Source organism: Paenibacillus sp. EB106-04-04-XG159, assembly GCF_058791835.1.
This window is the reverse complement of sequence record NZ_JBYTDY010000024.1, coordinates 1-55,928: the sequence shown is the minus strand read 5'-3', so window position 1 is coordinate 55,928 and position 55,928 is coordinate 1. Positions and strand designations below refer to the sequence as shown.

The 55,928-nt window shown below is 47.4% G+C and carries 71 protein-coding genes and 1 other annotated feature (1 of these 72 running past the window's edge); of the genes, 68 read left to right on the top strand and 3 right to left on the bottom strand.

The window, feature by feature from the left end; translation table 11 throughout:
* On the top strand, window positions 1-723 hold the 3' portion of the coding sequence (gene pssA, locus AC3WTP_RS21480; RefSeq protein WP_492396669.1) for a CDP-diacylglycerol--serine O-phosphatidyltransferase. 12 nt of this gene lie to the left of the window's left edge; 723 of the gene's 735 nt are visible here — the last part of the coding sequence; the start codon falls outside the window, past its left edge; the stop codon is at window positions 721-723.
* A 67-nt stretch (window positions 724-790) separates the two neighbouring features.
* Here pssA and AC3WTP_RS21475 read toward each other — a convergent pair whose 3' ends face one another.
* On the bottom strand, window positions 791-1,186 hold the full coding sequence (locus AC3WTP_RS21475; protein ID WP_492396668.1) for a nucleoside triphosphate pyrophosphohydrolase family protein: 396 nt from the start codon (window positions 1,184-1,186) through the stop codon (window positions 791-793).
* 222 nt (window positions 1,187-1,408) lie between these two features.
* Here AC3WTP_RS21475 and AC3WTP_RS21470 point away from each other — a divergent pair, with 222 nt between their 5' ends.
* The 64 genes from AC3WTP_RS21470 to AC3WTP_RS21155 all read left to right on the top strand — a co-directional run bounded on the left by AC3WTP_RS21470 (window position 1,409) and on the right by AC3WTP_RS21155 (window position 51,934).
* Window positions 1,409-2,491 carry a PIN/TRAM domain-containing protein gene (locus AC3WTP_RS21470; protein ID WP_492396667.1) on the top strand — a complete coding sequence of 361 codons (1,083 nt, stop codon included), beginning with the start codon at window positions 1,409-1,411 and terminating at the stop codon, window positions 2,489-2,491.
* A gap of 101 nt (window positions 2,492-2,592) precedes the next feature.
* Window positions 2,593-3,297 carry a 2-C-methyl-D-erythritol 4-phosphate cytidylyltransferase gene (ispD, locus tag AC3WTP_RS21465; protein WP_492396666.1) on the top strand — a complete coding sequence of 235 codons (705 nt, stop codon included), beginning with the start codon at window positions 2,593-2,595 and terminating at the stop codon, window positions 3,295-3,297.
* A gap of 33 nt (window positions 3,298-3,330) precedes the next feature.
* The gene (ispF, locus tag AC3WTP_RS21460; protein WP_492396665.1) at window positions 3,331-3,813 is read left to right on the top strand and encodes a 2-C-methyl-D-erythritol 2,4-cyclodiphosphate synthase; all 483 of its coding nucleotides are present in this window, start codon (window positions 3,331-3,333) and stop codon (window positions 3,811-3,813) included.
* 74 nt (window positions 3,814-3,887) lie between these two features.
* Window positions 3,888-5,342: a glutamate--tRNA ligase gene (gene gltX / locus AC3WTP_RS21455; protein WP_492396664.1), complete on the top strand. Its 1,455-nt coding sequence runs from the start codon at window positions 3,888-3,890 to the stop codon at window positions 5,340-5,342.
* Window positions 5,343-6,239: 897 nt separating this feature from the next.
* On the top strand, window positions 6,240-6,926 hold the full coding sequence (gene cysE / locus AC3WTP_RS21450; protein ID WP_492396663.1) for a serine O-acetyltransferase: 687 nt from the start codon (window positions 6,240-6,242) through the stop codon (window positions 6,924-6,926).
* An 84-nt stretch (window positions 6,927-7,010) separates the two neighbouring features.
* Window positions 7,011-8,456, top strand: coding sequence for a cysteine--tRNA ligase (gene cysS, locus AC3WTP_RS21445; RefSeq protein ID WP_492396662.1), 1,446 nt, complete (start codon window positions 7,011-7,013; stop codon window positions 8,454-8,456).
* A gap of 46 nt (window positions 8,457-8,502) precedes the next feature.
* On the top strand, window positions 8,503-8,952 hold the full coding sequence (locus tag AC3WTP_RS21440; protein WP_492396661.1) for a Mini-ribonuclease 3: 450 nt from the start codon (window positions 8,503-8,505) through the stop codon (window positions 8,950-8,952).
* Window positions 8,953-8,999: 47 nt separating this feature from the next.
* Entirely contained in the window at window positions 9,000-9,746 is a 747-nt protein-coding gene (rlmB, locus tag AC3WTP_RS21435) for a 23S rRNA (guanosine(2251)-2'-O)-methyltransferase RlmB (RefSeq protein ID WP_492396660.1), read from the top strand.
* Window positions 9,747-9,751: 5 nt separating this feature from the next.
* A complete protein-coding gene (locus AC3WTP_RS21430; protein ID WP_492396659.1) occupies window positions 9,752-10,309 on the top strand; it encodes an NYN domain-containing protein in 558 nt (185 codons plus the stop codon).
* 197 nt (window positions 10,310-10,506) lie between these two features.
* Complete coding sequence (sigH, locus tag AC3WTP_RS21425; protein WP_492396658.1) at window positions 10,507-11,163, top strand: RNA polymerase sporulation sigma factor SigH; 657 nt, start codon at window positions 10,507-10,509, stop codon at window positions 11,161-11,163.
* Window positions 11,164-11,512: 349 nt separating this feature from the next.
* A complete protein-coding gene (gene rpmG / locus AC3WTP_RS21420) occupies window positions 11,513-11,662 on the top strand; it encodes a 50S ribosomal protein L33 (RefSeq protein ID WP_458570850.1) in 150 nt (49 codons plus the stop codon).
* Window positions 11,663-11,700: 38 nt separating this feature from the next.
* Window positions 11,701-11,895, top strand: a complete 195-nt coding sequence (gene secE / locus AC3WTP_RS21415) for a preprotein translocase subunit SecE (RefSeq protein ID WP_458570902.1) — start codon at window positions 11,701-11,703, stop codon at window positions 11,893-11,895.
* Between the two features lie 20 nt (window positions 11,896-11,915).
* Window positions 11,916-12,449, top strand: a complete 534-nt coding sequence (nusG, locus tag AC3WTP_RS21410; RefSeq protein ID WP_492396657.1) for a transcription termination/antitermination protein NusG — start codon at window positions 11,916-11,918, stop codon at window positions 12,447-12,449.
* A gap of 68 nt (window positions 12,450-12,517) precedes the next feature.
* Window positions 12,518-12,943, top strand: coding sequence for a 50S ribosomal protein L11 (gene rplK, locus AC3WTP_RS21405; protein ID WP_492396656.1), 426 nt, complete (start codon window positions 12,518-12,520; stop codon window positions 12,941-12,943).
* A gap of 60 nt (window positions 12,944-13,003) precedes the next feature.
* Window positions 13,004-13,696, top strand: coding sequence for a 50S ribosomal protein L1 (gene rplA, locus AC3WTP_RS21400; RefSeq protein WP_492396655.1), 693 nt, complete (start codon window positions 13,004-13,006; stop codon window positions 13,694-13,696).
* A gap of 93 nt (window positions 13,697-13,789) precedes the next feature.
* Window positions 13,790-13,957: a sequence feature (ribosomal protein L10 leader region), on the top strand.
* Window positions 13,958-14,016: 59 nt separating this feature from the next.
* Entirely contained in the window at window positions 14,017-14,520 is a 504-nt protein-coding gene (gene rplJ / locus AC3WTP_RS21395) for a 50S ribosomal protein L10 (protein ID WP_492396654.1), read from the top strand.
* Window positions 14,521-14,584: 64 nt separating this feature from the next.
* Complete coding sequence (rplL, locus tag AC3WTP_RS21390) at window positions 14,585-14,947, top strand: 50S ribosomal protein L7/L12 (protein ID WP_492396653.1); 363 nt, start codon at window positions 14,585-14,587, stop codon at window positions 14,945-14,947.
* Window positions 14,948-15,083: 136 nt separating this feature from the next.
* A complete protein-coding gene (locus tag AC3WTP_RS21385) occupies window positions 15,084-15,695 on the top strand; it encodes a class I SAM-dependent methyltransferase (RefSeq protein WP_492396652.1) in 612 nt (203 codons plus the stop codon).
* A 396-nt stretch (window positions 15,696-16,091) separates the two neighbouring features.
* On the top strand, window positions 16,092-19,652 hold the full coding sequence (gene rpoB, locus AC3WTP_RS21380) for a DNA-directed RNA polymerase subunit beta (protein ID WP_492396651.1): 3,561 nt from the start codon (window positions 16,092-16,094) through the stop codon (window positions 19,650-19,652).
* 146 nt (window positions 19,653-19,798) lie between these two features.
* Window positions 19,799-23,416: a DNA-directed RNA polymerase subunit beta' gene (gene rpoC, locus AC3WTP_RS21375; protein WP_492396650.1), complete on the top strand. Its 3,618-nt coding sequence runs from the start codon at window positions 19,799-19,801 to the stop codon at window positions 23,414-23,416.
* Window positions 23,417-23,584: 168 nt separating this feature from the next.
* Window positions 23,585-23,836 carry a ribosomal L7Ae/L30e/S12e/Gadd45 family protein gene (locus AC3WTP_RS21370; protein WP_492396649.1) on the top strand — a complete coding sequence of 84 codons (252 nt, stop codon included), beginning with the start codon at window positions 23,585-23,587 and terminating at the stop codon, window positions 23,834-23,836.
* Between the two features lie 141 nt (window positions 23,837-23,977).
* Complete coding sequence (rpsL, locus tag AC3WTP_RS21365; protein WP_458570859.1) at window positions 23,978-24,397, top strand: 30S ribosomal protein S12; 420 nt, start codon at window positions 23,978-23,980, stop codon at window positions 24,395-24,397.
* Window positions 24,398-24,447: 50 nt separating this feature from the next.
* Complete coding sequence (gene rpsG / locus AC3WTP_RS21360) at window positions 24,448-24,918, top strand: 30S ribosomal protein S7 (protein WP_492396648.1); 471 nt, start codon at window positions 24,448-24,450, stop codon at window positions 24,916-24,918.
* Window positions 24,919-24,974: 56 nt separating this feature from the next.
* Entirely contained in the window at window positions 24,975-27,056 is a 2,082-nt protein-coding gene (gene fusA / locus AC3WTP_RS21355) for an elongation factor G (protein ID WP_492396647.1), read from the top strand.
* Window positions 27,057-27,169: 113 nt separating this feature from the next.
* A complete protein-coding gene (gene tuf / locus AC3WTP_RS21350) occupies window positions 27,170-28,360 on the top strand; it encodes an elongation factor Tu (RefSeq protein WP_492396646.1) in 1,191 nt (396 codons plus the stop codon).
* A 292-nt stretch (window positions 28,361-28,652) separates the two neighbouring features.
* Window positions 28,653-30,011 carry a protoglobin domain-containing protein gene (locus tag AC3WTP_RS21345; protein ID WP_492396645.1) on the top strand — a complete coding sequence of 453 codons (1,359 nt, stop codon included), beginning with the start codon at window positions 28,653-28,655 and terminating at the stop codon, window positions 30,009-30,011.
* 359 nt (window positions 30,012-30,370) lie between these two features.
* Window positions 30,371-30,679, top strand: a complete 309-nt coding sequence (gene rpsJ, locus AC3WTP_RS21340) for a 30S ribosomal protein S10 (RefSeq protein ID WP_005544556.1) — start codon at window positions 30,371-30,373, stop codon at window positions 30,677-30,679.
* Between the two features lie 52 nt (window positions 30,680-30,731).
* Window positions 30,732-31,355 (top strand): 50S ribosomal protein L3, encoded by a 624-nt coding sequence (rplC, locus tag AC3WTP_RS21335; RefSeq protein ID WP_492396644.1) that lies wholly within the window; start codon window positions 30,732-30,734, stop codon window positions 31,353-31,355.
* 25 nt (window positions 31,356-31,380) lie between these two features.
* Complete coding sequence (gene rplD, locus AC3WTP_RS21330; RefSeq protein ID WP_492396643.1) at window positions 31,381-32,004, top strand: 50S ribosomal protein L4; 624 nt, start codon at window positions 31,381-31,383, stop codon at window positions 32,002-32,004.
* Entirely contained in the window at window positions 32,004-32,294 is a 291-nt protein-coding gene (gene rplW / locus AC3WTP_RS21325) for a 50S ribosomal protein L23 (RefSeq protein WP_492396642.1), read from the top strand. The genes rplD and rplW overlap by 1 nt, the downstream gene beginning before the upstream one ends.
* Before the next feature lie 33 nt (window positions 32,295-32,327).
* Window positions 32,328-33,158, top strand: a complete 831-nt coding sequence (gene rplB, locus AC3WTP_RS21320) for a 50S ribosomal protein L2 (RefSeq protein ID WP_492396641.1) — start codon at window positions 32,328-32,330, stop codon at window positions 33,156-33,158.
* A 72-nt stretch (window positions 33,159-33,230) separates the two neighbouring features.
* Entirely contained in the window at window positions 33,231-33,509 is a 279-nt protein-coding gene (gene rpsS / locus AC3WTP_RS21315; RefSeq protein WP_492396640.1) for a 30S ribosomal protein S19, read from the top strand.
* A gap of 32 nt (window positions 33,510-33,541) precedes the next feature.
* A complete protein-coding gene (gene rplV / locus AC3WTP_RS21310) occupies window positions 33,542-33,874 on the top strand; it encodes a 50S ribosomal protein L22 (protein WP_492396639.1) in 333 nt (110 codons plus the stop codon).
* A gap of 13 nt (window positions 33,875-33,887) precedes the next feature.
* Window positions 33,888-34,553, top strand: a complete 666-nt coding sequence (gene rpsC / locus AC3WTP_RS21305; protein WP_458570870.1) for a 30S ribosomal protein S3 — start codon at window positions 33,888-33,890, stop codon at window positions 34,551-34,553.
* A 3-nt stretch (window positions 34,554-34,556) separates the two neighbouring features.
* A complete protein-coding gene (gene rplP / locus AC3WTP_RS21300; protein ID WP_492396638.1) occupies window positions 34,557-34,991 on the top strand; it encodes a 50S ribosomal protein L16 in 435 nt (144 codons plus the stop codon).
* Window positions 34,981-35,181 (top strand): 50S ribosomal protein L29, encoded by a 201-nt coding sequence (gene rpmC / locus AC3WTP_RS21295; protein WP_492396637.1) that lies wholly within the window; start codon window positions 34,981-34,983, stop codon window positions 35,179-35,181. The genes rplP and rpmC overlap by 11 nt, the downstream gene beginning before the upstream one ends.
* 60 nt (window positions 35,182-35,241) lie before the next feature.
* The gene (gene rpsQ / locus AC3WTP_RS21290) at window positions 35,242-35,508 is read left to right on the top strand and encodes a 30S ribosomal protein S17 (RefSeq protein WP_458570873.1); all 267 of its coding nucleotides are present in this window, start codon (window positions 35,242-35,244) and stop codon (window positions 35,506-35,508) included.
* A 35-nt stretch (window positions 35,509-35,543) separates the two neighbouring features.
* Complete coding sequence (rplN, locus tag AC3WTP_RS21285; RefSeq protein WP_492396636.1) at window positions 35,544-35,912, top strand: 50S ribosomal protein L14; 369 nt, start codon at window positions 35,544-35,546, stop codon at window positions 35,910-35,912.
* Between the two features lie 39 nt (window positions 35,913-35,951).
* Window positions 35,952-36,305 (top strand): 50S ribosomal protein L24, encoded by a 354-nt coding sequence (rplX, locus tag AC3WTP_RS21280; protein ID WP_458570875.1) that lies wholly within the window; start codon window positions 35,952-35,954, stop codon window positions 36,303-36,305.
* A 26-nt stretch (window positions 36,306-36,331) separates the two neighbouring features.
* Window positions 36,332-36,874, top strand: coding sequence for a 50S ribosomal protein L5 (gene rplE, locus AC3WTP_RS21275; protein WP_458570876.1), 543 nt, complete (start codon window positions 36,332-36,334; stop codon window positions 36,872-36,874).
* A 108-nt stretch (window positions 36,875-36,982) separates the two neighbouring features.
* Entirely contained in the window at window positions 36,983-37,168 is a 186-nt protein-coding gene (locus tag AC3WTP_RS21270) for a type Z 30S ribosomal protein S14 (RefSeq protein ID WP_458570877.1), read from the top strand.
* Window positions 37,169-37,200: 32 nt separating this feature from the next.
* Window positions 37,201-37,599, top strand: coding sequence for a 30S ribosomal protein S8 (gene rpsH, locus AC3WTP_RS21265; RefSeq protein ID WP_458570878.1), 399 nt, complete (start codon window positions 37,201-37,203; stop codon window positions 37,597-37,599).
* Window positions 37,600-37,627: 28 nt separating this feature from the next.
* Window positions 37,628-38,170 carry a 50S ribosomal protein L6 gene (rplF, locus tag AC3WTP_RS21260; protein ID WP_492396635.1) on the top strand — a complete coding sequence of 181 codons (543 nt, stop codon included), beginning with the start codon at window positions 37,628-37,630 and terminating at the stop codon, window positions 38,168-38,170.
* Between the two features lie 62 nt (window positions 38,171-38,232).
* The gene (gene rplR / locus AC3WTP_RS21255; RefSeq protein WP_492396634.1) at window positions 38,233-38,601 is read left to right on the top strand and encodes a 50S ribosomal protein L18; all 369 of its coding nucleotides are present in this window, start codon (window positions 38,233-38,235) and stop codon (window positions 38,599-38,601) included.
* Window positions 38,602-38,627: 26 nt separating this feature from the next.
* On the top strand, window positions 38,628-39,125 hold the full coding sequence (rpsE, locus tag AC3WTP_RS21250; RefSeq protein WP_492396633.1) for a 30S ribosomal protein S5: 498 nt from the start codon (window positions 38,628-38,630) through the stop codon (window positions 39,123-39,125).
* A gap of 13 nt (window positions 39,126-39,138) precedes the next feature.
* Window positions 39,139-39,324 (top strand): 50S ribosomal protein L30, encoded by a 186-nt coding sequence (rpmD, locus tag AC3WTP_RS21245; protein WP_492396632.1) that lies wholly within the window; start codon window positions 39,139-39,141, stop codon window positions 39,322-39,324.
* Window positions 39,325-39,408: 84 nt separating this feature from the next.
* Complete coding sequence (gene rplO, locus AC3WTP_RS21240; protein WP_492396631.1) at window positions 39,409-39,849, top strand: 50S ribosomal protein L15; 441 nt, start codon at window positions 39,409-39,411, stop codon at window positions 39,847-39,849.
* Window positions 39,849-41,147 (top strand): preprotein translocase subunit SecY, encoded by a 1,299-nt coding sequence (secY, locus tag AC3WTP_RS21235; protein WP_492396630.1) that lies wholly within the window; start codon window positions 39,849-39,851, stop codon window positions 41,145-41,147. The genes rplO and secY overlap by 1 nt, the downstream gene beginning before the upstream one ends.
* Window positions 41,148-41,293: 146 nt before the next feature.
* A complete protein-coding gene (locus AC3WTP_RS21230; RefSeq protein WP_492396629.1) occupies window positions 41,294-41,938 on the top strand; it encodes an adenylate kinase in 645 nt (214 codons plus the stop codon).
* A gap of 5 nt (window positions 41,939-41,943) precedes the next feature.
* Window positions 41,944-42,696 carry a type I methionyl aminopeptidase gene (map, locus tag AC3WTP_RS21225; RefSeq protein ID WP_492396628.1) on the top strand — a complete coding sequence of 251 codons (753 nt, stop codon included), beginning with the start codon at window positions 41,944-41,946 and terminating at the stop codon, window positions 42,694-42,696.
* 9 nt (window positions 42,697-42,705) lie between these two features.
* Window positions 42,706-43,017, top strand: coding sequence for a hypothetical protein (locus AC3WTP_RS21220; RefSeq protein WP_492396627.1), 312 nt, complete (start codon window positions 42,706-42,708; stop codon window positions 43,015-43,017).
* A 2-nt stretch (window positions 43,018-43,019) separates the two neighbouring features.
* Window positions 43,020-43,235: a translation initiation factor IF-1 gene (gene infA / locus AC3WTP_RS21215; protein ID WP_006676514.1), complete on the top strand. Its 216-nt coding sequence runs from the start codon at window positions 43,020-43,022 to the stop codon at window positions 43,233-43,235.
* Window positions 43,236-43,336: 101 nt separating this feature from the next.
* Window positions 43,337-43,450, top strand: coding sequence for a 50S ribosomal protein L36 (gene rpmJ, locus AC3WTP_RS21210; protein WP_037291536.1), 114 nt, complete (start codon window positions 43,337-43,339; stop codon window positions 43,448-43,450).
* A gap of 18 nt (window positions 43,451-43,468) precedes the next feature.
* Complete coding sequence (gene rpsM / locus AC3WTP_RS21205; RefSeq protein ID WP_458570888.1) at window positions 43,469-43,837, top strand: 30S ribosomal protein S13; 369 nt, start codon at window positions 43,469-43,471, stop codon at window positions 43,835-43,837.
* Between the two features lie 16 nt (window positions 43,838-43,853).
* Window positions 43,854-44,249, top strand: coding sequence for a 30S ribosomal protein S11 (rpsK, locus tag AC3WTP_RS21200; RefSeq protein ID WP_492396626.1), 396 nt, complete (start codon window positions 43,854-43,856; stop codon window positions 44,247-44,249).
* Between the two features lie 134 nt (window positions 44,250-44,383).
* The gene (locus tag AC3WTP_RS21195; protein WP_492396625.1) at window positions 44,384-45,328 is read left to right on the top strand and encodes a DNA-directed RNA polymerase subunit alpha; all 945 of its coding nucleotides are present in this window, start codon (window positions 44,384-44,386) and stop codon (window positions 45,326-45,328) included.
* A gap of 32 nt (window positions 45,329-45,360) precedes the next feature.
* On the top strand, window positions 45,361-45,726 hold the full coding sequence (gene rplQ, locus AC3WTP_RS21190) for a 50S ribosomal protein L17 (protein ID WP_458570891.1): 366 nt from the start codon (window positions 45,361-45,363) through the stop codon (window positions 45,724-45,726).
* Between the two features lie 134 nt (window positions 45,727-45,860).
* Entirely contained in the window at window positions 45,861-46,703 is an 843-nt protein-coding gene (gene truA, locus AC3WTP_RS21185) for a tRNA pseudouridine(38-40) synthase TruA (protein WP_492396624.1), read from the top strand.
* Window positions 46,704-46,837: 134 nt separating this feature from the next.
* Window positions 46,838-47,275 (top strand): 50S ribosomal protein L13, encoded by a 438-nt coding sequence (gene rplM / locus AC3WTP_RS21180; RefSeq protein ID WP_492396623.1) that lies wholly within the window; start codon window positions 46,838-46,840, stop codon window positions 47,273-47,275.
* Window positions 47,276-47,294: 19 nt separating this feature from the next.
* Window positions 47,295-47,687, top strand: coding sequence for a 30S ribosomal protein S9 (gene rpsI, locus AC3WTP_RS21175; protein WP_085499048.1), 393 nt, complete (start codon window positions 47,295-47,297; stop codon window positions 47,685-47,687).
* 242 nt (window positions 47,688-47,929) lie between these two features.
* A complete protein-coding gene (locus tag AC3WTP_RS21170; protein WP_492396622.1) occupies window positions 47,930-48,622 on the top strand; it encodes a phosphoadenylyl-sulfate reductase in 693 nt (230 codons plus the stop codon).
* Window positions 48,623-48,647: 25 nt separating this feature from the next.
* Window positions 48,648-49,820 (top strand): sulfate adenylyltransferase, encoded by a 1,173-nt coding sequence (sat, locus tag AC3WTP_RS21165; RefSeq protein WP_492396621.1) that lies wholly within the window; start codon window positions 48,648-48,650, stop codon window positions 49,818-49,820.
* Window positions 49,821-49,998: 178 nt separating this feature from the next.
* A complete protein-coding gene (gene cwlD, locus AC3WTP_RS21160; RefSeq protein ID WP_492396676.1) occupies window positions 49,999-50,733 on the top strand; it encodes an N-acetylmuramoyl-L-alanine amidase CwlD in 735 nt (244 codons plus the stop codon).
* A 79-nt stretch (window positions 50,734-50,812) separates the two neighbouring features.
* A complete protein-coding gene (locus AC3WTP_RS21155; protein WP_492396620.1) occupies window positions 50,813-51,934 on the top strand; it encodes an Mrp/NBP35 family ATP-binding protein in 1,122 nt (373 codons plus the stop codon).
* A 57-nt stretch (window positions 51,935-51,991) separates the two neighbouring features.
* Here the strand turns inward: AC3WTP_RS21155 and gerD are convergent, their stop codons facing one another.
* Window positions 51,992-52,693, bottom strand: a complete 702-nt coding sequence (gerD, locus tag AC3WTP_RS21150) for a spore germination lipoprotein GerD (RefSeq protein ID WP_492396619.1) — start codon at window positions 52,691-52,693, stop codon at window positions 51,992-51,994.
* Window positions 52,694-52,834: 141 nt separating this feature from the next.
* Here gerD and AC3WTP_RS21145 point away from each other — a divergent pair, with 141 nt between their 5' ends.
* Window positions 52,835-53,467 carry a KinB-signaling pathway activation protein gene (locus tag AC3WTP_RS21145; protein ID WP_492396618.1) on the top strand — a complete coding sequence of 211 codons (633 nt, stop codon included), beginning with the start codon at window positions 52,835-52,837 and terminating at the stop codon, window positions 53,465-53,467.
* A gap of 38 nt (window positions 53,468-53,505) precedes the next feature.
* On the opposite strand, the gene pdaB is transcribed toward AC3WTP_RS21145, so the two are convergent.
* A complete protein-coding gene (pdaB, locus tag AC3WTP_RS21140) occupies window positions 53,506-54,312 on the bottom strand; it encodes a polysaccharide deacetylase family sporulation protein PdaB (RefSeq protein WP_492396617.1) in 807 nt (268 codons plus the stop codon).
* Between the two features lie 163 nt (window positions 54,313-54,475).
* Between pdaB and AC3WTP_RS21135 the strand changes: the two genes are divergently transcribed.
* Entirely contained in the window at window positions 54,476-55,093 is a 618-nt protein-coding gene (locus tag AC3WTP_RS21135) for a stage II sporulation protein M (RefSeq protein WP_492396616.1), read from the top strand.
* 216 nt (window positions 55,094-55,309) lie between these two features.
* On the top strand, window positions 55,310-55,537 hold the full coding sequence (locus AC3WTP_RS21130) for a hypothetical protein (protein WP_492396615.1): 228 nt from the start codon (window positions 55,310-55,312) through the stop codon (window positions 55,535-55,537).
* The last annotated feature ends 391 nt before the right edge of the window (window positions 55,538-55,928 follow it).

Here is a 55,928-nt window from a genome sequence, read left to right as displayed (position 1 = left end):
TCAATTCCGAGCTTGTTTACGATCGGTAACTTGTTTCTCGGAATCATTGCCATTATGCTTGCGTTTCATGATGATTATAACTTGGCAGCGCTAATGGTCATTATCGCGATGCTGTTGGACGGTCTTGACGGCCGAGTGGCTCGAGCACTGAATGCGCAAAGCGAGTTCGGAAAGGAATTGGATTCATTATCCGATGTTATTTCTTTCGGGGTCGCACCAGCATTTATCATGTATGTGACAGCGCTTAGTGAAGTGAACCCGCCGGCATTGGCGTGGATCGTGACTGCCATATTCCCGATATGCGGCGCATTGCGACTTGCCCGCTTTAATGTTATTGATGGCGTCCCCGGCTATTTCGTTGGCCTTCCCATCCCGGCAGCAGGCGGTGTCGTATGTACACTAGCGCTGTTCAGCGATGATATTGCGGCTCCATATCTCATTGTGGCTATGCTGCTTGTATCGTATCTGATGGTCAGCACGGTTCGTTATCCGAACTTCAAGAAGGTCGGTATTCCGAAGAAGGCGATCTGGATTACTCCATTTGTGATCGCGTTCGCAGTTGCTATTGCGCTGTGGAAGCCGGAACAGACCCCTAAACTGATATTTGTGCCGCTCGTATTATACGCGCTGCTCGGTTTAAAAAAAAACGTTAGAATGCTCAACCGACGTCGTCGAAAGTCCCGCAAGGACTCCGAAGACCTAGTATCTAAGCATTCTTCCTAGAAGTTGAAATAGGGCTGTATCCTCGTTCGAGGACGCAGCCCTATTTGTGTATTGCCAAACCGCATGATTATGACAAGTTGAAGATCCCCAGTGTAGAGCACTTGCTGGATTCCTGCTCCACGACTTCATCGAGGTTAATATCCAGCAGATTGCACAATGCCGACATGTAGAATATATGTTTCCCCAGCTCAGTTCGAATCACATCTTTGCAGTTCTCACACAGATGTCCTTGAACATGACTCTCCATGCTATGCTTCGCTTCTTGAATATCCATCTCCTCTTTATATGGTTGTCGCTTCGCGTGAACCTCCAAGCATCCGCATTCCGTTATAGCCTTTGTCACCGCGCGATTCACGGAAGCGTCTGATTGCCCATACTTGGACAGTACGTCTAATAAACTCCGATGGCGAAGCAGTAAGTCAGCGACTTGTTCTTGAAACATTTGCAAATTAGGAGTACTCATTTCAATTCCACCTCTATTCATGTAATGGTGCGGCTTATGGAAAGGCGCACTTAAGGGTCATGGGCATCGTGAATTATGTGCTACTAATCTCATTATAAAACTAATAATTACCATTTATCAACAAGATCAATTTGGAATTTATCTACAGAAACGGATTAGGACTCCATTCAGTTGGTCATAATTGTAAGGATGTGATTATAAAAATGGAGGAGGTGGAGATTCATGTTAAAACGTACGACAATGGCAATATCTGGGGTCATTGGCGCTTGGTTGGGCATGGAAATGCATAAGAATATAATCGCAAGTTCACTTAATTGGTCTGGAGCAGTAGATAGTTGGTCGTCCGGACTCGTATGGTGGGCTATAGGCGGAGGCATTCTCGGCATGATTCTATGTCAGACTTTAATGGTGCCGATGCAAAGATTGTGGGAAGCATTTCGCGATCAAGTAGCTGAGATGTCTATGAACCAGTTAATGATTTATACGTGCGGACTTTTAATTGGACTCTGCTTTGCGGCACTGCTTGTGCCATTATTGGGTCATTTTGGAGTGGTTGGAAATGTAATTGCGGTACTCATCACGATCGGATGCGGGGTTACCGGATTACAGATGTCACGATGGAAGTTGGATGATGTTGCCCCATGGGTTCAGTCACTGCGCACTCCATTACCTGAAGAAGTATCCGAATACCGGTTTGAGGAACATAAAATATTGGATACAAGCGTCATCATTGATGGCCGGATTGCGGATATCTGTAAAACTGGCTTTATAGAAGGTACGATTGTTATACCGGAATTCGTGCTGGAGGAATTGCAGCATATTGCAGATTCGCCGGATCTTCTGAAGCGCAACCGAGGAAGACGCGGGCTCGACATTCTGAACAAGATTCAGAAAGAGCTTGAGGTCAAGGTATTGATCTACGAAGGCGATTTCGAAGAGATATCGGAAGTTGACAGCAAGCTGGTGAAGCTGGCTAAGGTGCTGAAGGGTAAAGTCGTGACGAATGACTTCAACCTGAACAAGGTATGTGAGCTTCAAGGTGTGTCAGTTCTGAACATCAACGACTTGGCTAATGCGGTTAAGCCGGTTGTGCTTCCAGGTGAAGAGATCGTTGTTCAGGTCATTAAGGACGGTAAAGAACACGGACAAGGTGTTGCTTATCTAGATGACGGAACGATGATTGTCGTTGAAGGCGGCCGTGATTATATCGGCACCACGATGGAAGTGCTTGTAACGAGCGTACTGCAGACTTCTGCGGGTCGAATGATATTTGCGAAGCCGAAACTGTTGGAAAAAGCCCAATAAACAGGTATGATGGTGATATGACCAACAGGGAGCGTTATCAGGTTCTTATACCAGTCGCCTTAGGTCACATATTACTAACTGGGGAAACTGGGGGAAAGAGCATGAATCAACGTTTCGGGGTTGTCGTTGTAGCGGCTGGGAAAGGCACGCGCATGGGCACGCCGGAGAGCAAACAGTTTCTGCTGCTGCAGGACAAGCCTGTACTGGTACATACACTGGAACGATTCGAGCGAATGGAGCAATGTGAGACGATTGTACTCGTGACATCGTCGAACGATGCAGCGCGCTGCGAGTCATGGGCAGAGCAATACGGCCTGACGAAGGTGCGCGATATTGTGGCTGGCGGCAAAGAGCGCCAGGATTCAGTATATGAAGGATTAACAGCGGCACAGAAGCGGGGTGTCGAGGTTGTGCTTATACATGACGGTGTCCGTCCTTTCGTGACGGAGACCGACGTGCTTGCCTGCTGCGAAGCAGCCGTACAGCATCGAGCAGCCGTGCTTGCTGTGCCGGTTAAGGATACGATTAAGCAAGTGAATGCAGACGGCGTCATTGTAGCGACGCCGGATCGAAGCAGTCTGTGGGCGATTCAGACCCCACAGGCTTTTCGTCTTGATGACGTGATGAGAGCGCATCATGCGGCTCGTGAAGCGGGATGGCTCGGCACGGATGACGCGATGCTCGTTGAACGCATCGGAATTGAAGTTCATATCGTAGAAGGAAGCTATACGAATATTAAGCTGACCACGCCGGAGGATCTGCTCTGGGCGGATTGGTGGCTAACACGCCAGAATGAAGATGAATAATAGGATATCCTAATATTGGGGAGGACTTATAATATGATTCGAGTGGGGACAGGCTTTGATGTGCATCAACTGGTGGAAGGAAGGCCATGTATCATCGGCGGCGTTACGATTCCGTATGAGAAAGGATTGCTTGGTCACTCCGATGCGGACGTATTGCTGCATACGGTTAGCGACGCCGTATTGGGAGCTCTAGGCTTGGGGGATATCGGCAAGCATTTTCCTGATACAGATCCGGAGTTCAAAGATGCGGACAGCGTGAAGCTGATGGAGCATGTGTGGGCGCTTGCGAAGGAACGCGGCTACAAGCTCGGCAATGTGGATTGCACGATCATTGCGCAGCAGCCGAAGATGCTGCCGTATATTCCAGCGATGATGGAAGTAATTGCTCGTGTGCTGGAGGCGGACGTCTCGCAGGTGAATGTTAAAGCGACGACGACGGAGAAGCTCGGCTTCACAGGAAGAGGCGAAGGTATTGCGGCACAAGCTGTTGTCTGCTTAATTCGCGATATGATATGATTATGGGATGAATAAGGCTGGCAGATGAGGCTGCTGATGCTGGGATTTTAGCATAGTACAGAGGGGATGTAACCATGAGTAAAGAAGTCCGAGTACGGTATGCGCCAAGTCCAACAGGACATTTACATATCGGAAACGCGCGTACTGCGCTGTTCAATTATTTGTTTGCAAGACACCACGGTGGAAAGTTCATCGTTCGCATTGAAGATACGGACGTAAAGCGCAATGTGGCAGGCGGAGAAGAGAGCCAGTTCAAGTATATGAAATGGCTTGGCATAGATTGGGATGAAAGTATCGATGTGGGCGGCGAGTATGGCCCATATCGTCAGACGGAGCGTCTGGATATTTACATGCAGCATGCGCAGGATCTGATGGATCGCGGACTGGCTTACCGCTGCTATTGTACGGAAGAAGAGCTAGCGAAAGAACGCGAAGCTCAGGTGGATCGCGGCGAAACGCCTAAGTATTCAGGCACTTGCCGTCATCTGACGCCTGAGCAGCAGGCCGCTAAGGAAGCGGAAGGTCGTCAATCGAGCATTCGTTTTGTTGTGCCGGAAGGACGCTCGTACACGTTCAATGACATGGTCAAAGGTGACATTACCTTTGAATCCGATACAACTGGAGACTGGGTCATCATCAAGAAGGACGGCATCGCAACGTATAACTTTGCGGTTGTCATTGATGACTACCTGATGAAGATGTCGCATGTACTGCGCGGAGAGGACCATATCACGAACACGCTGCGTCAGCTGATGATCTATGAAGCATTCGGCTGGGAGCCGCCGATATTCGGTCATATGACGCTTATCGTGAATGAGACTCGCAAGAAGCTGAGCAAGCGCGATGAATCGATCATTCAATTCATCGAGCAGTACGATCAGCTTGGCTATCTGCCGGAAGCGATGTGCAACTTCATTGCACTGCTTGGTTGGTCGCCTGAAGGTGAAGAAGAGATGTTCTCGCCCGAAGAACTGATCAAGATATTCGATGCGAATCGCCTTTCGAAGAGTCCCGCGGTGTTTGACACGAATAAGCTGACTCATCTGAATAACTTATACATGAAGAAGAGTGACCCTGATCGCATCGCTGCAATGGCGATTCCGCATCTGCAGAAGGCTGGCCGCTTGCCGGAGACGTTGACGCCAGAGCAAGATGCTTGGGCTAAAGCGCTCGTGAAGCTGTATCAGGAGCAGATGAACTGCGCGTCTGATATCGTCGAGCTGTCGGATCTGTTCTTCCGCGACGAGCTGGATCTGGATGAGGAAGCTGCGGCAGTGATGGCGGAACCGCAAGTGCCGCAAGTGCTTGCTGCCTTGCATGCGAAGCTGGAAGCGGCATCGGCATGGGATGCGGATACGATGAAGGCGGCATTGAAGGAAGTGCAGAAGGAAACAGGAGCGAAGGGCAAAGGCTTGTTCATGCCGGTTCGCGTAGCTGTATCCGGACAGATGCACGGTCGCGACCTGAATGAAACAATCGTGCTTCTTGGCCGCGAGACTGTACTGAAGCGCTTGAAAGAGCGCGCATAGACATACAGCTTACGAATGATTGGCTATCTTTGCGATGTATGCGAAGCGCCATTGTCAACCATGTGGAATTTAAAGTATACTGGTCACAGAGTTCATGTGAGTGGTAAGGCTGGAATCAATTAGCAAGCAGCGTTGATTATATAGTTAAGCGCGTTGAACGGGAGAGCGTCCCGCAATGGAGGAAGTCCAGAGAGAACGGCAGTGGAGAGCGAGTAGATCGGCTTTCCCTGGCTGAGAGCCGTTTCTTCCTCCGCGGAGCGCACTGCACCCGGAAGCATCATCCTTGAGCGTTGCCCTGAGTTACTGGGGGAGCGGGTAGGGGATGACGAGTCGTCCCCGTTACAGGACTTAAGAGTGGGATAAGCGAACCATCTATTGCAGACCTAGACGATTGCAGATCGTTAGGCTTGCGATAGTGAGCTTATTCAAGCAGAGTGGGACCGCGCAAGGCGTCTCTGCAGCATAGGCTGCGGAGGCGTCTTTTTTGCGGAAAGGGCCTGCAAAGTTGTCGCGAGTTAACGGGGAATAATCCCGTTAGGGAGTGCGAAGTGAGCATGCGGAAGTGCGATAACGGGGTGAAACCGTGTTACGGGATCGCAGGGGCATGCGAACGTAGACGCGCGGTCGAGTTAACGGGGAATAACCCCGTTAGGGAGTGCGAAGTGAGCATGTGGAAGTGCGATAACGGGGTGAAACCGTGTTACGGAGGCAAAGCGGCGTGCGAACGTAGGCCGGCGGTCGAGTTAACGGGGAATAACCCCGTTAGGGAGAGCGAAGTGAGCATGCGGAAGCGGGATAACGGGGTGAAACCGTGTTACGGAGGCAAAGCGGCATGCGAACATAGACGCGCGGTCGAGTTAACAGGGCGAAACCGAGTTTACGGGGAGGGACAAATTCATGGGACGTATACTTCAACAGATGCGATCCGATATTCGTACTGTATTTGAAAATGACCCCGCTGCGAGAAGTCGGTTTGAGGTCGTATTTACCTATTCGGGGCTTCATGCGATCTGGTGGCATCGAGTCGCGCACTGGTTCTACAAGCGAAAATGGTATGCCGCGGCCCGCACTCTCTCCCAAGTCAGTCGATTCTTCACAGGTATCGAGATTCATCCAGGCGCTAGGATCGGTCAGCGGTTGTTCATTGACCATGGCATGGGTGTCGTGATTGGTGAAACCTGTGAAATTGGAGACGATGTGGTTATCTATCAAGGTGTAACTCTTGGAGGAACAGGCAAAGAGAAAGGGAAGCGCCATCCGACGATCGGCAACAATGTCGTCATTGCCTCCGGCGCGAAGATACTGGGATCCTTTAAGGTGGGGGACAACTCCAACATTGGAGCCAATTCAGTCGTGCTGCGTGAAGTGCCTGCCAACTGTACAGTGGTAGGTATTCCGGGCCGTATCGTGAAGCAGGACGGTGTCAGAGTCGATCGCCTTAATCATGCTCAGCTTCCCGATCCAGTCGTTGATATGCTGCGATCGCTTCAAGGCGAGCTCAATCAGCTTCGTTCTGAGGTGGATTCGTTGAAGCGGGTTGAACCGAAAGGCGAAGCTTCTAAGGACAATTGTCCAGTAGGCTAAAGAAATTACGCACCCTGCGATGTTTCAGCCTATTTAAATGATAAGAGTACACATATGTAAAATATATAAGGAGGTACTATCTGTATGGCACTTCATATTTACAACACGATGACTCGTGAGAAAGAGGGCTTTACCCCGCAAAAGTCGGGTGAAGTTAAGATGTATGTTTGCGGTCCGACCGTATATGGATATATGCATATAGGTAACGCGCGTCCTGCGATCTTCTTTGATGTAGTTAGACGTTATCTGGAAGCGACAGGCTATGATGTTCAGTACATTATGAACTTTACCGATGTGGATGACAAATTGATCAATAAGGCGCGTGACATGAATGTGACGGTGCCGGAAGTTGCAGATATGTTCGTGGATGCTTACTACGCCGACTGCGACGGTCTCGGTGTACGCCGTGCGACGATTAACCCGCGCGTAACGGAAAATATGGATGAGATCATCCAGTTCATCGCTGCGCTCGTGGAGCGGGATATTGCTTATGAGTCAGGCGGAGACGTGTTCTTCCGTACAGGCAAATTCGAGGATTACGGCAAGCTGTCCCTTCAGAATCTGGAAGAGCTGCAGTTCGGTATTCGTATTGAAGTGGATGCGCGTAAGGAATCCGCAGAAGACTTCGTCCTCTGGAAAGCCGCGAAGCCAGGTGAAATCGCTTGGCCGAGTCCATGGGGCGAAGGCCGCCCGGGCTGGCATATTGAATGCTCCGCGATGGCGCGCAAATATCTTGGCGACACGCTCGACATTCACGGCGGCGGTCAGGATCTGACCTTCCCGCACCATGAGTGCGAGATAGCGCAGTCTGAATCGGTAACAGGCAAACCATTTGCAAACTATTGGATGCATAACGGGTATATTAATATTAACAATGAGAAAATGTCAAAATCACTCGGCAATGGTGTGCTTGTGAAAGACCTGCGCGAACAGTATGACCCGAGTGCGATCCGTTATTTCATGCTTTCCACACATTATCGGAATTCCATGAACTTCAGCGCTGAATCGATGCAGCAGGCGATGAACTCGGTGGAGCGCTTGCGCAACGCGTTGAACAATGTGAATTACGGTTTGTCATCGCTTGGTGTTGATGCAGAACAAGCACTCATGCAGCCTGAAGCACATGGTGAACCATCCGAAGCTCTTCAATCGAAGCTCGCTTCGATCATGGAACTGTTCGATGCGAAGATGCAGGATGACTTTAATACGGCGGATGCGATCACGGCGATGTTCGAGTGGGCGACAGAAGCTAACGTGTACCTGCAGCACAATGGCGCATCCAATCAACTGCAGGCTGCTGACCTGATCGCGTTGCTTGATGTTTTTGAAGCGATGAATGATGTGCTTGGCATCGTCCTTCCGCAAGAAGCAGAGCTCCTTGATGAAGAGATCGACCAATTGATTCAGGAGCGGACCGATGCTCGCAAGGCAAAGAATTGGGCTCGTGCCGATGAGATTCGTGATCTACTGACAGCCAAAGGCATCGTGCTTGAGGATACCGCGCAAGGTGTGCGCTGGAAGCGTGGATAATATATTTAGGAACATAAGCAATGAGGGGAGTGAAAGTGGAGCACGCATGAATGAATCAATGGAAATGTCGTTAGATCATGAAGCCGATTGGTTGTTTGACTTCGCCCCTGCCAAAGGGGCGAAGCAATTGAGCCCAATCGTATTGGCCTATATCGGAGACGCTGTGTATGAGATGGCGATCCGACAGTATGTCATATCGCAGCCCAATCATCGTCCGCATCATATGCATAAGGAATCCATTAAATATGTATCGGCTAAGGCACAGGCTGCATTTCTATTCAAGCTGACGCCGCTCTTGAGCGAAGAGGAAGCGGACGTTGTACGGCATGGCCGGAACGCGAAGTCTACCGTGCCGAAGAGCGCGAATGTGAATGAATATCGTCAGGCCACAGCGCTTGAAGCGCTGTTTGGGTATTTATATTATGAGAAACGTATCGAACGCTTGCGCGAGCTCGTCTATGCCATGTTGGACAAGCCGATTGAGCCAAGCGAATAGGTAGGCTAATTGGAGTTGGCCGATAAACACTTGAAGGAGGGTATAACTTGAGTACAACAGAAGAAATAATTGCTGGAAAGCACTCCGTCATGGAGGCGCTTCGTTCTGGCCGTACCATTAATAAGATCTGGATCGCCGAGCAGGCGCAGAAGCATCTAACACAACCCATCATCGCTGAAGCGAAGAAGGCGGGAATTATTGTCCAGGCGGCGGACAAGCGTAAGCTGGATCAGATGGCTGAAGGCGTTCAGCATCAAGGAGTTGTAGCGCAAGTTTCCGCTTATGACTATGCGGAAGTGGATGATATTCTGGCGCGCGCGGAAGCGCGAGGAGAGAAGCCGTTTCTGCTTCTGCTCGACGAGATTGAAGATCCGCACAATCTGGGCTCCATCCTGCGAACAGCTGACTGCACAGGCGTGCACGGCATCGTCATTCCGAAGCGCCGTTCCGTAGGTCTAACAGCTACAGTATCTAAGATTTCTGCTGGCGCTGTTGAATATGTTCCAGTCGCTCGGGTGACGAATCTGGCACAGACGATTGAAGAATTAAAAGAGCGCGGTGTATGGATTGTAGGTACAGATGTGAGTGCGACTGAAGATATATACAATACGAATGTGTTCGATGCTCCGGTTGCACTTGTAATTGGAAATGAAGGTAAAGGTATGGGCCGACTTATTCGCGAGTCATGCGATGTCTTGCTGAAGCTGCCTATGGCAGGTCAAATTAACTCATTAAACGCGTCGGTGGCTGCAGGGATATTCATGTATGAGGTTGTTCGCCGGCGTCGCGGCTGACGCCTATGAAGCCGCAAACGGACTGGCGGGATGTTCTGCTGGTAGACGGGTACAACATGATAGGAGCGTGGCCCGAACTGAAGCCGTTATCGGACAAGCAGTTCGAGGCCGCGCGCGATAAACTGTTGGACATGCTCGCTGATTATCAAGCTTATTCTGGGCGCAGGGTCATCGTCGTATTTGACGCGTATCGAGTTCCAGGTCTTGGAATGACCTATAAGTCGGGTGATGTGACTGTCACCTTTACGAAGGAAAAGGAGACTGCAGATGAATGCATCGAGCGTTTAGCTCGAGAAATGAAGCAGCGGCGAAGGCAAATCTACGTGGCTACATCGGATATGACAGAACAGAACGTAGTATTCGCTCAAGGCGCGCTTCGTATTTCAGCAAGTGAACTGCGGCTCATAATCGTTCAGGCGAAGCACGAAGTGAAGGAAAAGATCAAGGAACAACAGATTCTCCCAATTAAACGTAATCCTATCGAGGGGAAGTTAAGCCTTGATGTCATGCTTCGTCTGGAGCGTCTGCGCAGGGGAGAAATAGATGATTCATCGCCCAAATAACTGACACATTTTTCCGTAATTATATAGTCTTTCGTGTAACGTTATTGTTGCTGGAGGAAGCTAAAGTGCCACTTTTCCCGTAATATCAAGCATTCCCGCGGTTGACGATGTCAGAATACTTCATATATACTGAATCTATTATTGTGTGTAATATACGTGTAACGGAAGGAAAGCGTTGCAGGCCGGAGGGATTGCTAGTGATTGTGGACCTCGAAGAAATAGGCACGTTCCCATATGAAAGGTTTAACGACGAGCAGCTTGTTGAAGCGGTCCGCGATGGTGATGGCGATGCATTGGAATATTTGATCAATAAGTATCGCAACTTCGTCCGAGCTAAAGCACGCTCATACTTTCTGATCGGCGCTGATCGAGAGGATATCGTTCAAGAAGGTATGATCGGGTTGTACAAGGCCATTCGTGACTTTAAGGGAGACAAGCTCGCATCTTTCAAAGCGTTTGCCGAGCTGTGCATTACACGCCAGATTATTACTGCGATTAAGACCGCTACTCGCCAGAAACATATTCCTCTGAACTCCTACGTATCATTGGACAAGCCGATCTATGATGAAGAATCCGACCGCACTTTGCTGGATGTTATAGGAGGCTCTCGCGTATCCGATCCCGAAGAACTCATTATCAACCAAGAAGAATTCACAGGACTCGAAGACAAGATGTCTGAGATTCTAAGTGAATTGGAACGAAAAGTGTTGATGCTCTATTTGGACGGACGTTCCTATCAGGAGATTGCAGTGGACTTGGATCGCCATGTAAAGTCTATTGATAATGCGCTGCAGCGTGTAAAGCGCAAGCTGGAGAATTATCTGGAAGACCGTGATAGCGGACATCAGGCATAGCTTTAAAGATTGATTCGTCTAACCGTAATCGGACGCTTGCGCGTGCGGTTGCGGTTTTTTGATAATAGTAGAGTGGAAGCTATCGCGCAATGTGTACCTTCTATTATGTTTAACTAAAGAAGGATTGATCTATACTGCTATTAGGTGATTTAGCGAACATTTCCTTTGTCAACCGGCTGTCGTATGTGATAGAGTGTATGGCGTGAACCTTCACGGCGTCAATATCTTTTAATTGACATCAAATATCCACTGTGATAAAGTGTATTGGGTAGCCCTAAATATGCGTACGTTTTTAGGAAGTATTCCGATGCTTCTTATCAAATTAAGGCGTCTTCAGGAGGTGTACGACATGCGCGTAATCGTTACGATGGCTTGTACGAATTGCAAGCAACGCAACTATACGACAACGAAGAACAAGCGTAATCATCCGGATCGGATTGAGTTAAAGAAATTCTGCAGATTCTGCAACGAGCATACTTCTCATCGCGAAACGAGATAAGTTTGGTGGAGGTGTAGTCCGTGGCTTTTTTAGCGAATGTGAAACGCAGTTTCGGTTCGATGTTTTCCTTCTTTGCCGACAGCTGGGGCGAATTGAAAAAGGTTCGCTGGCCCAATCGTAAAGAGTTGACAAGCTACACGATCGTTGTATTATCCACGGTCATTTTTGTGACGCTTTATTTTTGGGTGCTGGACATCGGGATATCTACGATCGTCGAAGCGATTATCAAATAAGGTCCCAAGGTGGCTTGAGTATGGAAAAGAGATGGTATGTTGTTCATACCTATTCAGGGTATGAAAACAAGGTTAAAGCCAATTTGGAAAAGCGCGTCGAATCCATGGGCATGGAAGACAAGATATTCCGCGTTCTTGTTCCGATGGAAGAAGAGATTGTAAACAAAGACGGCAAGAAGAAAACCGTCATGAGAAAAGTTTACCCGGGTTATGTACTTGTTGAAATGATCCAAACGGATGAGTCTTGGTATGTCGTCCGCAATACGCCGGGCGTTACGGGATTCGTCGGTTCCACAGGTTCTGGTTCGAAGCCTACTGCATTGTTGCCGGAAGAAGTAGAACAGATTCTGAAGACGATGGGTATGGAAGAGCCTAAGCCAGCGGTGGAATTCGAACTGAAAGAATCAGTGCGCATCAAGGTAGGACCTTTCGCGAACTTTGTAGGATCGGTCGAAGAGATCGTTGCGGACAAGTTCAAGCTTAAGGTTCATGTTAACATGTTTGGTCGCGAAACCCCGCTTGAGTTGGATTACGACCAGGTGGAGAAGATTTAATAGATCTTTATAGGTTTCATTGTGAGACAGGATACTGGCTCACATATTAGCGCAAGGAGGTGTAACTCATGGCAAAAAAGGTTATTAAAGTTGTCAAATTGCAGATCCCTGCAGGAAAGGCTAATCCGGCACCACCGGTTGGTCCAGCGTTGGGTCAAGCAGGCGTTAATATCATGGCGTTCACTAAGGAATTTAACGCGAGAACGGCTGATCAAGTAGGACTTATTATTCCTGTTGAGATTTCCGTATTCGAAGACCGTTCCTTTACGTTCGTTACGAAAACTCCGCCAGCGGCAGTTTTGTTGAAAGTAGCAGCTAAAGTTGAAAAAGGTTCCGGCGAACCGAACAAGAAGAAAGTTGCGACTGTTAAGCGTGACGCAGTTCGTTCCATCGCTGAACAAAAAATGGTTGACCTGAACGCAGCATCCGTTGAAGCGGCTATGCGTATGGTTGAAGGTACTGCTCGCAGTATGGGTATCAAAGTAGAAGACTAATTCGTCTTCTTTCACAAATGTGGGAGGTTATACCGCTAATACCACAGAGGAGGAAAATTCATGGCAAAACGTGGCAAGAAATACGTTGAAGCTGCGAAGTTGTTCGATCTTGAAGCAACTTACCAACCGCTCGAAGCTATCGAGTTGGTTAAGAAAGCAGCAAGCGCTAAATTTGACGAAACAGTTGAAGTTGCTGTTCGTTTGGGTGTAGACCCTCGTAAACAAGACCAAAACGTTCGTGGCGTTGTTGTCCTGCCTCACGGCACAGGTAAAACAAAGCGCGTTCTGGTATTCGCTAAAGGCGAAAAAGCTAAAGAAGCTGAAGCAGCTGGTGCGGACTTCGTTGGCGATCAAGATATGATCAACAAGATCCAACAAGGCTGGTTCGACTTTGATGTCTGCGTGGCAACACCTGACATGATGAGTGAAGTAGGTAAATTGGGACGTATCCTTGGTGGTAAAGGTCTCATGCCTAACCCTAAAGCTGGTACGGTTACATTCGACGTTACTAAAGCGATCGGCGAGATCAAAGCTGGTAAGATCGAATACCGTCTAGACAAAGCAGGCCAAATTCATGCGCCAATCGGTAAAGTATCCTTCGATGCTGACAAGTTGAACGACAACATGAAAGCATTGATCGACGCATTGAACCGTGCGAAGCCGGCAGCGGCTAAAGGCGTATACATGAAGAACATCGCGGTTTCTTCCACGATGGGACCTGCGGCGCGCGTTGACGTAGCTCAATATCGCTAAGATAGCAGCGTTCCCAGATGGTAATTAACGGTTAGTGTTGACATCGTTCGACGCAACATGTTATTCTATCAGGGTTGTAGTTAACACCGTCATTAACATTGAATAAACGTACCGTAGACAGTAGGTGCCGAAAGGCTTAATCTCCTACCGAGGTGATCGAATAGAATGAGTGCGATGGCTGGCTTCATGGAAACATGAGCAGCCCGCCATTCACATCGTGATGCCTCTGTGGAACAATGCAGAGGCTTTTCATATTCTCGAGTAGGGTCTAAACATCGGACGGATGCGGTTTATTACGAATCTAGTAGGAGGTGGATCGAGTGGCAAACGCAAAAATCATCGAAGCGAAACAGCAAGCAGTTACAGATATCGCTGAGAAATTTCGTGGCAGTGTAACAACGGTTGTTGCCGACTACCGCGGATTGAACGTTACCCAAGTGACTGAACTTCGTAAGCAACTTCGTGAAGCTGGCGTTGAATTCCAAGTATTGAAAAATACATTGGTTCGCCGTGCTACGAATGAAGCAGAGTTGTCTGAACTCAACGAAGTATTGACAGGTCCTACGGCAATCGCGTTCAGCCGTGAAGATGTAGTTGCTCCTGCGAAAATCCTTAGTGATTTCGCAAAGAAGAACGAAGCCCTTGAAATCAAAGGCGGAGTTGTAGAAGGCCGCGTCGTTGACGTAGAACAAATCAAAGCTCTTGCAGCATTGCCAAACCGCGAAGGTTTGCTGTCCATGTTGCTCAGCGTGCTCCAAGCACCTGTTCGCAACTTTGCATTGGCAGTCAAAGCAGTTGCAGAGAAGCAAGAAGCAGAAGCGTAAGAAACGAATTCCGTCGGAGTTTGTTAGCAGTATAAACTTATTAAGCATATGGAGGGTATCCTAAATGAGCAAAGAGCAAATCTTGGAAGCCATCAAAGGCATGTCCGTATTGGAACTGAACGACCTTGTTAAAGCAATCGAAGAAGAATTCGGTGTAACAGCAGCTGCTCCAGTAGCAATGGTTGCTGGCGGCGCAGCAGAAGCTGCAGCTGAGCAAACAGAATTCGACGTAATCTTGACTAGCGCTGGCGCTGGCAAGATCAACGTTATCAAAGTAGTTCGCGAAATCACTGGTCTTGGCTTGAAAGAAGCTAAAGAAGTAGTTGACAACGCTCCTAAAGCAATCAAAGAAAAAGTAAGCAAAGAAGATGCAGAAGCTATCAAAGCTAAGCTTGAAGAAGCTGGCGCATCTGTAGAAGTTAAGTAATTTTTGCTTAGCGTAATACGAACCCCTTGAAGCTTCTTCAAGGGGTTCGTTGTCTAGGATACGACGTGTACAAATGTTGTGTGGGACTAATGTGACGCATCCTAGACAACGAAATAGGATATGCAGATAGAAGGGGATGGCCATGGCCCACTACTACAGTAAACATCAAGAGACTGCTCACCAACGCAAAGAATTTCAGTTCACACTGCGTCAATTCCGTTTGTGCTTCATATCGGATGCTGGTGTATTCTCGAAAGACGGGATAGACTATGGAAGCCGTGTGTTGATAGATGCGATGGTAATACCTGAGGATGCGGCCATATTGGATGTAGGCTGTGGGTACGGCCCGATCGGACTGACTGCTGCAAAGCTTGCGGCATCTGGCCACGTCACTATGGTGGATGTCAATGAACGTGCGCTTGCGTTAGCTGCGGAAAATGCGGTTCTGAACTCGATCTCCAATGTTACGATTGAAGAGAGCGACGGTTTGTCTTCGATCGGAGAGCGGACTTTCGATGTTATCCTTACTAATCCTCCGATCCGTGCAGGTAAGGAAGTAGTGCATCGGATATTTGAGCAATCGTATCATCATCTGAACCCAGGCGGCAGCCTGTGGATCGTGATCCAGAAGAAGCAAGGCGCGCCATCTGCGCTTGCGAAGCTGCAGCTGCTATTTGGAGAAGATGCGGTTGAAGAGGTTACGAAGGACAAAGGGTATCGCATTATCAGAGCTATAAAAGCAGAGTAGATGGTAATTAATACATGTTAGCAAGCGTATGAAAATATGGAATTAAAAGTTGACTGCGAATGCTAAATGTGTTATTATTATATAATGTCAGTATTAGGATGGACTTCATGTCTCAATTTCGTAAATTGTCAAGCCTTTTTTTGAAAAGGTTGCATACAATTTACCGAAATAACGTATAATGCTTACATTTTGGGTAAGTCTATCGGATATGAGGATGCGTGACAACACGAACACGGTAGCTCGTTTAAACGGCGTTTCCAGCCATTGGCGTTATAGTCGTGAGCGTGCGTTTTCTTTTTGTCTCGCTTTTTCCATTTTATTACGTTTATGAGTCTCTTTCGTGGACTTTATTATAAAGGATATCGAAAAGGATTCGCAATCCATTTTTTAGTAGACATGAGGGGTGAGTTAAAGTTGGCAGGACATCTTGTTCAATATGGACGACGCACTCGGCGCAGTTATGCGCGCATCAAAGAGGTTCTCGAAGTTCCGAACTTGATTGAAATCCAACAGAAATCGTACCAATGGTTTTTGGATGAAGGATTGCGAGAGATGTTTCAAGACATATCTCCGATTCAGGATTTCACAGGCAATCTAGTTCTGGAATTTATCGATTATAGCTTGGGTGAGCCGAAGTATTCGGTCGATGAATCTAAAGAACGTGATGTAACATATGCAGCACCACTCCGTGTGAAGGTGCGCCTTCTCAACAAAGAAACCGGTGAGGTGAAGGAGCAAGAAGTATTCATGGGTGATTTCCCGCTCATGACGGAAACAGGCACTTTCATTATCAACGGCGCAGAACGTGTCATTGTCAGCCAGTTAGTTCGCTCTCCTAGTGTCTATTTCAGCACTAAAGTGGATAAGAACGGGAAGAAGAATTTCACGGCTACAGTGATTCCGAATCGTGGTGCATGGCTCGAGTTGGAGACTGATGCGAAAGACATTGTCTATGTCCGCATTGATCGCACTCGTAAGATTCCGGTAACGGTATTGCTTCGTGCGCTTGGATTTGGCACAGACGAACAGATTCTCGACCTGCTGGGGCAGGACGAATATATCCGCAATACGCTGGACAAGGACAACACGGATTCTACGGAGAAAGCGCTCATCGAGATTTATGAGCGACTTCGTCCAGGTGAACCGCCTACCTTGGACAATGCTAAGAGCTTGCTAGTTGCGCGCTTCTTTGATCCGAAGCGTTACGACTTGGCGAATGTTGGTCGCTATAAGATCAACAAGAAGCTTCACATCAAGAACCGTCTCTTCAATCAACGCTTGGCAGAGACACTCGTCGATCCGGATACTGGAGAAATTATCGCGGAGAGCGGTCAGATGATCGACCGTCGTCTTCTGGATGAGATTCTTCCGCGCCTTGAGACCAATGTTGGCTTCAAGACGTATCAAGTAGCTGGCGGCGTGCTGGAATCGGAAGATATTCCGCTTCAATGCATTAGTGTATTCTCTCCGCTCGAAGACGGTAAAGTCGTGAAAGTTATTGCCAACGGCTTAATTGATAAGTCCGTTAAACATATCACACCGGCTGATATTATCTCGTCGATCAACTACTTCATGGATCTGCTTCATGGCATCGGCAGCACGGATGACATTGACCATCTCGGCAACCGTCGTCTGCGCTCTGTAGGTGAGCTGCTGCAGAACCAGTTCCGTATTGGTTTATCCCGTATGGAGCGTGTTGTTCGTGAGCGTATGTCGATTCAAGATGCGAATGTGATCACGCCGCAGGCGCTTATCAATATACGTCCGGTTATTGCGAGCATCAAGGAGTTCTTCGGAAGCTCCCAGTTGTCGCAATTTATGGACCAGACGAACCCGCTTGCTGAATTGACGCATAAGCGTCGTCTATCGGCACTCGGTCCTGGTGGTTTGACACGTGAGCGCGCGGGCTTCGAAGTCCGTGACGTCCATAATTCCCACTATGGTCGGATGTGTCCAATTGAGACGCCAGAGGGACCAAACATTGGTTTGATCAACTCCTTGTCGACATTTGCTCGTGTAAACGAGTATGGCTTCATCGAAGCACCATATCGTTGGATAGATCCTAAGACTGGTATGGTTACGGATCAAATCGACTATATGACGGCTGATGAAGAAGATAACTACGTTGTAGCTCAAGCGAACGCTCCGCTTAATGAAGACGGAACGTTCCGTGATGATACAGTGATTGTTCGTTACAATAAGCAGTCTGACAACATCTTAACGATGCCGACAGACCGCGTTGACTACATGGACGTTTCTCCGAAGCAGGTTGTTTCCGTAGCGACGGCGCTCATTCCGTTCCTTGAGAACGATGACTCCAACCGTGCGCTCATGGGATCCAACATGCAACGGCAAGCGGTGCCGCTCTTGATTCCACAGGCTCCGTTTGTCGGTACAGGTATGGAACACAAGTCCGCAAAAGACTCAGGCGTATGTGTCGTTTCGAAGATCAACGGTATCGTCGAACGCGTCAGCGCTAATGAAATTCAAGTTCGTCGCATCGAGGTAATTGATGGCAAAGAGGTTAGAGGCGACTTGGTTAAGCATAAGCTGCAGAAGTTTATGCGTTCTAACCAAGGTACTTGCATTAACCAACGTCCGCTCGCTCACAAGGGCGATGTCGTCAAGGTTGGCGATATTCTGGCAGACGGTCCATCCACTGAAGTGGGCGAGATCGCTCTTGGACGCAACGTGGTCGTCGCGTTCATGACATGGGAAGGCTATAACTACGAGGATGCGATTCTTCTCTCCGAGAAGCTTGTGAAGGAAGATGTGTACACATCGATTCACATCGAGGAGTATGAATCCGAAGCTCGTGATACGAAGCTCGGTCCAGAAGAGATTACACGCGATATTCCTAACGTAGGTGAAGAAGCGCTGAAGAATCTCGACGAGCGCGGTATCATTCGTGTCGGTGCTGAGATCAAAGCAGGCGATATTCTGGTAGGTAAAGTAACGCCTAAGGGTGTTACAGAGCTGACTGCAGAAGAGCGTCTCTTGCATGCGATCTTCGGTGAGAAAGCACGCGAAGTGCGCGACACTTCCCTGCGTGTGCCTCACGGTACTGACGGTATCGTCGTAGACGTTAAAGTGTTTACTCGCGAGAATGGCGATGAATTGCCTCCGGGTGTTAACCAACTCGTGCGCGCATACATTGCTCAGAAGCGTAAAATATCCGAAGGCGATAAGATGGCGGGACGCCACGGTAACAAGGGTGTCATCGCACGTATCTTGCCGGAAGAAGATATGCCGTTCTTGCCGGACGGCACGCCGGTTCAAGTTGTATTGAACCCGCTGGGTGTACCATCTCGTATGAATATCGGTCAGGTGCTCGAGGTTCACTTGGGTATGGCCGCTCGTTACCTCGGTATGCATATGGCGACTCCGGTATTCGACGGAGCGACCGAGTACGACGTATTCGATACGATGGAAGAAGCAGGAATGCAGCGTAACGGTAAGACTAAGCTTTATGACGGTCGTACCGGTGAATCCTTCGAACGTGAAGTAACAGTTGGCGTCATGTACATGATCAAACTCGCACACATGGTCGATGATAAGATTCATGCTCGTTCCACAGGTCCTTACTCTCTCGTTACGCAGCAGCCTCTCGGCGGTAAAGCGCAGTTCGGTGGACAGCGTTTCGGTGAGATGGAGGTATGGGCGCTTGAAGCTTACGGTGCTGCCTACACCTTGCAAGAGATTCTTACAGTCAAGTCCGATGATGTCGTCGGCCGCGTGAAGACTTATGAGTCGATTGTTAAAGGTGAGAATGTACCAGAACCAGGTGTTCCAGAATCGTTCAAAGTATTGATTAAAGAGCTGCAAAGCTTAGGTATGGATGTCAAGATCTTGAACGAGAATGAAAATGAAATCGAAATGCGCGAATCTGACGAGGATGATGATACGTCTCAAGACAAGCCGATGTTCGGCTTAAACGACGATTTCGCGATGGAGTAACCATAAGATTTGGATGAGATCGGCAGACAGCTTCGGCGGTCTGCCTAATCTCTTACTTTGTGACCTAAGTTCACTAGGCCGTTCGCTGCCTCTCCAGGTAGGTAGAATGGTGATCTCAAGTACAGATTAAGGAGGGTCGCTCCTAGATGGACGTCAACAATTTTGAATATATGAAGATCGGACTCGCCTCTCCCGAGAAGATTCGATCATGGTCCCGAGGCGAAGTCAAGAAACCAGAAACGATTAACTATCGTACGCTTAAGCCAGAGAAAGAGGGCTTGTTCTGCGAGAAGATTTTCGGACCGACAAAAGACTGGGAATGTCACTGCGGTAAGTACAAACGTGTTCGCTATAAAGGCGTAGTTTGTGATCGATGCGGTGTTGAAGTAACACGTCAAAAGGTTCGTCGTGAGCGTATGGGACATATTGAGCTCGCAGCTCCTGTATCCCACATCTGGTATTTCAAAGGTATTCCAAGCCGTATGGGTCTGGCACTCGACATGTCACCGCGTTCGCTTGAAGAGATCATTTACTTTGCTTCATATGTTGTTACTGATCCAGAGGATACACCTCTTGAGAAGAAACAACTGCTCTCCGAGAAGGAGTACCGCAGCTACCGTGAGAAGTACGGTCCTGCATTCCAAGCCGGAATGGGCGCTGAAGCAGTGAAGAAACTTCTTCAAGATCTCGACGTTGACAAAGAACTCGAGATGCTGAAGGAAGAGCTTCGCACGGCTCAAGGCCAACGCCGCAACCGTGCAATTAAGCGTCTGGAAGTTATCGAAGCATTCCGCAACTCCGGCAACGAGCCGGAATGGATGATTCTCGATGTTCTTCCGGTTATCCCGCCAGAACTTCGTCCGATGGTACAATTGGACGGCGGTCGCTTTGCTACATCCGACTTGAACGACCTGTATCGCCGCGTCATTAACCGGAATAATCGACTGAAGCGCTTGCTTGATCTCGGAGCTCCGGATATTATCGTGCAGAACGAGAAGCGTATGCTTCAAGAAGCTGTTGACGCGTTGATCGACAACGGTCGTCGCGGTCGTCCAGTTACAGGTCCAGGTAACCGTCCTTTGAAATCCTTGAGCCATATGCTCAAAGGTAAACAAGGTCGTTTCCGTCAGAACTTGCTCGGTAAACGTGTTGACTATTCTGGTCGTTCCGTTATCGTAGTAGGTCCAAGTCTGAAGATGTATCAATGCGGTCTGCCAAAAGAAATGGCGCTTGAGTTGTTTAAGCCTTTCGTTATGAAGGAACTCGTTAACAAAGGTCTTGCTCACAACATCAAGAGTGCGAAACGCAAGGTTGAACGTGTCAGCCCTGAAGTATGGGACGTTCTGGAGCAAGTCATCCGTGAACACCCAGTTCTGCTGAACCGCGCGCCTACGCTTCACCGTCTTGGTATTCAAGCGTTTGAACCGATCCTTGTAGAAGGACGCGCGATCAAGCTTCATCCGCTCGTATGTACAGCGTACAACGCTGACTTCGACGGTGACCAGATGGCGGTTCACGTTCCATTGTCTGCTGAAGCTCAATCAGAAGCGCGCTTGCTTATGCTGGCTTCCGGCAACATCTTGAACCCTAAAGATGGCAAGCCTGTTGTTACACCGTCTCAGGATATGGTTCTTGGATCATACTTCTTGACGATGGACAACAAGGAAGCCAAAGGCTCAGGCATGATGCTGACTTCGATGAACGAGGCTGTGTCTGCTTATCAGCGTGAAGTGGCATCGCTGCATGCTCGCGTTGTCATTCCTGTTAAAGCCCTCGGCAAGACTTCGTTTACCGAGAAACAGCAGGATGCATTGCTTGTAACGACAGTTGGACGAATCATCTTTAACGAGATATTCCCTAAAGATTTCCCTTACATCAATGAGCCAACTAAGCGCAATTTGTTCGAGGGAACTCCTGAAATATACTTTATCTATGATAAAGGCGCCAATATCCGTGAGATCATGGACAGCATTCCGGAAACGGGAGCAGTCGGCAAGGATTATTTGGGTCAAATTATCGCTCGATGCTTTGAAGTATTCCATACAACAAAGACATCCGTCATCTTGGACGATATCAAGCAGCTTGGCTTCACGTATTCGACTCGTGCAGGGATCTCTATTGCGGTTTCAGACGTTATCGTACCGCAAGAGAAGGTTGAGTTGCTGAAGCAATCCGAAGAGAAGGTTCGCGTGATCACGAACCAATATCGTCGTGGTCTGATTACGAATGATGAACGTTATGACCGTGTTATCGAGGTGTGGTCTGAAACGAAGGACTCCATCACGAAGGTCCTCATGAAATCGATGGATCGCTACAATTCCATCATGCTTATGGTGGATTCCAAGGCGCGGGGTAACAAATCACAGATTACTCAGCTGGGCGGTATGCGTGGTCTCATGGCGAACCCGTCTGGTCGAATCATCGAATTGCCAATTAAATCGAACTTCCGTGAAGGCCTGACGGTCTTGGAGTACTTTATCTCCACTCACGGTGCTCGTAAAGGTTTGGCGGATACAGCGCTTCGTACGGCAGACTCGGGTTACTTGACTCGTCGTCTCGTTGACGTTGCGCAGGACGTAATCGTCCGTGAAGATGATTGTGGAACGGACAAAGGCTTTACAGTCAGCAACATTTCCGACGGTAAGGAAGTTATCGAGGGCTTGTATGACCGTATCGAAGGACGCTACTCCTTCCAGACGATTAAACATCCTGAGACTGGCGAGATTATCGTTAATCGCAATGAACTGATTGATTCAGATAAGGCTTCCGCTATCGTGGATGCCGGCATTAAAACGCTCCAGATCCGCTCCGTTCTTAGCTGCCGTGCGCGTCATGGCGTATGTAAGATCTGTTACGGACGCAACTTGGCAACTGGCAAGTTCGTTGAGATCGGTGAGGCAGTCGGCATTATCGCCGCGCAATCGATCGGTGAACCAGGAACGCAGCTCACGATGCGTACGTTCCACACCGGCGGTGTTGCGGGCGACGATATTACCCAAGGTTTGCCGCGTATCCAAGAGCTCTTCGAGGCGCGCAATCCGAAAGGTCAAGCGATCATCTCCGAGCTTGACGGCGTAATCAAGGAAATCCGCGAAACGAAAGATCGTCGCGAAGTTGAGGTTCAAGGTGAGGCAGAGTCGAAAGTCTATGCTGTAACCTATGGCTCACGTATTCGCGTACATGAAGGTCAAACGATTGAGGCGGGCGACGAGATTACGGAAGGCTCGATTGACCCTAAAGAAATGCTGCGCATTAAAGGTATTCGCGGCGTACAGAACTATATCTTGCAAGAAGTGCAACGCGTATATCGTAACCAGGGCGTTGAGATCAACGATAAGCACGTTGAGGTTATGATTAAGCAGATGCTTCGTAAAATCCGCATCATTGATGCTGGAGATACAACGCTTCTTCCAGGATCGTTCGTCGATATGCACGAGTACGAAGCTGCGAACAAAGAAGCGATCTTCAATGATAAAGAGCCAGCGGTTGCAAAACCGATCCTGCTCGGTATCACGAAGGCGTCTCTTGAGACAGATTCCTTCTTGTCGGCTGCATCCTTCCAGGAGACGACTCGTGTCCTGACAGATGCCGCTATCAAGGGTAAAGTCGATCAGCTGCTTGGTCTGAAGGAAAATGTTATTATCGGTAAGCTGATTCCTGCTGGTACAGGTATGAACCGCTACCGCAGTGTTAAAATAGTCAATCCATTGAACGAACAAATGGAAGAGGCTCTTGAGCATGCAGGTGTAGGTGCAGCCGAATAATCATGGCATATAGAAGCCGTGCAGTCCCGTCTATAGCAGGACTGTACGGCTTCACACATGCATTTTATAAAAATGTAGTAATAATCGGTTGACATCTAGTTACTGAAGTGATAATATATCGGAGTGTGCCCGAGACAACTGCCTGTGCTTTTGGAGGATTAAGCAACAATGTCTAATGATAAGAGTCTACAGGACTTGAAGGTTAAGATTGGGACAAGACAGACGATTAAGCTGGTTGAATCTAACCAAGCCGTCGAAGTTTATATCGCCTTGGATGCTGATGAGAAACTCATATCCAAGATAACTAGTCTTTGCAGCAAGCATGGTGTTAAATTGACGGAAGTCGAGACTATGCTAGATCTAGGCAAGGCGTGCGGTATAGATGTTGGTGCTGCCATGGCAGCAGTTATTAAAAAGTAGTGAACCTATGTTTTTGTTAAGGATGACGGAACAGATTCCGAGGCAAAAACTTTTCATTTGTTCATTTATGAACCACCTGGATCTGTGGGCTTGAATGAACGAATTGTAAAGGTGTTTATATCATGGGAAGGGGGTGGCAACATGCCAACTATTAACCAACTAGTTCGTAAAGGCCGTCAAGCTAAAGTAACGAAGTCCAAATCCCCAGCTTTGCAAAAAGGTTTCAATGCCTTGAAGCGTGAGGAAACGGATATCAGCGCTCCTCAGAAGCGTGGTGTTTGTACTCGTGTGGGTACTATGACTCCGAAGAAGCCAAACTCCGCACTTCGTAAATACGCTCGTGTTCGTTTGACGAACCGCGTAGAGGTTACTGCATATATCGGTGGTATCGGACACAACTTGCAAGAGCACAGTGTCGTTCTTGTTCGTGGTGGCCGTGTTAAGGACCTTCCGGGTGTTCGTTATCACATCGTTCGCGGTGCATTGGATACTGCAGGTGTTAACAACCGTATGCAAGCTCGTTCTAAATACGGTACTAAGCGTCCTAAAGCAAAAAAATAAGTTAATTAGTTCATGAGAATATCATGACTTTACGAGAAAGGGGGATACACATGCCACGTAAAGGTCCTGTTACTAAGCGCGACGTGTTGCCAGATCCGGTATACAACAGCAAGTTGGTTACTCGTTTGATCAACCGCATCATGATCGATGGTAAACGTGGTGTTGCTCAAACAATCTTGTATGATTCATTCAATATCATTCAAGAGCGCACAGGCAATGAGCCTATGGAAGTGTTTGAAGCAGCATTGAAAAATATTATGCCGGTCCTTGAGGTTAAAGCTCGCCGTGTAGGTGGTTCTAACTATCAAGTACCTATCGAAGTTAAACCAGAACGCCGTACATCCTTGGGATTGCGCTGGTTGGTTAACTACTCCCGCAACCGCGGTGAGAAAACAATGGAAGAGCGTCTGGCGGCTGAGATTATCGATGCTTCCAATAACACTGGAGCAGCAGTTAAGAAACGCGAAGACACTCACAAAATGGCTGAGGCGAACAAAGCATTTGCTCACTACCGCTGGTAGGATCAAAAGTTTATTGTTCTTGAATCAACAACCCATATTTGAAGGGAGACCACATTATGGCAAGACAGTTCTCTCTGGCAAATACGCGTAATATCGGGATCATGGCACACATTGATGCTGGTAAGACAACTACAACGGAGCGCATCTTGTTCTACACAGGCCGTACTCACAAAATTGGTGAGGTGCACGAAGGTGCAGCAACTATGGACTGGATGGAGCAAGAGCAAGAACGTGGTATTACGATCACATCCGCTGCGACAACTGCGCAGTGGAAAGGTCATCGCGTAAATATCATCGATACTCCGGGCCACGTTGACTTCACAGTTGAGGTTGAGCGTTCCCTGCGCGTATTGGATGGAGCCGTAGGTGTATTTTCTGCGAAGGAAGGCGTAGAGCCGCAATCAGAGACTGTATGGCGTCAAGCTGACAAGTACTCTGTTCCTCGTATTGCATACGTCAACAAGATGGACATCATCGGTGCTGATTACCTTAATGTAATTGGAACGATGAAAGATCGTCTGCAAGCGAACGCAGTTGCAATTCAATTGCCTATCGGTGCAGAAGATATCTTCACAGGTATCATCGACCTCTTTGAGATGAAAGCTCATATGTTCGTTGATGATCTTGGATTGAAGGATGAAGTAACAGACATTCCTGCTGAGCTTCAAGCACAAGCTGAAGAGCTTCGTATGGAAATGGTTGAGAAGATTGCTGAACTCGACGAAGACTTGATGATGAAATACCTTGAGGGTGAAGAAATTTCAGTTGAAGAACTGAAAGCTGCTCTCCGTAAAGGTGTTTGTAACGTTCAAATCTTCCCAGTAGTATGCGGATCTTCCTACCGTAACAAAGGTGTTCAACGCATGATCGACGCTGTTGTTGATTTCCTACCATCCCCACTCGATGTACCTGCTATCAAAGGTCATGTCGAAGGCGATGAGGAAACTGAAGTTGTTCGTCATTCTTCTGACGAAGAGCCTTTCGCAGCACTTGCGTTCAAGATCATGACTGACCCTTATGTCGGTAAATTGACGTTCTTCCGCGTGTATTCCGGTGTATTGAGCTCTGGCTCTTACGTTCTGAATGCAACGAAAGGTAAACGTGAGCGTATCGGCCGTATCCTTCAGATGCATGCTAACAGCCGCGAAGAAATCGACACAGTTTACTCTGGCGATATCGCAGCTGCTGTAGGTTTGAAAGATACAGGTACAGGTGATACACTGTGTGATGAGAAAGCTCCGGTTATCCTGGAGTCCATGAACTTCCCTGATCCAGTTATCCAGATCGCTGTTGAACCTAAGACCAAAGCTGACCAAGATAAAATGGCTACAGCTCTTGGCAAACTGACAGAAGAAGATCCAACTCTTCGTGCATACACAGACGAAGAAACGGGTCAAACGATCCTTGCTGGTATGGGTGAGCTTCACTTGGAGATCATCATCGACCGTATGCGCCGTGAGTTTAAAGTTGAGACGAATGTAGGTAACCCACAAGTTGCTTACCGTGAAACATTTAAACAAGCTGCTAAGGTTGAAGGTAAGTTCGTTCGTCAGTCCGGTGGTCGTGGTCAATACGGTCACGTATGGATCAATTTCGAACCGCAAGAACCAGGCGCTGGCTTCACCTTCGAGAACAAAGTTGTCGGTGGTGTCGTTCCTCGTGAATACATCGGTCCGGTTCAAGCTGGTATCGAAGAGTCCATGAAGAACGGCGTACTCGCTGGCTTCCCGCTCGTTGATATCAAAGCTACAATCTTCGACGGTTCTTATCATGATGTTGACTCCAGTGAAATGGCGTTTAAGATCGCTGGTTCTATGGCGCTTAAAGCTGCTAAGGAGAAATGTGCTCCTGTATTGCTCGAGCCAATCATGAAGGTTGAAGTTACGGTTCCTGAAGAGTACATGGGCGACGTTATGGGTATGCTGAACTCCCGTCGTGGTCGTATCGAAGGCATGGATTCCCGCGCAGGTGCGCAAGTAATCAATGCTAAGGTACCTCTATCCGAGATGTTTGGTTATTCCACAACACTTCGTTCCGGTACACAAGGACGCGGCGTGTTCTCGATGGAACTCTCTCACTATGAAGAGGTTCCACGCAACATTTCCGAACAGATCATTGCGAAGAACAAAGGCGAGTAATATCGCTTTGGTTTCGTAGATTAATTAACTATGGTCGGCGTACCGGATTTAATCTAGGATGTCGACCTCACATTCCAATATATTATTCCACTTATTAAGGAGGAATTGTTCAAATGGCAAAGGCAAAATTTGAACGTACTAAACCGCATGTTAACATCGGTACTATCGGTCACGTTGACCATGGTAAAACAACTTTGACTGCTGCAATCACAACTGTACTTTCCAAGCGTTATGGTGGTGCTGCAATCGCATTCGACCAAATCGACAAAGCTCCAGAAGAGCGTGAGCGCGGTATCACAATCTCAACTTCCCACGTTGAGTATGAAACACCTAACCGTCACTATGCACACGTTGACTGCCCAGGGCATGCTGACTATGTTAAAAACATGATCACTGGTGCTGCTCAAATGGACGGCGCGATCTTGGTTGTTTCCGCAGCTGACGGTCCAATGCCACAAACTCGTGAGCACATCCTTCTGTCCCGCCAAGTAGGCGTACCTTACATCGTCGTATTCATGAACAAATGCGACATGGTTGAAGACGAAGAGTTGCTTGAACTCGTTGAAATGGAAATTCGTGACCTTCTTTCCGAGTACGAATTCCCAGGCGACGATACTCCAATCATCCGTGGTTCTGCTCGTGAAGCGTTGCAAAACCCTGATGGCGAGTGGGCTGACAAAGTTGTTGAATTGTTCGAACAAATCGACACTTACATCCCTGAGCCAGAGCGTCAAACTGATAAGCCTTTCTTGATGCCTGTTGAGGACGTATTCTCCATCACTGGTCGCGGTACAGTTGCTACAGGTCGTGTAGAGCGCGGTACTGTTAAAGTGGGCGAAGAAATCGAAATCGTTGGTATCCAAGAAGAAACTCGTAAGTCTGTTGTTACAGGCGTTGAGATGTTCCGCAAACTTCTTGATTCCGCTCAAGCGGGCGACAACATCGGTGCTTTGCTCCGTGGTGTAGACCGTAAAGACATCGAGCGCGGTCAAGTATTGGTTAAACCAGGTACAGTTAAACCTCACACTGAGTTCACTGCATCTGTTTACGTACTGACTAAAGAAGAGGGTGGCCGTCATAAGCCATTCTTCACAGGCTACCGTCCACAGTTCTACTTCCGTACAACTGACGTGACTGGCGTTATCGACCTTCCAGAAGGTACTGAAATGGTTATGCCTGGCGACAACATCACTGTTACAGTTAAACTCATCAATCCAATTGCGATTGAAGAGGGTACACGCTTCGCTATCCGCGAAGGTGGCCGTACAGTTGGTGCTGGTGCAGTAGCAAGCATCCAAAAATAATTAAAGCTTAACGCTTTTTAAAGAGGAGTTACCCTAGAGGTAGGTAATCTACTTACAGGGTAACTCCCTTTTTATATAACCAAGTATTTCTGTTCATAACATTTTATTGATAAATTAATCACTGCAGGTTTACAGTTATTACTGTAATATCCTATAGCCGCACCTATTCTGTGAATATTCGACAGTAGTTGATTATGATTGCGGAATGAAGAATACAAAGTGCTCTGTGGCTGAAAGGTGTAAATGGAGCATCAGAATATGAATTCCTTCTGTAAATAAAGGAGAGTATCTAATGAGTAAATTTACACGTTGGTTACCAGTTAAGCGGAACAAGCTGCTTGCTTCCCCTGAGTCTGCAACTACTCAAGGTTCCGTGAGGTATTGGAAGTTAGATCAGAATAATAAGGCGAGTGAAGGAAGAATTATACTTGATCAAGATCATCCACTAAGGTTGCAAATTGATATGATTGAATTGACGGAAGAGGATCTGTCCATTTTACGCTGGATAAAGCCCTACATACTCGAATTTATGGATGAGATGACTGAATCCTTTTACAAAACGATTCTTGGTGTTGAAGAGTTGAAGCTCATTATCGAGAAGTACAGCACCATTGATCGTTTGAAGAAGACTTTGCGCCTACACATAGAAGAGATGTTCAACGGAATCATTGATGAGGAGTACGTACGAAAGAGATTAATGATAGCTACGAAACATCAAAAGATTGGTTTAGATACAAAATGGTATATTGGAGCTTTTCATAATCTCCAAAGTGAGTTGATAACCAAAATCATATTGCACATGCCAGATGCAGAGGTTGCTAACGAGGTGATTTGCGCAGTGAACAAAGTACTCAACCTTGAACAGCGACTTGTGTTGGAGATCTATGAAGAACAGTTTAGAGCGGAACGCGAGCAGCAATACAATCAAGTGAAGAATGAACTGAAGAATAATATATCGCATCTAAGCGAACAACTCGCACAGCTTACTCAAGAAACTAGCAATACGATAGAGGCACTTATCAAGCGAGGCATAGAAATCAACGAGACAGTGAAAGAATCCTCCATATCTGCTCACGAGGCGGAAGATAAGGCAGGCGAAGGCGAACATTTGATGGTTCAGTTTGTAGAAGGAATTCAAACTATTGATGCTAAGGCCAATGAGATGCACGAGAATGTTTCTATGCTAAGGGATACATCTGATCGCATCCGCTCGATCGTCTCAGCTGTTAAAGAGATTGCAGATCAAACGAATCTGCTGTCCTTGAATGCTTCAATAGAAGCAGCCAGAGCAGGCGAACAAGGCGCGGGTTTCGCGGTAGTGGCGAAAGAAGTAAACAAGCTGGCATCTCATACGAAGCAAACCGTCGCGGATATTGAGAAATTGATTGGCAACTCAGCAGATGTAACGAATACGGTCATTCACATGATCACAGAAGTGAAGAACAATGTGGATGGTGTTCGCGAATGGACGGGAGTGACCAACGATGCATTCCGTGATATTGTGGCGAAGTCGAGTATAAGCGCTTCTTCGATGAAGAACATGATGATCGAAATGAAAGAGTTGATGGAACTCATTCAGGGTATCGGTATATCGACGCAGCAAGTAGCTATATCCGCTGAGGAGCTTAACGAAACAACATTATCATTATAATAGAAGAGACTGTAATTATAATGGTCGAATAGGCTGTTGTTGAATCCCAACCATTACCGTAGCGATTAGGTGCTGCTTCATTATATAATGGCATAGTTCAATCAAGAAATAAGCATCCCTGTTGTGCAGACTTACTAATTTCTGTTGTTTAGTGATTAAATCATATAGCAATCTGAAAAATTAGAACAAAAGCTTGCATTTATCAGGGTGATTATATATAATAGTGAATGTTGTTCGTCGACGTTGCGATGAAGCGAGAGGTTACCGACACACCCGGCCCCTTTGCCATGGGTGGTGCGTAGGAAAATTTTCGCTGAGTATGTCCGATGCAAAATTGGGCGATTAAAGGAGGGAATATAATGGCAAAGCAAAAAATTCGTATCCGCTTGAAAGCATACGATCACAGAATTCTTGATCAATCCGCGGAGAAAATCGTTGAGACAGCGAAACGTTCCGGAGCTGGTGTTTCTGGTCCGATCCCGTTGCCAACGGAGAAGCAAATTATCACGATTCTTCGTGCGGTGCACAAGTACAAGGATTCTCGCGAGCAGTTCGAAATGCGCACTCATAAGCGCTTGATCGACATCGTGAATCCAACACCGCAAACGGTAGACGCGTTGATGCGACTGGACTTGCCGTCTGGTGTAGATATCGAAATCAAGCTGTAAGCTTGGAAAAAAATCGTAAGTACGGATTATGGAAAGGAAAAGAGGTGTCAACATGAAAGGTATCTTAGGAAAAAAACTCGGCATGACTCAAGTATTTACCGCTGAAGGTAATGTATTGCCGGTAACAGTTATCGAAGCTGGTCCTTGCGTCGTTTTGCAGAAAAAAGACGTTGAGAACGATGGTTACGAAGCTATCCAAATCGGCTATGCTGATAAAAAGGAAAAGCGCGCAACTAAGCCGGAAATCGGCCATGCGAAGAAAGCAAACACAGCACCTAAGCGCTACGTTAAAGAACTTCGTGGTGTAGAACTTTCTCAGTACGAAGTTGGCCAGGAGCTTAAGGCTGACATGTTCGCTGTAGGTGAATTCGTAGACGTAACAGGTATTTCGAGAGGTAAAGGATTCGCTGGCGTTATCAAACGTTGGGGACAAAGCACTGGTCCAATGGCACACGGCTCCCGTTACCATCGTGGTCCTGGTTCCATGGGTTCCATTCAAGCGAACCGCGTACCTAAAGGCAAACGCCTTCCAGGTCACATGGGTGCAGAAACAATCACAATTCAAAATCTTGAAGTTGTTAAAGTGGATACAGAACGTAACGTTATCCTCGTTAAAGGCTCCATTCCTGGTGCTAAGAACAGCTTCATTAACATTAGATCCGCAGTTAAAAAGTAATCGGTGAGGAAAGGAGGAGCTCAGAATGCCTAAAGTAGCAGTATACAACATCTCTGGTGCACAAGTTGGCGAGATTGAATTGGCTGACAGTGTATTCGGTATTGAACCAAACAAAAGCGTGCTTCACGAAGCAGTAGTTATGCAGCTTGCATCTCTGCGTCAAGGTACGCACAAGGTTAAAGGTCGTTCCGAAGTAAGCGGCGGTGGCCGTAAGCCTTGGAAACAAAAAGGAACTGGTCGTGCCCGTCAAGGTTCGATTCGTTCACCGCAATGGGTAGGCGGTGGTGTGGTATTTGGTCCAACACCTCGCAGTTATTCCTATAAGCTTCCTAAGAAAGTTCGCCGTCTGGCGATCAAATCTGCACTTTCTTCCAAAGTGTTAGAAAATCAAATTATCGTACTTGATGAGTTGACAATGAACGCTCCGAAGACGAAAGAATTCCAAGCGATTCTGAACAACTTGAAAGTGGATCGCAAAGCGCTTGTAGTAGTACCTGAGTACAACGACAACGTGGCGCTCTCCGCTCGCAACATCCCTTCGGTGAAATTGCTTGCGGCTGACGGAGTAAACGTTTATGACGTACTTCGCCACCAGAAGCTCATCATCACGAAGGATGCGGTTTCGAAGGTAGAGGAGGTGTTTGCGTAATGAAAGACCCTCGTGATATCATTAAGCGTCCGATTATTACTGAGCGTACTGCAGATATGATGGATGATCTTAAATACGTATTTGAGGTTGAGATCCGTGCGAACAAGACGGAAATCAAGAATGCCATCGAGCAGATCTTCAAAGTAAAAGTGGCAAACGTGAACACATTGCGTGTTCCGGCTAAGCCTAAGCGCTATGGTCGCTACAACGGTTACACAACAGAATGGAAAAAAGCATTCGTAACGTTGGCTAAAGACAGCAAGCCGCTTGAATTCTTTGAAACGGTATAAATAAACAAGTTCTGAAGTAAGGAGGGAAAACAAGTGCCTATCAAAAAGTACAAACCGACTTCCCCGGCTCGTCGTGGCATGAGCGTTTCTACGTTCGAAGAAATCACAACAAGCACACCGGAGAAATCCTTGTTGGCTCCACTTAGCAAGAAAGCGGGCCGCAATAACCAAGGTAAGATTACGATCCGTCACCAAGGCGGCGGTCACAAGCGTAAATACCGCGTGATCGACTTTAAACGTACAAAAGACGGCATTCCAGGCCGCGTTGCTACAATCGAGTATGATCCAAACCGCACATCGAACATCGCGTTGATCAACTACGCTGACGGTGAGAAGGCTTATATCATTGCTCCTAAAGGTTTGAAAGTAGACGATGTTATCATGTCTGGTGCTGGCTCTGATATCAAGATCGGTAACGCATTGCCGCTCGAAAATATCCCTGTAGGTACAGTTATCCACAACATCGAATTGCAACCAGGTAAGGGCGGTCAGCTCGTTCGCGCAGCTGGTACGGAAGCTCAATTGCTTGGTAAAGAAGATCGTTATGTAACAGTTCGCTTGTCATCTGGTGAAGTTCGTAAAGTGTTGAAAGTTTGCCGCGCTACTATCGGTGCTGTAGGTAACGGAGACCACGAACTCATTAAGATCGGTAAAGCTGGACGCAGCCGTTGGTTGGGCAAACGCCCAGTTGTCCGCGGGGTTGTTATGAACCCGGTTGATCACCCACACGGTGGTGGTGAAGGTCGCGCGCCTATCGGCCGCAAATCGCCAATGTCTCCATGGGGCAAACCGACTCTCGGTTACAAGACGCGTAAAAAAGGTAAGCAATCCGATAAATACATCGTTCGTTCTCGCACGAAGTAACATTTATCTGGTTAAATACTTGAGCAACGTAACAAGCGATGCAAACAAGTTTCGCGAAGGGAGGATTTACACATGGGTCGCAGTTTGAAAAAAGGACCATTTATCGATGGTCACCTGATGAAGAAGGTAGAAGTGTTGAACGAAGGCGGCAAGAAAGTCGTGATTAAGACTTGGTCCCGTCGCTCCACAATTTTCCCACAATTCATCGGACATACGTTTGGGGTTTATGATGGCCGCAAACACGTGCCTGTGTACGTAACTGAAGATATGGTAGGTCACAAACTCGGTGAGTTCGCTCCTACTCGTACGTACAAAGGTCATGATGATGATAAGAAAACGGGTAAACGATAAATCGAACTTAGCATTCGAGGGGAGGTACTACTATGCAAGCTAAAGCACATGCGAATAATGTTCGCATCGCTCCTCGCAAAGTCAAGCTCGTTATCGACTTGATCCGCGGAAAGCAAGTGGGCGAGGCAATCGCAATTTTGCGCCATACGCCAAAGTCGGCGTCCCCAGTGGTAGAAAAATTGCTTAATTCTGCGATTGCAAATGCAGAGCATAACTATCAAATGGACGTAAACAAGCTTGTTATTGAGCAAGTTTACGCTAATGAAGGTCCGACAATGAAACGCTTCCGTCCACGTGCTATGGGACGTGCAAGCCGTATCAATAAGAGAACAAGCCACATCACGATCGTGGTATCCGAGAAATAAGGAGGGAAAACGTGTGGGTCAAAAGGTAAATCCCGTCGGATTACGTGTAGGTATTATCCGAGATTGGGAATCCAAATGGTACGCTGAAAAAGATTTCGGCACACTGCTTATCGAAGACGTTAAGATTCGTGAGTTTCTGAAGAATAAACTGAAAGAAGCTGCGGTATCTAAAATCGAGATCGAACGTGCCGCTAATCGCGTGAACGTAACGATCCATACCGCTAAACCGGGCATGGTAATCGGTAAAGGCGGTTCCGAGGTTGAAGCACTTCGTCGTGAAGTAACTAAGATTGCTGGCGACAAGAAAGTACACATCAACATTTCGGAAATCAAAACTCCAGATCTGGACGCTATCCTGGTTGCTGAGAGCATTGCACAGCAATTGGAACGCCGCGTTTCTTTCCGCCGCGCGTTGAAACAAGCTATTCAACGTACAATTCGCTCTGGTGCGAAAGGTATTAAGACAGCGGTTAGTGGTCGTCTTGGTGGAGCTGAAATTGCTCGTTCGGAAGGTTACAGCGAAGGAACTGTACCACTTCATACGCTTCGCGCTGACATTGATTATGGAACGGCAGAAGCTCATACAACTTATGGCCGTATCGGCGTAAAAGTATGGATCTATCGTGGAGAGGTACTTCCTACGGCTAAGAAAAAGGCTGTTGAGGAAGGAGGCAACTAAATCATGTTGGTACCTAAACGTGTCAAACATCGTAAACAACAACGCGGTAGCTTGAAAGGTCAAGCAAAGGGCGGCACAACAGTTAACTTCGGTGAATACGGTTTGCAAGCTCTTGAGCCAACTTGGATCACGAACCGTCAAATCGAGGCTGCGCGTATTGCAATGACTCGTTACATCAAACGTGGCGGTCAAGTATGGATTAAAATTTTCCCTGATAAACCAATCACGCAAAAGCCGCTTGAGGTTCGGATGGGTTCCGGTAAAGGTAACGTTGAGAAATGGGTTGCCGTAGTTAAGCCAGGCAAGATCATGTTCGAACTTTCCGGAGTATCTGAGGAAATCGCTCGCGAAGCGATGCGTCTTGCAGCGCACAAGTTGCCTATTAAGACGAAGTTCGTGAAGCGCGAAGAAATGGGTGGTGAAGCAAATGAAAGCTAATGAATTTCGTAACTTGACCACTGCTGAACTCGAACAAAAAGTTGCAGGATTCAAGGAAGAACTCTTCAACCTCCGTTTCCAATTGGCTACTGGACAGCTTGACAACCCAACACGCATCCGTGACGTACGTAAAGCAATTGCTCGTGCTAAAACGGTATTGCGCGAAAGAGAACTTGGGATTAGCGGTTAATTAAAGTCGTGTCATGACTGACTATATTCATCCTGTTACCAGGAAGGAGGCATTACACTCATGAGTGAACAACGTAACGCTCGTAAAGTGCAAATCGGCAAAGTTGTCAGCGATAAAATGGATAAAACAATCGTTGTAGCGGTTGAAACATACAAGAAGCATGACTTGTACCACAAACGCATCAAATACACGAAAAAATTCAAATCGCATGACGAAAACAATGAAGCTAAAATCGGCGATACTGTAAAAATCATGGAGACTCGCCCGCTGTCCAAAGACAAGCGCTGGAGACTCGTTGAGATCGTTGAAAAAGCTGTTATCGTTTAATGTTTCGGTAGTTTAGCCGAAAGGAGGAAACCACAATGATTCAACCATTTACACGTTTAGCTGTAGCAGATAACTCTGGTGCTAAAGAATTGATGTGCATTCGTGTCTTGGGTGGTACTGGACGTCGCGTAGGCCACATCGGAGACATTATCGTGTGTTCTGTCAAGCAAGCAACACCAGGCGGCGTTGTCAAAAAGGGTGACGTTGTTAAAGCTGTTATCGTTCGTACGAAGCGTTCGGTTCGTCGTAAAGACGGTTCCTACATCGCATTCGACGAGAATGCAGCGGTTATCGTAAAAGAGGACAAAGGACCACGCGGAACACGTATTTTTGGACCTGTTGCTCGCGAACTTCGCGACAAAGACTTCATGAAAATCGTTTCCCTGGCACCGGAAGTTATCTAATTAGCTTGCCCGCTTGGCAAGACTCAGGAGGTGTAACACATGCCACGAACTAAAAAAGTTCTCGAGTCGCATAACAATAAATTGCACGTTAAGAAAGACGACACGGTTATCGTTATTACCGGTAAAGACAAAGGTAAAAAAGGCCGCGTCATCGCAGCGTATCCTCGTATGAACCGCGTTCTTGTAGAAGGCGTAAACATGGTTAAGAAGCATCAGAAGCCTAACCAAAGCAATCCACAAGGCGGAATCATCGAGCAAGAAGCTCCAATCCACGTATCGAACGTTATGCACGTGGATCCGAAGTCGGGCAAAGTAACACGTATCGGTTACAAAGTGTTGGAGAACGGCAAAAAAGTACGTGTTGCGAAACGCTCCGGCGAAATCATCGACTAATCGCTAAGAAAGGAGGTCCATTCTAAATGGCAACTCGTTTAAAAGAACGCTATTTGAACGAAATTACTCCTGCTTTGATGCAGAAGTTTAATTATACGACTGTAATGCAAGTCCCTAAAGTTGAGAAAGTCGTTATCAACATGGGTATGGGTGAAGCGGTATCTAACTCTAAGGTCTTGGACGTTGCAGTTGCTGAAATGCAATTGATCGCTGGTCAAAAGCCAGTAATCACTCGTGCTAAGAAATCCATCGCTGGCTTTAAGCTTCGTGAAGGAATGCCGATCGGTGTTAAAGTGACATTGCGCGGTGAGCGCATGTATCACTTCTTGGACAAATTGTTCAACGTAACACTTCCACGTGTACGTGACTTCCACGGTATCTCGAACAAGGCATTTGACGGTCGCGGTAACTACACACTCGGTTTGAAAGAGCAGATCATCTTCCCTGAGATCGAGTATGATAAAGTTGATAAAGTACGCGGTATGGACATCGTCATTGTAACGACAGCTAAGTCGGATGAAGAGTCCCGTGAACTATTGACGCAGCTCGGCATGCCTTTTGCGAAGTAATTCGTGAAACTTAGATTAAGTCATCGTTAATCGATGAATAGGATAAATGGACAATGAATTTGTCCGAGGACTATTCGTCCCGACAAATATCATAGGAGGTGTCAACACGTGGCAAAAACTTCGATGCTCGTCAAACAGCAACGTAAACCGAAGTTCAAGGTGCAAGCATACACTCGTTGCGAGCGCTGTGGTCGTCCGCATTCTGTGTTGCGTAAGTTTAAAATTTGCAGAATTTGTTTCCGCGAATTGGCATACAAAGGCCAGATTCCTGGCGTTAAAAAAGCAAGCTGGTAATATACCCTTTTTCGGGAAGGAGGTTCACACTAATGGTTATGTCTGATCCAATTGCAGATATGCTTACTCGCATTCGCAATGCTAATACAGTACGTCATGAAACAGTGGAAATGCCGGCTTCTACAATGAAGAAGCAAATCGCTGAGATCTTGAAGCGTGAAGGCTTTATCCGTGATGCTGAATACATCGATGACAACAAACAAGGGATCATCCGTATCTTCTTGAAGTACGGTGCGAACAATGAACGTGTCATCACTGGTTTGAAACGTATCTCTAAGCCAGGCCTTCGCGTGTACACGAAATCCAACGAGGTACCTCGCGTACTTGGCGGACTCGGAATCGCGATCATTTCTACGTCGAAAGGCGTTGTTACAGACAAAGAAGCTCGCCAAAGCAAATCCGGCGGCGAGGTTGTTTGTTACGTTTGGTAATAAACAGTAGAAGATAGGAGGTGCAGCCATGTCCCGTATTGGTCGCAAACCAATTAACGTGCCAGCTGGCGTAACCGTTACTTTGGATAACACAGTAATTACGGTTAAAGGACCTAAAGGATCTTTGACTCGTGAACTGCACAAAGATATGAAAGTATCGATCGCAGAAAACGAGATCTTGATCGAACGTCCTTCTGATAATAAACTACACCGCTCACTTCATGGAACTACACGTTCTGTAGTTAACAACATGGTAGTTGGTGTAACGGATGGCTATGCTAAGACTCTTGAGCTCGTAGGCGTAGGTTACCGTGCAAACAAAACTGGCGATAAGCTCGTATTGAACGTTGGTTACTCTCACCCAGTTGAGATCACACCAGAAGCAGGTATCGAGTTCGAAGTTCCTGTACAAACGAAGATTATCGTTAAAGGCATCGACAAAGAGCGCGTTGGTGCTTATGCAGCTAATATTCGCGCTGTTCGTGAGCCAGAGCCGTATAAAGGTAAAGGTATCAAGTACGAAGGCGAACGTATCCTGCGTAAAGAAGGTAAAGCTGGCAAGAAGAAATAAGATCTTGCCTAGCTCGCTTACCCGTGTAGCTTAATGGCTAAACTGAAGGGAGTGAAACAATCGTGATTACAAAAGGCGATAAAAACAAAGCTCGTTTGAAGCGTCACCTTCGTGTGCGTAAGAAAATTGAAGGAACGACAGCACGTCCTCGTTTGAACGTATTCCGTTCCTCTAAACATATCTACGCTCAATTGATCGATGATGTTAAGGGCGTAACAATTGCACAAGCTTCGACTATGGACAAAGAGCTTCGTGACCAAATTACGAACGGCGGTAATGCTGAATCCGCTCGTAAAGTTGGGGAACTCGTAGCTAAACGCGCCAAAGAAGCTGGTGTTGAAGCAGTTGTATTCGACCGTGGTGGCTATCTGTATCATGGACGTATTCAATCATTGGCAGACGCAGCTCGTGAAGCTGGTCTTGAGTTTTAAGAATTTAACAAAAGGAGGTTAACAACTTGCGAGTTGATCCAAATACGTTAGATCTGACTGAAAAAGTAGTTCAAATTAATCGCGTAGCTAAAGTTGTAAAAGGCGGACGCCGTTTTAGCTTTAGTGCTCTCGTTGTTGTCGGTGACGGCAAAGGCCATGTTGGCGCTGGTATCGGCAAAGCATCCGAAGTACCTGATGCAATCCGCAAAGGTATGGACGACGCTAAGAAAAATCTCATTCACGTTCCTTTCGTTCGCACAACGATCCCTCACCAAGTAACTGGTAAATTCGGTGCAGGCTCAGTTCTTCTGAAGCCAGCAAGCGAAGGTACAGGGGTTATTGCCGGCGGTCCGGTTCGTGCCGTGTTAGAATTAGCTGGTGTAGGCGATATCTTGACGAAATCGCTTGGTTCCTCCAATGCAATCAACATGGTTAATGCTACGCTCGAAGGTCTGTCCCGCCTGAAAACGGCAGAACAGGTAGCTAAGTTGCGTGGTAAATCCGTTCAGGAACTGTTAGGATAAGGAGGGGACTACTATGGCAAAATTGCAGATTACCCTCGTTCGCAGTCTGATCGGTCGTCCAGAAACTCATCGCAAGACGGTGAATACACTGGGTCTGCGTAAAGTGAATCAAACGGTTGTTCATAATGACAATCCTGCGATTCGTGGTATGGTTAATCAAGTGACTCACTTGGTTAAAGTAGAAGAAATCGAAGGCTAAGACTCGCTCTTAGCTTCAACATAAACAAAATGTTTGAAAAAACATGTAAATTACTGCAAATTTAATAAGGAGGTGCGATGAACGATGAAGTTACACGAACTTTCTCCAGCACCTGGTTCACGTCAAGAAAGCTTCCGCCGCGGTCGCGGTATTGCTTCCGGTAACGGGAAAACAGCAGGACGTGGTCACAAAGGTCAAAATGCTCGTTCCGGTGGTGGTGTTCGTCCAGGCTTTGAAGGCGGTCAAAATCCATTGTACCGTCGTTTGCCAAAGCGTGGTTTCTTGAACCCAACACGTAAAGAGTACTGCGTTGTGAACGTTTCTGACTTGAACCGTTTTGCTGCAGGTACTGAAGTAACTCCGGAATTGCTGATGGAACAAGGCATCGTTAAAGACCCAATGTTCGGAATCAAGATCTTGGGTAACGGTGAACTTTCTGTTAGCCTAGTAATTAAAGCTAACAAGTTCTCTCAATCTGCCGTAGAGAAGATCGAGGCTGCCGGCGGCAAATCCGAGGTGATCTAATGTTCAAGACTGTATCGAATATATGGCGAGTCGATGATCTGCGACGTAAAATTATTTTTACGCTCTTGGTATTGATCGTTTATCGCATCGGTGCATTTGTTCCGGTACCTGGTGTTGATACATCGGTTTTTCAGACAGCCAATGACCAAGGGAATTTGTTCACATTGCTGAACACATTCTCTGGTGGCGCGTTATTTAAGTTCTCGATCTTCGCTCTTGGTATTATGCCGTACATCACGGCATCGATCATTGTGCAGCTTTTGACGATGGATGTCATCCCGAAATTTGCACAATGGGCGAAAGAAGGAGAAGTCGGTAAACGCAAGTTAGCTCAGATTACTCGTTACGGTACGGTAGTCTTGGGTCTGATTCAAGCATTCGGTACTGCTATTGGCTTTAACCGTATGTACGGCTTGGCAATGGTTCCGAATGCAACTTTTTCGAGTTACCTCGTGATCGCTATTGTCCTTACAGCTGGTACAGCTTTCCTCATGTGGCTTGGTGAGCAGATCACCGAGAAGGGGATTGGCAACGGCATCTCGATTCTCATTTTTGCTGGTATCGTGGCGGCATTCCCGCAACATATCATGGATATCTATCGTGATCAATTCATTGAGAGCGAGGGACCAATGCTCCTTAGCATCGCTAAAGTGCTTGTGATCCTACTAGTAGTATTCCTCTTGATCGTCGCAGTTATCTTCGTTCAAGAAGGAAAACGCAAGATTCCTGTGCAATATGCGAAACGAGTTGTCGGCAACAAGATGTATGGCGGACAAAACACGCACATTCCACTTAAAGTGAATGGCGCGGGCGTAATCCCTGTCATCTTTGCATCGTCGTTGTTGTTGTTCCCGGCTACGATCGCTCAGTTCTGGGCGGATCAAGCATGGGCAAAATGGGTGAGTGCAAATCTAATGTATGATAAGCCGCTCGGCGCAGTACTATATGTCCTGTTGATCGTTGGATTCACTTTCTTCTACACATTCGTTCAAATGAACCCTCAGCAAATGGCGGATCAAATGAAAAAGAATGGTGGGTACATTCCAGGTATTCGTCCTGGCAAACCAACGGCGACTTACTTGACTCGCGTTATGACTCGTCTGACGCTGTCAGGTGCACTCTTCTTGTCGGCCATCGCTATCCTTCCAGTAATCTTCGGAAAACTGGCTGGCTTGCCGCAAGGAGTACAGATCGGTGGTACCTCGCTCCTCATCGTTATCGGCGTTGCGCTTGATACGATGAAGCAGATCGAGAGCCAGTTGATTAAGCGTCATTACAAAGGTTTTATCAATAAATAGGCATATAGGTTCTGATGGGGCCGTCAAGGCACCTCGGCACCTATTGTGCTGTTTCTCGTAGAGCAGAGGCTTAACGAATGCCATCGAAAGCAAACCACTTCCGACGTAAGTTAAGCCTATGCTTATCATAAGGGGAGTGACATTCGATGAACATTCTATTCATGGGGCCTCCTGGGGCAGGTAAAGGAACGCAGGCTGAACGAATTGTTGCGGAGTTCGGTATTCCTCATATCTCCACAGGCGATGCGTTCCGCGCAGCAATGCGTGAAGGTACGCCAATCGGCCTAAAGGCTAAGGAATACATTGATCAAGGTCTGCTCGTTCCGGATGACGTCACAGTCGGTGTCGTACGTGAACGTCTCGCACAACCGGATTGTGATACTGGCTTCTTGTTGGACGGCTTTCCTCGCACATTAGCGCAAGCGGAAGCTCTGGACGACATGCTGGTAACGATGGGACGCAAGCTTGACCATGTCATCAACCTGAGCGTTGACCGTGAATTATTGCTGGCGCGTCTGACAGGTAGACGTATTTGCAAGTCTTGCGGCGCGACGTACCACGTCATATTTAACCCGCCACAGCAAGAAGGCGTATGCGATAAATGCCAAGGCGATCTGTACCAACGTTCGGATGATTCCGAAGAGAAGGTCGGCACTCGTCTTGACGAATATATCAATAAGACGGCTCCTTTACTTGATTACTACGAAGCTAAAAGCTTGTTGCGTCAAGTTGACGGGGAGAAGGAAATCGATACGGTGACGTCTGAAGTCGTATCTTTACTGCGAGGTTAACACGAATGATCATTTGTAAGTCCGAAGTGGAACTAGGCTTCATGCGGGAAGCTGGGCGAATTGTTGCGGAAACGCACCGTCTTATGGCTCAACACATCGAACCAGGAATCACGACACGTGAACTAGACGCCATCGCGGAGAAGTTCATTCTAAGCCAAGGCGCAACTCCTTCATTCAAAGGATACAACGGTTTTTCCGGTAGCATTTGCGCATCAGTCAATGAAGAGCTGGTGCACGGTATACCTGGCAAACGCAAACTTAACGAAGGCGACATCATCAGCATTGATATCGGCGCGCAATATCGCGGATATCACGGTGATTCCGCCTGGACATATGGCGTCGGCACCATATCGGAAGCAGCCCAGCGGCTGCTCGATGTGACAGAGCGCTCGCTCTTTGCCGGACTTGAACTGGTCAAATCGGATGTTCGTCTTTATACGGTATCCCACGCGATTCAGCGCGTAATCGAAGATGCGGGGATGTCAGTCGTGCGTGAGTATGTAGGTCACGGAGTCGGTACGGATCTTCATGAAGAGCCTCAGATTCCGAATTACGGAGTTCCAAACCGCGGACCTCGGTTGAAGCCGGGCATGACGCTCGCGATTGAACCGATGGTTATCATCGGGGAACGTCACACGAAGACATTGGCGGACAACTGGACGGTCGTTACGTTGGACGGATCGCTGTGTGCTCACTTCGAACATACAGTAGCCGTTACACAAGACGGTTGTGAGATTTTGACGAAGTTGCAAGAGTAGGTGAATGGGATGAGCAGCATTCCGGCACCACAGATTGGTCAATTCGTCAGAGTACGCCAAGGTCGCGATCAAGGTAAGATCGCCGTCATCGTCGGTATTGCGGATGCGAAATTCGTCCACATAGCGGACGGGGACAAGCGAAAGTTTGACCAGCCAAAACGCAAAAGTGTGCTCCATCTGGAGCTGCAGCAAGCGATAAGCCATGAGGTCTGTCAAAGTTTAAGTGAAAGCGGACGGGTAACAAACAGTAAACTCCGTTACATCATCGCGAAGTACGCGGAAACACTGGCCGCTGCAAATGGGAATGAGAAAGGAGAATGACGTTGGCTAAAGAAGACGTGATTGAAGTTGAAGGAACGGTCATCGAGCCGTTGCCGAATGCTACGTTTCGAGTAGAGCTTGAGAATGGACATCAAATTCTAGCCCACGTTTCCGGAAAGCTGCGGATGCACTTCATCCGTATCCTGACTGGGGACAAAGTGGTCGTACAGTTGTCACCATACGATTTGAGTAAAGGTCGCATCACATATCGAAAGTAGCACTCGAGATTCTAAATAGCGCACTGCATGCACTTGCGGACCGTTCAGGATAATACTTGATGGTTTGACGCGTGCAACTTAAGGACTGGGAGGTTATCATCATGAAGGTAAGACCTTCTGTAAAGCCGATGTGCGAAAAATGCAAAGTCATTCGTCGCAAAGGTAATGTTATGGTAATATGTGAAAATCCGAAACACAAACAAAAACAAGGTTAAGAAGGGGGTGTAGCGTTAATGGCTCGTATAGCTGGTGTAGACTTGCCACGTGATAAACGCGTTGAGATCGCCTTGACATACATTTTTGGTATTGGGAAAACAACTTCCCAAAAAGTCATCGCTATGGCTGGTGTAAACAAGGATACTCGTGTTCGTGATCTGACTGAAGACGAGGTAAACGCAATTCGTGAAGCAATCGATAAGAATGTAAAGGTAGAGGGTGACCTCCGCCGTGAAATTTCCCTGAACATCAAGCGTTTGGTTGAGATTGGATGCTACCGTGGTATCCGTCACCGCCGCGGCTTGCCTGTTCGTGGTCAACGTACTAAAACTAATGCTCGTACACGTAAAGGCCCTCGTCGTACGGTAGCTAATAAGAAGAAGTAAGGAGGGATAAGTAGCAATGGCTAAACCGAAAAAAGTTGTACGTACAAAACGTCGTGACCGTAAAAATATTGAGACTGGTGTGGCACACATTCGTTCCACATTCAACAATACGATCGTAACGATCACGGATCCGCACGGAAACGCAATTTCCTGGGCAAGCTCCGGTAACTTAGGATACCGCGGTTCCCGTAAATCAACACCGTTTGCTGCGCAAATGGCTGCTGAATCTGCTGCTAAAGCAGCAATGGAACATGGAATGAAGACGGTAGAAGTTAGTGTTAAAGGTCCAGGTGCTGGTCGTGAAGCTGCCATCCGTTCCTTGCAAGCTGCAGGATTGGAAGTTAGCGCGATTAAAGACGTTACTCCAGTTCCGCACAATGGCTGCCGTCCACCAAAACGTCGTCGCGTATAATTGAACGCGTGGCACTTGTCGTATACAACTAACGCCTACTGGTAATAATGGTTGTTTAGGCAAACTACTGCACGATTCGACCGACCAAGGTGTTTTCACAGTTACGCCAGCGACGTTTTGAAGGAGGGTTATTAGTGATTGAGATCGAAAAGCCGAAAATTGAGACCGTAGAAGTCAGTGAAGATGGAACGTATGGCAAGTTTGTTGTCGAGCCGCTTGAACGCGGTTATGGCACGACGCTGGGGAACTCCCTCCGCCGTATCTTGCTTTCATCTTTGCCCGGCGCGGCAGTAACATCCGTCCAAATCGATGGAGTATTGCATGAGTTCTCGACGATTCCAGGTGTCTATGAAGACGTTACGGAAATTATCTTGAACTTGAAAGCACTCTCCCTTAAGATTCACTCTGATGAAGAGAAGATTCTTGAAATCGATGCGGATGGCGAAGGTATTATCACTGCCGGTGATATTCGTGCGGACAGTGATGTGGAAATTTTGAACCCGGATCTCCGCATCGCGACATTAGCTCAAGGTTCCAGACTCCATATGCGCATATATGCGAATCGTGGACGTGGCTTCGTGCTCGCCGATCGCAACAAGAATGAAGACCAACCAATTGGTGTCATTCCTGTTGATTCGATCTATACGCCAATCTCACGCGTGAACTATGCAATTGAGAATACGCGTGTAGGGCAAGTAACGAACTACGACAAGCTTACGCTTGAAGTATGGACCGATGGCAGTGTTCGTCCAGAAGAAGCAGTCAGCCTTGGTGCGAAGATTCTTACAGAGCATCTGATGCTCTTTGTAGGTCTTACGGACGAAGCGAAAGACGCTGAAATCATGGTCGAAAAAGAGGAAGACAAGAAGGAGAAAGTGCTCGAGATGACTATCGAAGAGCTCGATCTCTCCGTTCGTTCCTATAACTGCTTGAAGCGTGCAGGCATCAATACCGTGCAAGAGCTGATCACGAAGACGGAAGAAGACATGATGAAGGTCCGCAACTTGGGCCGCAAGTCTTTGGAAGAAGTTCAAGAGAAGCTTGAAGAGCTCGGTTTGGGTCTGCGAATGGAAGATTAATCGGGATCTGTTGACGAAGGAGGGGAAACTACATGGCATACCAAAAGTTGGGTCGTGATGCTAGTGCGCGTAAAGCTTTGTTCCGCGACATGGTAACCGACTTGTTCCTATACGAGCGCATTCAAACAACTGAAGCGAAAGCGAAAGAAGTTCGCTCTATTGCTGAAAAGCTCATCACAAAGGCGAAGCAAGGTGACTTGCACGCTCGCCGTCAAGTGGCTGCATACGTACGCCGCGAAACGGTTGATGGTGAAAAAGACGCTATCCAAAAGCTGTTCACGGAGATTGCACCTCGTTATGCAGAACGTCCGGGCGGTTATACACGCATCTTGAAACTTGGACCACGCCGTGGCGACGCTGCGCCTATGGTGTACTTGGAACTCGTTGACCGTGCGTAAGTGCGGGTTGATGCATTAACTACCGCACATAGCGGCTTGAAAGAGAGCTCCCCTTGAGGAGCTTTTCTTTTTATCGCATCGTGCGCATCAAGAAATCCCATGTCGATCATGGCGTATGTATGATGGAGGCAAGCATGAGAAATGTGGCTATGACCGTTGCCTACGAGGGGACCGCATACTGCGGATTTCAGATCCAACCGGATCTGAATACCGTACAGGGACAAATCGAAGCAGCCATTGCGAAGTTAACACGGGAACAAATCACCATATCGGCATCAGGTCGCACTGATGCAGGTGTGCATGCGCAGGGACAAGTGTTTAACTTTCACACGTCATCCACTATTCCAATTAGGCGATGGGCGCTTGCACTGAATACGTGGCTGCCAGATGATATCGTCATCATGGACGCGTGGGAAGTGCCGCTTGACTTTGATTCTCGTTACTCGGCGAAGCGCAAGACGTATCGTTACACGATATGGGCAGAGCGGCAGCCGGATTTGTTCCGGAGGCATCTTGAGTATCATCATCATCAGCCGCTTCAGATAGATGCTATGCGTGAGGCGTTAAAGTATCTCTTAGGTGAGCATGACTTTACGTCTTTCGCTTCGCCGAAATCAACTAAGCGAAACCATGTACGTACGCTGTATGATGCAAGGCTGGAAGTTGAACCAAGCCCGACCGGTGAGGCTGGGCGGGGGAGAATCCACCTATATGTGACAGGGAGCGGTTTTCTGTATCAGATGGTCCGGATCATTGTTGGGACTCTGCTCCGCATTGGAGAAGGCAAGCTGAAACCAGAGGATATGGAAGGTATACTTGCAGCACGCGATCGCAGTGCTGCAGGTCCTACCGCCATGCCTCATGGGTTGATGCTATGGCATGTGGGTTATGATGAAGAGAAGCTGCAGCAAACGAATGCAGTTTCCAATGATTCATTAAAAAAAACACATTGCTTATTGGACATTGATATTGTATAATAACATTTGTGTTTCTTTATGGCTTCCCACGGCCCCCAATAAAGAAACCGCCAAGATTTATTTGATACAGAGCATATGATTGAACGACATATAAAGCTACTAAGATTGAACGTTAGTAATGAGGAGGATATTTCATGCGTACTACTTACATGGCGAAACCAGCTGATGTTGAGCGCAAATGGTTCGTTATCGACGCTGAAGGCAAGACGCTTGGCCGTCTCGCTTCCGAAGCTGCTGCACTTGTTCGCGGCAAGCACAAACCAACTTTCACACCACATGTTGACGGCGGAGATTTCGTAGTCATCATCAATGCTGATAAAGTTGTATTGACAGGAAATAAATTGCAAGGAAAGAAATACTATCGTCACTCCATGTATCCGGGCGGTTTGAAAGTTACAACTGCTGGCGAGATGCTGGCTAACAAGCCTGAGCGTATGTTAGAACTTGCTGTACACGGCATGCTTCCTAAGACTCGCATGGGTAACAAGATGAAGCTTCGCGTTAAAGCATACGCAGGCTCCGCGCATCCGCATCAAGCACAAAATCCTGAAGTTTACGAACTTCGCGGATAATAAAAGGGAGGACAGTTTCATGGCACAAGTACAATACTATGGGACAGGTCGTCGTAAGCATTCCGTAGCGCGTGTTCGCCTCGTACCAGGTGAAGGCCGCATCGTTATCAATAAACGTGACCTTAATGAATATTTCGGTTTGGAAACTTTGAAGCTTATCGTTAAGCAACCATTGAACCTTACAGAAACAGTCGGCAAATACGACGTTTTGGTAATCGCTCATGGCGGCGGTATCTCTGGTCAAGCTGGCGCAATCCGTCACGGTATCTCCCGTGCATTGCTTAAGGCAGATCCAGAACTTCGTCCTGCATTGAAGAAAGCTGGCTTCTTGACTCGTGACCCTCGTATGAAGGAACGTAAGAAGTACGGTCTCAAAGCAGCTCGTCGTGCACCTCAGTTCTCCAAACGTTAATTTGGAACTTACACACAAGCCTCTTTCGCTTCGGCGAAGGAGGCTTTTTTTCTATCCTCCGATCAACATCTCATCTGTTTACTCACCTGTTTAACCATAGGCTGCACCCCATGATGTCGTTATGAATATGGTGTGTAGGTACTGAGAAAAACACATTGACAAATCATGGTAATTGGAATACGCTATATACACAATAAAACATAGCGAAATACTAGGTATTATGGATGTGGAGGGTGAGATCCGTGAACTTATTTGAGAAAGAAATCATAGTTGCGGAGAAAGCTGTGCAATTCGAACATGTTTCTGCCGAAGAAGTGATCCGATGGGCTGTTGAAACATTCCCTAACATGACCTTTGCATGCAGCTTTGGAGCGGAAGATGTTGTGATCGTTGATATGCTGCAGAAGATCAAACCATCGGTGGATATATTCTATTTGGATACAGGATTTCATTTTAAGGAGACGTATGAGACGCGAGATCGATTACAGGAGGCTTACCAAGTTGACTTTATCCGTGTAGCCGCCTCATTGACTCCAGAAGAGCAAGCCAAGCAATATGGAGATCAATTATGGGAAAGAGATCCGAATGCTTGCTGCAATATTCGTAAAGTTGAACCACTTAAGAATATGTTAACTAAATATGAGGCGTGGATTACCGGAATTCGACGCGATCAAGCGCCCACACGGGCTAATGCCAAGAAGGTGGAGTATGACACTAAGTTTGGACTAGTAAAGTTTAACCCTCTTGCCGCATGGACATCGGACGATGTATGGGCTTATATCCGACAAAACAAGGTCATATACAATCCACTGCATGATCGAGATTATCCGAGTATTGGCTGCACCTATTGTACCCGACAAGTGAAGGCTGGAGAAGATCCGCGAGCTGGACGATGGTCCGGGAATGAGAAGACAGAGTGTGGTTTGCACAAATAACGATGCAGTGGAAGGAGAAGCATGCATGATATCCATACCAGCTCATGGAGGGGAATTGATTGATCGCCGGGTCAAAGGTGAAGAACGAGATAGGCTGTTAGTAGCACTTCAAGATCGTCCTGTTATCCCCATCAATCGTTGGACGATGTCGGACCTGGATCTAATCGGTGTTGGAGCCTTTTCTCCGTTAACAGGCTTTATGACAGAAGCAGATTATCATCGTGTGGTTGACCATATGCGCTTGTCGGATGGAACTGTATGGAGTATACCGATTACGCTCGCAGTAGGCCCGGATACGGCTGCTAAGTTAGATATAGGTTCACTGGCTAGTCTCGTCGGAGAAGAAGACGATATCCTGTATGGTGCGATCGAGGTAGAGTCCATCTATTCGATTGATCCGTTATATGAGGCGATCAACGTATTTAAGACGTCTGATCCTGTTCATCCAGGCGTTCAGAGGCTGCTGAGCCAGCCGACGATACGAGTAGGCGGACGTATTCATGTCGTAGAGCGGCCGAAGCCAGAACGCTTTCAGGAGTATTACTATGATCCAGCGGAAACGCGGCAATTGTTTGCGGAGAGAGGCTGGAGAACCTTGGTTGGCTTCCAAACGAGAAATCCTGTCCATCGAGCGCATGAATACATTCAGAAGAGTGCTATGGAAATCGTAGACGGCTTGTTTCTGAATCCGCTTGTGGGTGAGACGAAGTCGGACGACGTACCTGCAGATGTAAGAATGAAGAGCTATCTAGCGTTAATTGACGGCTATTATCCGAAGGATCGTGTATTCTTAGGTGTGTTTCCTGCCGCAATGCGCTATGCGGGCCCTAGGGAAGCGATATTTCATGCTATCGTTCGCAAAAATTACGGGTGCACCCATTTCATCGTCGGAAGAGATCATGCGGGTGTAGGCAGTTATTATGGGACGTATGAAGCGCAGGAAATATTCCAGCGTTTCAAGCCTGAGGAGCTGGGTATAACGCCGCTGTTCTATGAGCATAGCTTCTTCTGCAAAGCGTGCGGCGGAATGGCCTCCAGCAAGACGTGTCCGCATTCGCAAGAGCAGCATATCGCACTATCAGGAACTAAGGTGCGCGCCCTGCTGCGGAACGGCGAATGTCCGCCTCCTGAATTTTCACGTCCGGAGGTCGCGCGTATCTTAATAGAAGGTATGGCCGAGCAGCCGCAGCACATCTAACATAGTTCAGGACATGCGTATAATTGTCCACCTTGCCCCATATAGTTGAGTAGAGATTATGGGGACGGAGGTGGACTTTGTGTTGTTTAAGAAAGGAATTGACCAGAATGTATCTTCCACAGGAGAAACTGACAAGCAGAAGGAATGGCTGCCGCCGCAGCGCAAGCCTAGTGCAAGAATGTTCTGGGTGTCGCTTCGGCGAGTGCGTCAGTGGGGCATTAGTATATGCCTGCTTCTATTAGTATTAGTTATCATGACTACGGATCTGCCCGTGAAGAAGACGTGGACTTATTGGACATTGCCGTTATCAGGTAAAATAGTAGCGATTGACGCGGGTCATGGCGGGGTCGATGGAGGAGCTGTTAGTCGTCAAGGTGTGATTGAGAAGGACATCAATCTGGCCATTGCACTGGCGTTAAGAGACTATTTGCAGCAAGCTGGGGCTGTTGTCGTGATGACGCGTGAGACTGACCAGGATCTGGCTGATTCTGATGCGAAGGGATACCGGGCACGGAAATCGCAGGATATGAAACGCCGTGTTCAATATTTGCAGGAGAAGAATCCTGATATATTTGTGAGTATACATATGAACAGCATACCGTCTAATCGTTGGAGCGGCGCACAAACCTTTTACCGCAATGATCTTCCGGCTAATAAACAGCTGGCCAAGCTCATTCAGGAAGAGATTCGGCGCAACTTGGAAAATACAGAGCGTGTAGCGAAGCCGGATGATCGCGATCTTTATCTGCTGCGCATGATGCAGGTGCCATCAGCATTAATAGAAGTTGGTTTCCTATCCCATCCGGAGGAATCGAGGCTGCTTGCTGATGCGGATTATCAGCGTAAGGTGGCTGCGTCTGTATATAAGGGAATTCTGCGATATGTGTCTGGAGAAACAGTTGGTAAAGATTAACGGTGTGGTATAATGATCTAGAAAAGCAGTAGTATACATGCATTCATAGTTACAGCATATAGAGACGGGGTGTACAGCAGTGAGTACAAGAGAACAAGTATTAGAAGCGCTTCAAGGGGTCATCGAGCCGCTTAGCGGCAAATCCTTAGTAGAACTTCAATGGATTCGCGATATTATGGTCAAGCCTGAGCATGTTTCCCTTACCGTTATTCTTGTGCCGGATGCAGCAGATGCGAATGTGAGAGAATCGCTCACGGAAGGAATACGCTCACAGCTGCAGAAGCTTGGATTCAAGGATGTACATGTTCGTGTTCGTCTAGCTTCCGCACAGGAGCTGGAAGCGGCAGGGCTTGGGGATTCACAGGCTCAGCCTAAGACTGCGTCGAGATCGGAAGCCCCAATAGGCCATGGCGCGGGCTTGGACAGCCTTAGTCCGCTTCTCGAGGAAGGTTCCAACGTAACCTTCCTGGCGATTGCGAGCGGCAAGGGCGGTGTCGGCAAGTCGACGGTGACCGTCAATCTGGCGGTTGCGCTTGCTCGACACGGCAAGAGGGTAGGACTGATTGATGCTGATATATATGGCTTCAGTATCCCGGATATGATGGGGATTGAAGATCGTCCGGTTGTCGTTGATCAACGGGTCATTCCGATCGAGCGATTTGGCGTGAAAGTCATGTCTATGGGCTTCTTCGTGGAAGACAACAGCCCAGTGGTATGGCGAGGTCCGATGCTGGGCAAGATGCTTCGCAACTTCTTTCAAGAGGTGGAGTGGGGGGGTCTTGACGTTGTGCTGCTCGATTTGCCGCCTGGAACAGGGGACGTTGCACTCGACATCCATCAGATGATTCCGCACAGCAAAGAGATTATTGTGACCACGCCGCACGCAACGGCTGCATTTGTAGCTGCCAGAGCGGGAACTATGGCGATTACGACGAAGCATGAGATCATTGGTGTTGTGGAAAATATGGCCTACGTGGAATGCGCGTCATGCGGTGAGAAGCAGTACGTATTCGGCCGCGGAGGCGGAGGCAAGCTTGCAGAAGCGCTGCACACATCGCTAATTGCTCAGATCCCGCTCGGTGCACCGGATAATCATCCATCCGAGCCGGACTTCTCTCCATCCGTATACAAGCAGGATACAGCTATTGGCGCATTGTACATGGACATGGCTCGCGAGATGATCGAACGCGGGGACGTATAACAGTATGCATAGATAAGGCTGTCGGGCAACCGACAGCCTTTTTATGCGCGTATATAGTTACTGACTGCTCGACTGATCCTGACCGCCTCCGCCGCCTTCCTCTTTACCACTGCCGCCTTCTTCTTTGGTTGAGGTGCCTTCTCCTCCTCCTTCTCCCTCACCTGTTTGACCGCCTTCTTTCTTCGGCTGCAGTTCCTCTTGGACAACTTTAGTTAAGAGGTCCATAACTTCAAGTTTGAATAGCGGAGAACTCATGGATTCCTTCATGATAGCCATGAGCTGCTTGCGATACTCTGGTGATTTCGTAATATCCATGTATGCTTTCATGACCTCAGGTGACTTCATAATATCGCCAACTGCTTTTTGATAAGTGGGGTCTTTAATAAGTTCTTTGTGAATATTTTTACTGTCCTTGTTTACGACCTTGGCGAATTCACCGGCGAATTTTGGATCTTTCATCACTTTCTCAATGACGTCTTTATATTCGGATGAAGTTAGGGTGTCCTTAACGGCTGTTCTTAACTGCTCCTCCTGCTGCGTCGTGAGAGCCTGTGCTTTCATGCCTCCTCCTGAGCTGCCGCCGGATTGAGCTTCCGTGATGGCCTTTTTTCCTTCCTCAGTCTTTAGAATATCGACCACCATGGTCTTAACTTCCTTATAATTTAAATTGTTGCTTGCCTGTGACTCCATTCCGCAGGCTGACACAATGAACATAAGTCCTAATCCTAAGCATGCAGTACAGATACTCTTACATCGCATGGATTTCCGGTCTCCTTTCTTCACCTTCCGCAATTGCTTTTAATGCGTAGTATGGGAATTAAAATTATGAATTATGTCTGAAAGCAATAGTTTTTTGATGAGAACACTGGTAAAATATGAATATTGCGGAGGTGAAGCCCCTTGAATTTTAAGAAATGGTCCTTTTTGTTTTGGACGACGCTCTGTGTAGGGGGAGCAGTAATGCTGCTGACAGGGCTGTCGATGCAATTATTCCAGCAGGAGCTCACCAATTTTAAGGGTCCAGTTGACATTATCGTCAACATTCTACAGCTGGGTCTCAGCGGGTTTATGGTTAGCGTATTTGCGCAGATGGGCTTTTTTGCGTATTTGACTCTCAACAATATCGCGCTGGGTATATTCCGAAAATCATGGCAGTACATTCAAATCGTAGTAACTGTACTCGTGCTGCTGGACATCATGTTTCTGCGAACGTTCATGGGGGAGAGACAGAGCTTGGCCGTCGACATTCTGCTTGGTGCAGTTATGCTGGTGATCGCAGTAGTTGTTGCTTATTATAAAGCGCGTGCGACGAATTCATTAGCATTTATCCCGTCGATGTTCTTCATGATTGTGGTTACCTATATTGAAACGCTCTCTGCGCTCAATATTAGCCAAGTGGCTACATGGTTTGTGTTTATCCCTTTAGTAACCTGTAATGCTTATCAGATTCTGCTGCTGCACCGCTTGTTGAATAACAACGCGCAATCAGCTTCTGATCAGGCGCAGTCTCCAGTAATAACTACAAAGAGCTGACGGATAACCGTCAGCTCTTTATTGCGATCAAGAATAGATTACATTCCGCCTGCATCGTGAAGGTGCTGCTGAATGGTGGTCTTGTCTTGAATGGTCTTGCTTTTGACATCGGTTTGATTAATCAGCTCAGATACAGAGACGAACTCATAACCCTTCTGCCGAAGCTCATCAATAATAAGTGGGAGGGCAAGATGTGTCTGCTTACTTGTATCGCTGGCATGGAGCAGTATGATATCACCCGGATGCGCTCGGTCGGTGACGCGTTTCACGATATTGTCCACTCCGATATTTTTCCAATCCTGTGAATCGGTATCCCATTGAATGACTTTGTAATTGAGATCGTCAGCGATCTGGAGAACGCGTTTGTCAAAATCTCCATTCGGAAGCCGAATCAGATTCGGTTCTTTACCAGTCACATCGGTTATTAATTGATGGGCGATCGTGATCTGCTTGCGGATGTCTTCCTCATTAAATCTGCTGTAATAATCGTGTTTGTGGCCATGGCTGCCAATCTCGTAACCGGCGTCAGCGATCTTTTTCACTATAGCAGGGTGAGTCTTAGCCCATGGGGATGATACGAAGAAGGTGGCCTTCTGTACTCCTTTTTGCTGCAGGATATCTAGAATGGGTTGTGCACGCTTGTCTCCCCAGCTAATATCGAAGGTAAGGGCGATCACTTTCTTGTCAGTCGGCACACTATAAATGGCGGAAGGGTTGCTTCCTTCTGAAAATACCATGATGTTGTCACTCTCCACATATACGACGCCTGCGGCAAACAGCGCGGCGACGATGAGGAAGAATATGCGTTTCATCTTCTTACCACTGATTACGTAAAATGAATTCATGCAACGTGCGCTCCTCTCGTAACGTAGCTAACGTTAGCGGGCATGCCACAGTAGGCTTGTCACGCTTGTATAATAAATGGTATGGTAGAGCGCGATCAAATATGACTTACTTGCAGGTATCCTAAGCAAGCATATTAAAAACACGAGTTATAGAGGTGAAGGAATGTTAAGCTTTAAATCATTTTTACGAACCTGTGCAGAGATCAAATGGTATATTGTCGTAGCGGCGTTGCTGCTGATAGGCGGGTATCTTATTGGTTATTCATCTGAAGCGCTGCACGGATTCCTAACAGAACAATTAAAAGGAATAGAGCAGCTGGCGGCTCAAGCATCGAATTCAGATAACCAAGAATTGAGCTTCTTTATCACGATCTTCTATCGCAATCTTATGGTCGCTGTATTTATGATGTTTGCAGGCATCGTGTTTGCACTGTTTCCCGTCATTACATTGGTTCTTAACGGAATGGTTCTGGGCTTTCTTATTAAGATTGTAACGATGAGCAATGCGGATCTGTGGAATGTGGTTGTACGAGGCTTGCTGCCGCACGGAGTGCTCGAAATGACGGCTGTCGTTATCGCTGCAGCGTACGGTATGAGATACGGTATATTAGCCATGCAGCGTATGAGTCCGCAATATCGTTCTCGTCCGGACAGCATCTCATTGCAGATGTGGGCGAAGAAGACGGGAGCGGGTGCTGTCTGGATAGCAGTGATGCTGTTGGTCGCGGCTATTATAGAGAGCACAATCACGTTCTGGTTGGTTTCAAACGCGGCTGCTTGAGTATGATGTTATTGCCCCTGACTCTATGAAGTAGCAATGCTCTGAAAATCGCTTCCCTCCTCAGTGATAAAATTGCCGAAAAATGTGCATAACAGTAAAGCGGTCCTTAAGTGGTGGTTGTTGTTTCTATTTAAAGGATAGTGCTGCTGTTGTATGCATTTTCGACCCAAGTGGCTGATACGGCCAGTTGCTATATTAGAGGAGGGTGCTTAGAGCGTGTTGGGCTTTATGTTTAATGAACAGGAATGCAAGGAATTAGGCTTTATGCTTCGGAAAGAATTAGATGAGATGCTGTTTGATATGAGTGACCAGCGACTAGACCTTGAAGTAAAGCAAGCAATCGCAAGCCGCTATCGAACCGTATTCAGAATGTATGCGCGTATCGCAACTCCGAAGGATCTATCTCGCTATGTTCGTAATCATCGAATCATGCCAATGCCGTGAATATCGATTATCGCATATAGGGGAGACTCTTGGAGCGGGTAAGATCAGAAGTCTATGATCGCTATTTGCCTATGAAACGATATGGAATTAAAAAACATGTCCTAAACATCTTGACGGTTCTGTGGGTTTATGATAAATTATTTTTTGTTCCCTTCTGGAGCAAGCATATGAACAAGTATGCTGCTGAAGAGGAAATATCGCAATTGAATGAAATAAACTTCAAAAAAGTTGTTGACTTCAATTCGAGAACATGATATATTAATCAAGTCGCCGCTGAACGGCGGTGAAGAAAAGAAAGTAACTTACGAGTTACAAATTGTTCTTTGAAAACTGAACAACGAGCGAATGTTGAGTGAGGATGACGATCTTGATCGTTTGAATCATTCAGCGA

Excerpts from the sequence above, each read along its gene's own strand:
- AC3WTP_RS21475 (WP_492396668.1), bottom strand. The coding sequence starts at position 1,186 with ATGAGTACTCCTAATTTGCAAATGTTTCAAGAACAAGTCGCTGACTTA.
- AC3WTP_RS21470 (WP_492396667.1), top strand. The coding sequence starts at position 1,409 with ATGTTAAAACGTACGACAATGGCAATATCTGGGGTCATTGGCGCTTGG.
- ispD (WP_492396666.1), top strand. The coding sequence starts at position 2,593 with ATGAATCAACGTTTCGGGGTTGTCGTTGTAGCGGCTGGGAAAGGCACG.
- ispF (WP_492396665.1), top strand. The coding sequence starts at position 3,331 with ATGATTCGAGTGGGGACAGGCTTTGATGTGCATCAACTGGTGGAAGGA.
- gltX (WP_492396664.1), top strand. The coding sequence starts at position 3,888 with ATGAGTAAAGAAGTCCGAGTACGGTATGCGCCAAGTCCAACAGGACAT.
- cysE (WP_492396663.1), top strand. The coding sequence starts at position 6,240 with ATGGGACGTATACTTCAACAGATGCGATCCGATATTCGTACTGTATTT.
- cysS (WP_492396662.1), top strand. The coding sequence starts at position 7,011 with ATGGCACTTCATATTTACAACACGATGACTCGTGAGAAAGAGGGCTTT.
- AC3WTP_RS21440 (WP_492396661.1), top strand. The coding sequence starts at position 8,503 with ATGAATGAATCAATGGAAATGTCGTTAGATCATGAAGCCGATTGGTTG.
- AC3WTP_RS21430 (WP_492396659.1), top strand. The coding sequence starts at position 9,752 with ATGAAGCCGCAAACGGACTGGCGGGATGTTCTGCTGGTAGACGGGTAC.
- rpmG (WP_458570850.1), top strand. The coding sequence starts at position 11,513 with ATGCGCGTAATCGTTACGATGGCTTGTACGAATTGCAAGCAACGCAAC.
- nusG (WP_492396657.1), top strand. The coding sequence starts at position 11,916 with ATGGAAAAGAGATGGTATGTTGTTCATACCTATTCAGGGTATGAAAAC.
- rplK (WP_492396656.1), top strand. The coding sequence starts at position 12,518 with ATGGCAAAAAAGGTTATTAAAGTTGTCAAATTGCAGATCCCTGCAGGA.
- rplA (WP_492396655.1), top strand. The coding sequence starts at position 13,004 with ATGGCAAAACGTGGCAAGAAATACGTTGAAGCTGCGAAGTTGTTCGAT.
- rplL (WP_492396653.1), top strand. The coding sequence starts at position 14,585 with ATGAGCAAAGAGCAAATCTTGGAAGCCATCAAAGGCATGTCCGTATTG.
- AC3WTP_RS21385 (WP_492396652.1), top strand. The coding sequence starts at position 15,084 with ATGGCCATGGCCCACTACTACAGTAAACATCAAGAGACTGCTCACCAA.
- rpoB (WP_492396651.1), top strand. The coding sequence starts at position 16,092 with ATGAGGGGTGAGTTAAAGTTGGCAGGACATCTTGTTCAATATGGACGA.
- rpoC (WP_492396650.1), top strand. The coding sequence starts at position 19,799 with ATGGACGTCAACAATTTTGAATATATGAAGATCGGACTCGCCTCTCCC.
- AC3WTP_RS21370 (WP_492396649.1), top strand. The coding sequence starts at position 23,585 with ATGTCTAATGATAAGAGTCTACAGGACTTGAAGGTTAAGATTGGGACA.
- rpsL (WP_458570859.1), top strand. The coding sequence starts at position 23,978 with ATGCCAACTATTAACCAACTAGTTCGTAAAGGCCGTCAAGCTAAAGTA.
- rpsG (WP_492396648.1), top strand. The coding sequence starts at position 24,448 with ATGCCACGTAAAGGTCCTGTTACTAAGCGCGACGTGTTGCCAGATCCG.
- fusA (WP_492396647.1), top strand. The coding sequence starts at position 24,975 with ATGGCAAGACAGTTCTCTCTGGCAAATACGCGTAATATCGGGATCATG.
- tuf (WP_492396646.1), top strand. The coding sequence starts at position 27,170 with ATGGCAAAGGCAAAATTTGAACGTACTAAACCGCATGTTAACATCGGT.
- AC3WTP_RS21345 (WP_492396645.1), top strand. The coding sequence starts at position 28,653 with ATGAGTAAATTTACACGTTGGTTACCAGTTAAGCGGAACAAGCTGCTT.
- rpsJ (WP_005544556.1), top strand. The coding sequence starts at position 30,371 with ATGGCAAAGCAAAAAATTCGTATCCGCTTGAAAGCATACGATCACAGA.
- rplC (WP_492396644.1), top strand. The coding sequence starts at position 30,732 with ATGAAAGGTATCTTAGGAAAAAAACTCGGCATGACTCAAGTATTTACC.
- rplD (WP_492396643.1), top strand. The coding sequence starts at position 31,381 with ATGCCTAAAGTAGCAGTATACAACATCTCTGGTGCACAAGTTGGCGAG.
- rplW (WP_492396642.1), top strand. The coding sequence starts at position 32,004 with ATGAAAGACCCTCGTGATATCATTAAGCGTCCGATTATTACTGAGCGT.
- rpsS (WP_492396640.1), top strand. The coding sequence starts at position 33,231 with ATGGGTCGCAGTTTGAAAAAAGGACCATTTATCGATGGTCACCTGATG.
- rplV (WP_492396639.1), top strand. The coding sequence starts at position 33,542 with ATGCAAGCTAAAGCACATGCGAATAATGTTCGCATCGCTCCTCGCAAA.
- rplP (WP_492396638.1), top strand. The coding sequence starts at position 34,557 with ATGTTGGTACCTAAACGTGTCAAACATCGTAAACAACAACGCGGTAGC.
- rpmC (WP_492396637.1), top strand. The coding sequence starts at position 34,981 with ATGAAAGCTAATGAATTTCGTAACTTGACCACTGCTGAACTCGAACAA.
- rpsQ (WP_458570873.1), top strand. The coding sequence starts at position 35,242 with ATGAGTGAACAACGTAACGCTCGTAAAGTGCAAATCGGCAAAGTTGTC.
- rplN (WP_492396636.1), top strand. The coding sequence starts at position 35,544 with ATGATTCAACCATTTACACGTTTAGCTGTAGCAGATAACTCTGGTGCT.
- rplX (WP_458570875.1), top strand. The coding sequence starts at position 35,952 with ATGCCACGAACTAAAAAAGTTCTCGAGTCGCATAACAATAAATTGCAC.
- rplE (WP_458570876.1), top strand. The coding sequence starts at position 36,332 with ATGGCAACTCGTTTAAAAGAACGCTATTTGAACGAAATTACTCCTGCT.
- rpsH (WP_458570878.1), top strand. The coding sequence starts at position 37,201 with ATGGTTATGTCTGATCCAATTGCAGATATGCTTACTCGCATTCGCAAT.
- rplF (WP_492396635.1), top strand. The coding sequence starts at position 37,628 with ATGTCCCGTATTGGTCGCAAACCAATTAACGTGCCAGCTGGCGTAACC.
- rpmD (WP_492396632.1), top strand. The coding sequence starts at position 39,139 with ATGGCAAAATTGCAGATTACCCTCGTTCGCAGTCTGATCGGTCGTCCA.
- rplO (WP_492396631.1), top strand. The coding sequence starts at position 39,409 with ATGAAGTTACACGAACTTTCTCCAGCACCTGGTTCACGTCAAGAAAGC.
- secY (WP_492396630.1), top strand. The coding sequence starts at position 39,849 with ATGTTCAAGACTGTATCGAATATATGGCGAGTCGATGATCTGCGACGT.
- AC3WTP_RS21230 (WP_492396629.1), top strand. The coding sequence starts at position 41,294 with ATGAACATTCTATTCATGGGGCCTCCTGGGGCAGGTAAAGGAACGCAG.
- map (WP_492396628.1), top strand. The coding sequence starts at position 41,944 with ATGATCATTTGTAAGTCCGAAGTGGAACTAGGCTTCATGCGGGAAGCT.
- AC3WTP_RS21220 (WP_492396627.1), top strand. The coding sequence starts at position 42,706 with ATGAGCAGCATTCCGGCACCACAGATTGGTCAATTCGTCAGAGTACGC.
- rpmJ (WP_037291536.1), top strand. The coding sequence starts at position 43,337 with ATGAAGGTAAGACCTTCTGTAAAGCCGATGTGCGAAAAATGCAAAGTC.
- rpsM (WP_458570888.1), top strand. The coding sequence starts at position 43,469 with ATGGCTCGTATAGCTGGTGTAGACTTGCCACGTGATAAACGCGTTGAG.
- rpsK (WP_492396626.1), top strand. The coding sequence starts at position 43,854 with ATGGCTAAACCGAAAAAAGTTGTACGTACAAAACGTCGTGACCGTAAA.
- rplQ (WP_458570891.1), top strand. The coding sequence starts at position 45,361 with ATGGCATACCAAAAGTTGGGTCGTGATGCTAGTGCGCGTAAAGCTTTG.
- truA (WP_492396624.1), top strand. The coding sequence starts at position 45,861 with ATGAGAAATGTGGCTATGACCGTTGCCTACGAGGGGACCGCATACTGC.
- rplM (WP_492396623.1), top strand. The coding sequence starts at position 46,838 with ATGCGTACTACTTACATGGCGAAACCAGCTGATGTTGAGCGCAAATGG.
- rpsI (WP_085499048.1), top strand. The coding sequence starts at position 47,295 with ATGGCACAAGTACAATACTATGGGACAGGTCGTCGTAAGCATTCCGTA.
- sat (WP_492396621.1), top strand. The coding sequence starts at position 48,648 with ATGATATCCATACCAGCTCATGGAGGGGAATTGATTGATCGCCGGGTC.
- cwlD (WP_492396676.1), top strand. The coding sequence starts at position 49,999 with ATGTTCTGGGTGTCGCTTCGGCGAGTGCGTCAGTGGGGCATTAGTATA.
- gerD (WP_492396619.1), bottom strand. The coding sequence starts at position 52,693 with ATGCGATGTAAGAGTATCTGTACTGCATGCTTAGGATTAGGACTTATG.
- pdaB (WP_492396617.1), bottom strand. The coding sequence starts at position 54,312 with ATGAATTCATTTTACGTAATCAGTGGTAAGAAGATGAAACGCATATTC.
- AC3WTP_RS21135 (WP_492396616.1), top strand. The coding sequence starts at position 54,476 with ATGTTAAGCTTTAAATCATTTTTACGAACCTGTGCAGAGATCAAATGG.